The sequence below is a fragment of the Ruegeria sp. YTSB088 genome (assembly GCF_059609825.1).
Map to the genome: position 1 here is coordinate 1 of NZ_JBXWMM010000017.1, position 56,639 is coordinate 56,639.

A 56,639-nucleotide genomic window follows, 5' to 3' on the forward strand; every position below is an offset into this window, starting at 1 on the left:
CGTCTCCACCGTCTCTCCGATGCGTCCGACCGTCTCTCCAGCCCGTCAGCACCGCCTCAGCAGCGCCGGTGAAGGGGGTTCTAAGTATAACCCGACAAAGCCGCAAGTGGAAAATGACGCCGCTGAGCATTTTTTTGAAACACCCCAAAAAATTGTTTAAAGTCAATGCAGTGAAGAACCTCAAAGGCCACCTCATACCTGCTGACCCGGACTTTTTCCATCGGGTGACCACGGATCAGCACCAAAGGCAAAAGGCGACACTACTATATATTGGGATTTGACCAATGCTGGACACAAGGCTGCGCGACTCAAATCAGCGAGTCGACTCGCTGACTTTAACGGATTCAGCATGGAATCCCTCAAATATCAGATTTCGAACCATGGCGAGTCTGACAACCAGACATTAAGAAGTCCGACCGCGCCTTCAGTGGGCCCGCATTCTGATCACCTATCTTGCACATCTCTCCGGGATGCGCTCTGGTCCCGGCAATTCGTTTTCGGCTTCAGTAGCGAGACAGGCATGGCACGTCACCTTCCGTTCCCTTTGGTCAGAACCGTCGGGTTTGACGGAGCGCTTGTAACTTTTGCGGACACAATGTCTGAGACCGCGAACCGAGCGGCGCTGGCGTTTCGATCTGAAGTGGATCGGCTTCAGTGGTCAGAGGTCACAGAGTCATCAGCCTCATTGGCCTCGGCGTATGTTCGGTTCGACACGCAACGCACCACCCATCAGCAGATATTGCACAAGCTTCAGGACCTAGTTGACCAAAGGGACTGGTACAATACGCCGCTTCCAACTAGCCGCAGGCTATGGCGCATACCGACGGTCTATGGCACCGACCTTGCGCCACAGCTGGACGATGCCGCTGCTGCTGCCGGTCTCGCGCCGGCAGAAGCGATACGGCGGCTTGGCCGGTCCCGCGTGCGGGTTTTGACGATAGGGTTTGCCCCCGGGCAACCCTACCTTGGGCCATTGCCCCCCGAGTTCAACATTCCGCGGCTGCAAAACCTGACCCCCATGGTGCCCGAAGGCGCTCTGGTTCTTGCAATATCTCAGTTTGTGCTGTTTTCCGGACCGACGCCAACCGGGTGGCGACATGTCGGGCAGACAGCTTTTCGGTGTTTCCGACCTGAGACAAGTGAGGCATTCGCCCTCAACCCCGGGGATGAACTGATGTTCGAGCCCGTTTCCCGCGAAGACTTGGATCACATTAAGGCCAACAATGAGGATGGCACGGGCGGGGCAACCTGCGAGGCGATTGCGCCATGAGCCTGATCGTCCACCAGATCAGCCCGACTTGCACCATCCAGGACCACGGGCGCATTGGTTATCTGGACCAGGGCCTGTCCCGGTCTGGTGCTGCCGACACACTGGCCCTTTGTGAAGGGGCCGCATTGCTGGGACAGAGCCCGGAACTCGCCGCGCTGGAAATGGCCGGAATGGGTGGCGAGTTTGAGGCCACACAGAACATGCGCATCGCTTTGACTGGTGCGCGGATGCAGGCCAGTATTGATGGCAGCCCCGTGGCCTGGAACGCCTCGCATCGCTTGGAGCCCGGACAACGGCTGATCACCGGTGCGGCCCTGCAAGGCAATTACGGCTATCTTCACTTTGGGGGCGGTATCGATTCAGAGGTTTTTCTTGGATCTAGATCAGCGCACCTGACGGCACGGATCGGGCGAGCAGTGCAGCCAGGCGACAGGCTGACATGTGGTCCGGATGCAGGCGGCGCAGGTTTGAAACTGACCCCTTCCGAGCGCTTCTCGGGTGGCGTGTTACGCGTCGTAGCCAGTTTTCAGACGTCCTTGTTTGATGACGCAACGCTTGATCGATTTGTCCACACCTCATTCCATCGTGGCGCCCGCGCCAACCGTATGGGAATGCAAGTGGACAGTGACGGAGACGGGTTCGCGGCCACTGGCCAACTGAACATCTTGTCCGAGGTGATCACCCCGGGCGACATCCAGATGACCGGAACCGGAGACCCGTTCATCCTGTTGCCTGAATGCCAGACCACAGGAGGGTACCCTCGCATCGCGACCGTTTTGCCCTGCGACATGCCCCGCGCAGCGCAGACGCCCGCTGGCGGAGCGATCACGTTCGAATTTGTGAGCTTGGATCAGGCCACCGATTTGCACTCGGCATTCCTGGCGGATCTTGCCCGCCTGCCCTCAAAAGTCGAGGCGCTGGTGCGTGACCCGCATGACATCCCGGACCTGTTGTCCTACCAATTGATCAGCGGAGTGATCTCTGCCACCGACTGAGGAGATGTGCCGATGCCAAGCGTCGATCTGAATGCCGATATGGGGGAAAGCTTTGGCCCATGGAAAATGGGCGATGACGAAAGCCTTCTGAAAATCATCACCTCCGCCAATATTGCCTGCGGCTTTCATGCAGGTGATCCGGATGTAATGGCATCTACAATGAAGCTGGCGGCCGAGAATGGTGTCGGCATCGGCGCGCATCCCGGGTTTCCCGATCTGCAAGGTTTTGGTCGCCGGAACATGAAGCTGTCCCAAGGCAACCTGTGCAATCTGGTGCGGTATCAATTGGGTGCGGCGATGGGCGTGGCCAGAGCGGTCGGCACTAAAATACGGCACCTGAAATTGCACGGAGCACTGGCCAATATGTGTTCGGTTGATATTGATATGGCGCGGGCCTGCTATCAGGGCGCGCTGGACGTCGACCCTGACATCATCGTGATGGTTCTTGCCGTGACGAAACAGGAAGACGCCGTGCGCGAGCTGGGCTGCAATTGGGTGGGCGAGATCTTTGCCGACCGCGCCTACAATGACGACGGAACATTGGTTGACCGCAGCCTGCCCGGAGCCGTGATCCACGACGCAGATGTCGCAGGACCACGCATCCTGAACATGGTGCGTGAAGGCGCGATCATCACCGAAAGCGGCAAGCGGCTGGAGACATCCATCGACACGATTTGCCTTCACGGGGACGGACCGACTGCCGTTCAGATTGCCCGCTCAGTTCGTGAAAGCCTGATCGGGGGCGGTGTAGAGGTGACGAAATTCACCCGCTGAACATCATGCGTTAACACCAGCAGCCCAATTTTACGACTGTTGCCCGTGCAGGTCTCAGCGCTTAGCATGACGGGCAAACGCATATTCTGAATACCATAATTGCAAACAATGCATTGACCCACAGCGGGCACGTGCAAGGAGGTCGTGGAATGTCATTTGATCTGATGTCTTATCAGCCCCGAGGCGACAAGAAGAACTCGGACTTCTTCAATGAATACCTTCCGAAGATATATCAACGCCGGACAAGCTCGGGCGTCACGGATCAGGTTGGCGCAATGAAGGCCATTATCATTCAGGTCGAACCCGGTGCGCTGTTCGACACAATGGTCGAGCTTTACGTGATGACGCCTTATCGGCACACCGCCAGCTATCTGGGGCAGACCCACAGATTTTCGGTTCTGCATTCGCATCCCGACTATCCCGCGCTTATCCTGATGGCCCCGCTCAGCCCCGGATTTGAAGATTTCATCCCCCGCATCAACCGCATGTACCCGCTGGCGCGCAACATGCCTCAGACGCGTTATGTAGGTGAGGTTTTCGCTGCCAGTGATCTGGACGCGCTGACCGGAGCACTTGAGGATCAGAACATACGCTTCGAGTATTCCGGCGACACCGAGAACCCGTTCTACACATCAGACGGATTCCGATTCACCACGCCGTCGGACTTTACCTGCAACCGGGTTGGGTATTCGCCCCACGACTTTAACGACACCGACAGTCTGGGCCTTGGGGATCGCGTGTTGCTGAGCAATACGGAACAGGCCCGTCTGGAACGGGCCGCCGCCTTCGGAACCGAAAGCAGGATCGCCCCGCTGATGCTGGGAATCGACCATCTTGCGACCCGGGTGCTGGCGGGTGAGCGCGAGGATGCGATCCTCGAATTCCTGACCATGGTGCCCTACTATTTCTGGGGTGCTTACAACATATTCGACATGAACTCATCGACCAACGTGAACCGCAGCGGCAACGTGGACGATGACAAAAAGTCTCCGGCAAAGGTTTTCACCGCAAACAACACGCCATCTTTCGTCAATTCCTTCGCCAAACTGCCAATGCCGACCGAAGATTTCGTGCGCAATTTTGGCCGCCGTCTACACCACATGGCCGTAGAGATTCAGGATGGCGATCACGGCGCCGGGGAAAAGAACGTCGATTTCGTGGTGAACACCTTGAAGGACAAGGGCGTGCCGTTTCTAGCCCATGTGGTGGGTGAGTGCAAAGATGACCCGAACCTGAAACAGATCTTCTCGAAACACTCGAAGCACACCCTGCTGATTACCGAGTATATCGAGCGGTGTCACAAATACGACGGGTTCTTCACCAAGGACAACGTCGCCGCCCTGACGGCTGCCGCCGGACAGGATGAACAATACCAGCACGGTCACGTTTTCGACTGAAAAAAAGGCTGCGGAACACCGCAGCCCAGACCCGTTCAGGAGAGAATATGCCGAACCTTATGACGGCCCGATCATGAAACAGGTGACGTTGCGGGCCTGCAGACGACGACAGGCCAGATCAGCCTGTTCGCGGGTCATGCCCTGAAAAGTTGCATCGAAACCACGCGAGTTTTGGTTTACCTTGCGCAGCGTGCCTTCCAGCGTGGTCATTTCCGACAATGCAGTCTTCAGCAAAACCTTCTCGGCCTCGTACCGCGTGGTGTAGCGACCCACATTGACGCCCCACAGGTGACCACCGGACGAGGACAGGCGGGTGACGACCTCCTGCTCGGGCTCTGGCTGTTTGGAGGTTTCGGTCGACGCCAGCACCAGATTGTCCGGACGCAATGCCGGACGGGTATCTGAGGTTTCGACAGGCGGGGCAGTAGGCGCGATATCCGCTTCGGCAATGGCCGCCGCAATACCGCTGGTGATGCGATCGCTGTTCTGATCGGCTGCCGCCGCAACAGCACTTGCCACCTGCGTTGCCGCAGTTGGCCGTACAATCGGGCGCAAGCTGGATTTTGGCGCGCCGCTCACACTTGCCACCTGCGTATTGCCACCCAGCCCGGTATTGCCCGCATAAGCGGGGCGTGCCGGTTTGCGAATGGGTGCGCGCGACGGGGCACGACGGAAACCCATATCCAGAAGCTCTGCAACCTTGGCGTTGCGCGAGGCACCGGATTTTCCACCAAAGACGGTTGCGATGATGCGCTCGTCCTTGCGTTTCGCCGACGCCACCAGATTGAAGCCCGCCGCACGGGTATACCCGGTCTTGATACCGTCAGCTCCTTTGTAGGCGGCCAGCAAGCGGCGATTGGTGTTGGGAACAGTCTTAATCCCAGCATGCGTCGATTGCCGCGAGAACAGGTTGTAATACTGCGGGTAATCATACAGCAGATGCCGCCCCAGCGTGGTCATGTCGCGCGCGGTGGACAGGTGCCCCGACTCGGTCAGACCATGGGCGTTCTTGAAGGTCGTGCGGCCCATACCCATTGCTTTCGCGGTCCGGGTCATGCGCCGCGCAAAGGCCGCCTCGGACCCGCTGATGGCAATCCCGATGGCGGTGGCCGCATCATTGGCCGATTTTACGGCTGCCGCACGGATCAGATACCGGAATGCAATCGTCTGACCCGAGCGCAGGCCCAGCTTCGACGGCGGCTCGGCCGCTGCCTTCTTGGTGATCCGAACTTGGGTATCCAACGTGATTTCACCGTTTCGCACGGCTTCGAACGCAACATAAAGCGTCATCATTTTGGTCAGCGACGCCGGATGCAACCGAGTGTCAGCGTTACGCGAATGCAGAACCTCTCCGGTTCGGGCATCAATCACCATCGCAGCGTAGGGTGCCGCCATGGATTTGAGCGGCGCAAACGCCAGCACACATAGCAACGCTATAAGGAATAAGCCCATTCGGGCCGGAACTGTCCGCCGAATCTGCACGGTGTTTGCCTCTGTCTGCCTCGCGCCGCCGGGTTTTCCCGGTCAGCAAATTTTGTTTTATTATCGTACAGACTATCACAGAGACCTAGTGAAATAAACCGAAAGCTGAGCTTTTCGCGGTTTCGTTACGCCGCCCGAACAGGGCTATATCTAGACAGATACTGCCCAAAGGGCACCAGATGCGCGATTGAGGCAGAACTGGGTCAACACCCGGCTGGGTTTTTGTGGAACTGCGGCCAAAAGGCAACATCACTTCAGGCTGCGCACCAGATCGACCAAATCGCCCAAATCCCTCAACTCCCGGAATCGGGGACTGTCGACCGGGGCTTCAGCATGCTCCACTTGCCAGACAAGGCCGTGCGGGACATGAACCCCCCAGCTTCCAGCCTGAATCGGAGCCACAACGTCAGATCGCATGGAATTGCCAACCATCATCGCACTCGCCGGGCCGTCACCGTGTTGGTCAAATATGGACCGGTATGTGTCAGGGGTTTTTTCAGACACGATCTCCACAGCGGCGAACAGATCGCCCAGACCCGACTGAGCCAGTTTGCGCTCTTGATCGATCAGATCCCCTTTGGTGATCAAAACAACCCGGCACAAGTCGGTCATGCCTTCCACGGCTTCGCGGGCATGGGGCAACAGCTCGATCGGATAGGCCAGCATTTCTTGGCCGGCTTCGATCAATTGGCGAATGACCGAGGCCGGAACACGGTCGTCAGTGACCTCGATAGCGGTTTCGATCATCGATAGGACAAAGCCCTTGATACCATAACCGTAATGTCGAATGTTGCGCTTTTCGGCCGCCAGAAGCCGCTCCATCAGATGGTCCCGGTCGGCATGCTCGGCCAGCAATTCAGCAAAATGCGCCTGCGTCAGCTGAAAAAATCGCTCGTTGTGCCAAAGGGTATCATCCGCATCGAAACCGATTGTCGTCAGCCTGTCAGTCATCTTGTTTACGTCCGCTTGCTCTTTTCACCGGCCATCCCCACGTTATATAAGCGCGGAGATAAACCCCAAGCCTGAATCGGACCGTTGCCTACGATGCTGGAAAAGACCTGGATGATGTCTGACGAACCGGCCGACGACAGCGACGCGTCCGTCCTGCTGCAGACGCGCCCTAAAACCAAGCGTCCGCCTTTGTACAAGGTGCTGTTGCTGAACGACGATTACACGCCGATGGAGTTCGTGGTTCATGTGCTGGAACGTTTCTTTGGCATGACCCATGCGGAAGCGTTCGAGATCATGCTGACCGTGCATAAAAAAGGTGTAGCCGTCGTCGGCGTCTTCAGTCATGAGATTGCTGAGACCAAAGTTGGCCAGGTGATGGATTTTGCCCGCAGGCACCAGCACCCGTTGCAATGCACTATGGAACGCGAAGAATAAGGCATTTTGCCTGACGCTCACCCACTTTCTGCTGGAATCGCCCATGTCCCCTCGCCTGGAACTTGCATTGCAAAACGGCCTGTCGCTGTCGCTGCCTCTTAGCGTGATCTGCCCCGTGCCAGACCATGATTTGTCAGTGCTTCCCCAAGGGGCGCAGCTGGTGCAACCGTTCAAACCTTTTCATGACCATTTTGCTGCGCAGGGCTTTGACACGGTGCCAGAAACAGACGGCCCCTGTCAGGATGTCATTGTGTTTTTGCCGCGCGCCAAGGCGCTGACGCGGGCGATGATCCATCTGGCCAGTTCACGAGCCCGAGGCGTTGTCGTGATCGATGGCGCAAAGACCGACGGTGTGGACAGCATTCTGAAAGATGTACGCAAAAGGACCTCGGTCGAAGGGCCTCTATCCAAAGCCCACGGTAAAATTTTCTGGTTTCAGGCTGACACACAGACCTTCGCGGATTGGGCCGCGCCAAATACGCAGATGGTCGATGGATACCACACGGCACCGGGTGTGTTTTCAGCCGACGGGATTGATCTTGCTTCGGCTATGTTGCTGAACGCCTTGCCCGCCAAGCTGGGGCCTCACGTGGCGGATCTGGGTGCAGGATGGGGGTATCTGACCGCAGAGATCCTGAAGCGCGACACTGTGAAATCCGTGCACCTTGTCGAAGCAGACAACCTGGCCCTCAACTGCGCGCGTATCAACGCATCTGACCCGAAGGCCCGGTTTTATTGGGCCAACGCCGTCACCTGGACTGCGCCAGAGCCTATAGACACTGTGGTGATGAACCCTCCGTTTCACACCTCACGCAGCGCGGATCCAACGCTGGGTCAGGGGTTCATCATCGCTGCCGCGCGAAATCTGACCCGCAACGGTACCCTATGGATGGTGGCAAATCGCCACCTTCCATACGAGACAACGCTGAACGAACAATTCACTCAGGTCAATGAAGTCGCCGGCGACAACCGGTTCAAGGTGTTTCAGGCCACTCGCCCTCGACGCTAAGGCTCGCTAACCTGCCCCCAATTCAGGAGGATTCGTATGTCCTTTTCCATCGCAGGCAAGACAGCAATCGTTACAGGCGGGGCCAATGGCATCGGGCTGGCCATAGGACGGCATTTCGCAGATGCGGGCGCAAACGTCATGTTCGCCGATATAGATGAAAAAAGCCTGGTCGATGAGGTTGGGGAACAGGCAGAGGACGGCAATATTCGCTACTTCGCAGGCGATCTGCGCGAAAAGCTGACCATTGCCAATTTACTGTCGGCAACACTGGATGCGTTTGATCAGGTGGATATTCTGATCAACGGGGCGCGCCAGGTGATCCAGTCTGATCCGCTGGACCCTGATGATGACTCGATGCGCACCTTGCTGAACCAGAACCTGATGCCTGCCCTGCGGCTCAGCCAACTGGTCGCAAAGCGTATGATCAAACAGTCCGGGGATGACGATGAAAGCCCGGCAGGATCGATCATCAACCTGTCTTCAATCGCAGCCCGGCGCACGCATCCGGACCTGATGGCCTATTCCGTGTCGACCGCCGCGTTGGATCAGTTGACACGTTCACTGGCCGTGGCGCTGGCGCCGAACCGCATCCGGGTCAATTCGATTGCGCTCGGCTCGGTCATGAGCGCATCCCTTCAATCGACGCTGAGAGAGAACCGAGACTTCCGAGACGATATCGAAAAGCACACACCGCTTGCCCGCATCGCGTCGGCCACCGAATTGACGGAAACCGCGCAGTACCTGGCATCGGATGCAGCCGGATTCATCACCGGCCAGATCCTGACAATCGACGGCGGCCGCACATTGCTTGACCCTGTTGCCGCACCTGCGCATTAAGACCCATGTTCGAAAAAGAAAAATCCACCGCCTCTGCCTGGTTCCGCCAATTGCGCGACGACATTGTTGCCGCGTTCGAAGCGTTGGAGGACAGCCACGATGCCGGCCCGTTTTCCGACATGAAACCCGGCCGGTTTGAAGTGAAGGAAACCAAACGCCAGTCCGAAGACGGCTCTGACGCAGGCGGCGGTCTGATGTCCGTGATGCGAGGCGGGCGTGTGTTTGAAAAGGTCGGGGTCAATGTCTCGACAGTTTACGGGACCCTGGGCGAGCGTGCACAACAGGCAATGGCAGCACGCAAAGGCATTCCCGGGATGACCGAAGACCCACGTTTCTGGGCCTCGGGGATCAGCCTCGTGGCGCATATTCAGAACCCGCATGTTCCAGCGGTGCATATGAACACTCGGATGTTCTGGACCCCGCACGCCTGGTGGTTTGGTGGCGGATCAGATCTGAACCCCTGCATCGAGTATGATGAAGACACGGCGCATTTCCACGCGACCCAAAAGGCTCATCTGGACCCGCATGGCCCCGGACATTATCCACGTCTGAAGGAGTGGGCAGACGAGTATTTCTATATCCCCCACCGCAAACGCGCACGCGGCGTAGGCGGTATTTTCATGGATGATTATTGCACCGGAGACTGGCAGGCGGATTTCGCCCTGACGCAGGATATCGGTCGGGCTTTCCTGCCGGCTTTCCTGCCATTGGTTGAAAAACGGCGTGTACAGGGTTTCTCGGACTCCGACAAAGACACTCAGTTGGTGCATCGCGGTCTTTATGCGGAATACAATCTGGTCTATGACCGCGGCACTAAGTTCGGACTGGAAACCGGACATGACCCGGACGCGGTTCTGATGAGCCTGCCGCCGTTGGCGAAATGGGTCTGACGCTTAGAACGTGTCCATGATGAAATTGTCATAGCAGTAGTTCTGCGCCGACGACGCCGACATATTTGCCCCAACTTTCCTGACGGTGATGGAATACCCGGGCTTGGTATCCGCCCCCGGCGGCGGGGTCAGCGAGAATTGCACGGTCCGGACACCGGGTTCATAGGCGCGCCAGATATAGATCCGCTGGTTGTTTGGGACGCCCAGCGAGCGGATCGCATAGTCCCCGATCCCACACCAATAGTTCACGGGCGCCGACGATCCGATGGCCTTGACCTCATAGACACCGTCCGGCATCGGAGTGATTTCCGTGCGAAATTGCGGTCGAACGGACAGACCGAACCCAACAGCCTCGGCCATTGCAGGTATCAACAAAAGTGCAGCAGCAGCGAAAGACTTTACTAAACGCATAATCCAGATATCCCGAAACAAGGGGCCGATACCAATAACATAGCCGGGAGGACCTGCGAGTAAAGCGGGACATGCCAACGAACCTGTAACACTGACCACAACAGCGAATTAATTCTACTCAAATTGCAGGAAAGCATTACACTCTCTGTAAATTTTTGGGTCCCGTTACACTGTTGGGCATTTCTTTGAGCAAGACGTTTCCAAAAGTCTGGTTTGATTTCCCGCCTGAGAAATACTCGGATCTGGGAGCAATGTTCTATCTGGCAGGGCTGACGACAACACATCAGAAACGCAGTCTGGCACAGGTTTTGTATGCGTTCGAAACCCCGTTTCGCCTGGGCCAGTACCATATCTTCCGACAGAACGGATTCCCCCGAGGCTTTGTCACGTTCGCCGGGCTCAGCCCCGAGGTCGAGCACCGCTATGCAGTAAAAGGAAAACCCCTCACAGACGCGGATTTCACCAGCGGGCCCTCTTTCTGGATCATCGATCTGGTGGCCCCGTTTGGACAGACCAGCCAAATTGTTGATATCCTCAAGCAGGAGATCCCGCACCAGCGTGTGCGCACCAACCGGATGGACAGTGACATGACACGCAATCGGATTGTCGAATGGACGCGGGATGAAGCAGGCGAAGTTCACATGCGCCTGTATCGAAAGAAGGAATTTGAACGCGTGTTGCAGCAAGGCGAGGGTTAATTGGTTTCAGTTCCGATCACAGGCGAACTGACCGGGGATGTGACTGGTTTCCCGCCCAACGTGGAGACGGGACAACCCACGTTGGACAATGGAAACTTCAATCCGGTCACACAAACCTGGACGATAGCGGCACAGCCCGCCAACGGAACCGCCTCGATCGACCCGAACACAGGAGAGTGGACCTATACCGTCGACCCGACATTTTTCGATGGTCTCGACAAAGGCGAAGTTGTCTTCGATTCTTTCTTCATCAGCGTCTCGGGTACAACGCAAGTCGGCCCATTCACCCTTCCATTCACCGGCACACCGGACCCGGTGGAAGTGGTCATCAGGATTGAAGGCGTCTGTTTTGCAGCCGGAACTCTGATTGAGACTGAAAACGGCCCAACTGCGATTGAAACGCTGGAGGTAGGTCACAAGGTGGCTACCGAGGATAACGGTCTGCAACCCATCCGCTGGATCGAAAGCAGTACGATTCCACGCGAACGATTATGCGATGAACCTGTTATGCGCCCCGTTCGTATCTCGGCGGGCAGTCTGGGGCCGAACGAACCCTCTCGCGACCTTCTCGTGTCACAACAGCACAGAATTCTGGTAAAGGGCCCGAAGGTCGAGTTGCTTTTCAGCGCATCCGAAGCCCTGGTTGCCGCCAAACACCTGTGCGGATGGCCCGGCATTGGCATCGATACATCTGTTGAAGCCATCGAATATCTCCACGTCCTGCTGGACCGACACGAAATCCTGAGCGCCAACGGAGCGCTGGCCGAAAGCCTGTTTCTGGGGGAAGAGGCGCTGTATACCTTGTCCTCTGACGCGTTGCGGGAGCTGGCCGCAATATTCCCGGACAGGCCGACCCCGGGTCATACCGGGTTCGGGCGCGCGGCTCGTCTGATACTGCGCGAACACGAAGCCCGCGCCCTCGCCCGAGACTAACTACCGGCCACAATATGTCCGCCGACATCCTGCGGGGCCAATGCAACCGTCTTGATCACCGCATGACATGTGCTGCCCGGTTGCAGGTTAAGGGCCGCAACAGATCGACGCGTGACCCGCGCCAGCACATTGCCCGCCGGGGTCCTTACGGACACGATCGCACCAGGTCCCTCGCCCGACCGGATCTCTTCGACAGTGCCGCTGAGCACATTCAGCGCCGAAAGCCCCTCGGGTTTTTTGTTCGACAGGATCACTTCCTGCGCAGGAATACGAATACGCAAGTTAGCTCCGATCTCATGCGCAATGCGAGGCAGAAACAACCGTGCGCCATTGGCATTCAATTCCGTCAGCCCATCGGAATGATGCTTTGCAACCTGAACCTGCAACACGGCCCCGACGGCACGGACACCCGTAGGGGCCACAGACGGGTCGGCAAGAACTTCGGATGCGGGCCCATGACGAACGGCCTTGCCATCCTGCAACGCAACGACGGACGTTGCCAATCGGGCCACTTCAGCAGCCGAGTGCGTCACATAGAGGATCGGAACCGAAACCTCATCCCTGAGACGCTCGAAATAGGGCAGGATTTCCGCTTTTCGCCCATCATCCAGTGCCGCCAGAGGTTCATCTGCCAGGATCAATCGCGGGCTTGCCAACAAGGCCCGCCCGATGGCGACGCGTTGTTTCTCACCGCCTGACAACCCGGCAGGCCTGCGGTCCAGAAGATGACCGATGCCCAGCATGTCGATGACCCTGTCGGGGTCTTCGCGTCGTGTATTCTTCGGCGCGAACCATCGCCCATAAGCAAGGTTCTGACGCACGGTCAGATGAGGGAACAACCGCCCTTCCTGAAAAATATATCCCAATCGACGCCGATGCGGCGGCAGCCAGAGCCCCTTTTCCGTGTCGAACAGAACCCAGTCATCCACGGACACACGTCCCGCCTCGGGCCGCAGCAACCCTGCGACTGCGTTGACAATGGTGGTCTTGCCCGATCCGGAGCGCCCAAAAAGCACTGTTACGCCGGGGGGTGCATCAAAACTGACGTCCAGATCTATCCCTGACAGATGGTGGTGCAACCGAACAGACAGGCTCATGATCCGGCCACCCGCGCGGCGGCGCGGCGTCCCACATATTCTGAAAGCAACAACGCGCTCATCGCGATGACGATCGAGATCAGAACCAGCCGCGTCGCAGCGGCCTCGCCGCCTGGAACCTGCAAAAAGGCGTAAACAGCCGAAGGCAATGTCTGCGTCTGACCCGGAATATTGGACACGAAAGTGATCGTCGCACCGAATTCACCCATGGCCTTGGCGAAAGCCAAAATAGACCCGGCTATGACCCCTGGTAGAATCATCGGTAAGGTCACGGTAAAAAACACCATCGGGCGCGACGCGCCCAGTGTTGCTCCTGCCTGTTCCAGCTTCGGGTCCACCGCTTCGATCGACAAACGTATCGCCCGGACCATCAAAGGGAAGGCCATGATTCCGGCGGCAAGGGCTGCACCTGTCCAGCGAAAGGCCACTACGATCCCGAACTCGGCCAAGATCCGACCCAGTGGCCCTTGAATGCCGAAGGTCAGCAACAACAGGTATCCGGTGACAACAGGCGGCAGGATCAGCGGCAAATGCACCAGACCATTCAAAACCTGTCGCCCGGGAAACCGCCAGCGGGCCAGAGCGTAAGCGACAAATATCCCAAACGGCAAAGTCGCCAGCGTCGCCCAAAAGGACACGCGCAGTGAAAGTTTCAAGGCTTCAACTTCTGCAGGCCCTAACCAATCCAAGGCAATCACCTGCCCGGCAGGGTAAATCCCTGCTCCAGAAATACAGCCGTGACAGCATCCGTCTTCAGGTGTTCAAGGAAAGCGTGTGCTCCTTCTTTTGCATTGAGGGTCAGTGCCGCAGGGTAAATTATCGGTGGATGCAGGTCGGCGCGGAAAGTCGCAACGACCTGGACCCTTTCCTCCACCTTGGCATCTGATTGGTACACGATCCCCAATGGCGCGGCCCCTGCTGCCACCAGAGCCAGCGCAGCGCGAACATTGTCGGCCTGCGCCACCTGATTCCGCACAGCTTCCCACTGGTTCAGACTCTGCAAAGCCGCTTTGCCATAAATCCCGGCAGGCACCGCATCAACCAGTGCCATGGCCAGATAGCCATCTTTCAATTCCGCCCTGAGGTCATAGCCCGGTTGGATTTCGCCCATTTCGACACGATCATCAGACCCGATCAGAACCAGACCGTTGCCCAGTAAATCCACTCGAGAATCCGCCCGAATTAGACCATCCTGCTCCAACACATCCATCCAATCCGTGTTGGCCGAGACAAACATATCCGCAGGTGCGCCCTGCTGAATCTGCCGCGCCAGAACCGACGAGGCCGCATAAGAAACAGTAACTCTCTGGCCGGTCTGGTTTTCATACCCCACCACAATTTCATCCAAAGCGGTCTTGAGGCTGGCCGCTGCAAAAACCAGAATGCCTTCGGCACCGGCCCTGATTGGGGCCAGCGCCAATATGCCAAAGACCAGTGCCACCATCCAAAATCGGCGGCCGAAGGATAGGGTCATGTATATTCCCGACCGGATCGTTTCAGTTTCTCCGGGAATATCGGACGCCACAGGTGGCGCGCAAGCGCCTTTGGCCATTTAAACATGATGGGTCGAAAGTTCAGCGCGACATTTGCTGTCGATCTGCCTGGAATTGGGTTGCACACTCCTTGACCTGAGGGGGGTCCTGAGTACACGTATGTTCAGTCGACCGCTCATACGATGCAACGTTGGTCGGCTGCTGATCAAGGAATACAAGAAAATCTTCCAGACCCTCTTGCGCCCGCCCGCAGGCTTGGCTAAATGCAGCGTCACGGGTGATTAGCTCAGTTGGTAGAGCGCTTCGTTTACACCGAAGATGTCGGGAGTTCGAGTCTCTCATCACCCACCATCCTTTTCCCACAATGTATCAAGGTCTTACGCGACTAGCACCTATTGCTGTGCTGCGCATGAAACTGTGCCCGCTGCGCCTCCGCTGCACTTAAACGGAAAAGATGTCTCCAACACAGGAGATTTGGGCCATGGCAACAATCGTAAAACGGCCTAGTGGGAAGTGGCAGGCGACTGTACGGAAGGACGGGCAATCCCGATCAAAGTCCTTTCTAAAGCGTGCTGATGCGGCGAAGTGGGCGCGAGAGACGGAGTTGAGCGCCGACAGGGGATTGCTAACCCCAACTCTCAGTGTGGGCGCATCCGAGATGACACTTGGTGAAGTGCTGCGAAAGTACCGAGATGATGTCACGAGCGAGAAACGGTGCGCGGACAATGAAAGCTATGCAATTAACGGATTCCTGCGGAAATGCTCCAAGCTGGCCAACAGGAAGGTCAGCAAGCTACGATCCGCTGACTTTGTCCACTATCGTGACCAGCGCATTAAAGCCATGAAGGCGGCGACTGTGGTGAGGGAACTGGGTTGGTTACAGCACTCCCTAGATGTCGCCTGTGAGGATTGGGGGCAGAACCTGCCACAAGGAAACCCAGTAAAGCCTATCCGACGACCAAAGATTGACAACCGCCGAGAGAGACGACTGCAGGAAGGGGAATGGCATGCGTTGTTGGGTGCCGTGAACCAAGCTCGGTCTCCGCTGATGAAACCGCTACTTACGCTTGCTTTGGCGACTGGGATGCGACGTGGAGAATTGCTGTCAATGAATTGGAAGCACGTAGACCTTGAACGTCGGACAGTGTTCTTGCCTCAAACAAAAAATGGTCGCGCCCGTACAGTTCCACTCAGCCCAAATGCCGTTGCCGTATTGATGGACCTGCCACGCGTTGACGACAGGTGTTTGCCTCTGTCTGGCAACTCTGTGCGACTAGCCTTTGACCGTCTCAGGCAACGGGCGGGCGTGGTTGATCTTACATTTCATGACATTCGGCACGAGGCGGTGTCCCGCTTTGTGGAAAGCGGGTTATCGCTAGCACAGGTCCAAATGATCAGCGGGCATCGGGACTTGCGGATGTTGATGCGTTACACCCACCTGCAGACCGATGACATCGTGGCGAAGCTGGCAGCCGTAGAATTTGCTTAAATCGACTTGATACAGTGCAGGGTGGTCAAACTCTCCCCAGTGCGTCAGCAGGGACCACCCTCACCCACATCCAGCGACAACAAGTGTCCCTTGTGCATTTTGGCTGTCCGGTTGCTGGCAATGTAATCCTCAAGCATTGGCACAGACGTTAGCCCTTCGTCTAATGAACACACAGGCGCTAACCCTCCCTCTAAAGAACTAACAGGCGTCACCCTTCCCTCATTTGAGCATACCCCTCCGTCAATTGAGCATACAGGTTTCGCTTTGTCAGCGTTGATCAGGTTGCTTTGACGGTTTGGACCTACTTCACTCCAATGCGAGTGGAGCAGATCTCATCTAAACATAAGTAAATAAACACAAAAACACGCTGACCTGTAAGCAAAGGTACTGAAAAAAGGGCTATTGATCCTTCTAGTTTAGCCATTGCGTGTTCACCGGGATTTTTCCCAGTCGCCCCAATGGGGCAATTCCATTTGCTCTGCATCCACTAGAGCACGTTCCCCAAACTGGTCCAATGGGCCGCACACAGGAGGCTTACATGCCCCATATCACTATTGTCGACAAACCGTGTGGCTATGGCAAATCCACACAGATCAACCGCAGCTTCAAAAAGCGGGAGAAATATATCGCCGTTGTACCTTACCTGAGTGAGGTGGAACGGTTCATCAAAGATGCCCGAAAAGGTTCCGATTTCATTCTTACGGAGCCTGTTAACAACGGTGGCAACAAGAGCGATCACTGCGAGAAGTTGATCCATGCGGGCAAATCAATCGCTTGCACTCACGCACTTTTCTACCGGCTTGGAACTCTGGCAACCCAAAGCACGGGGATTGCGAGATGTACTGATTTCGACAGCGGCGGCAAACCGACAATCGTAGTCGACAACCTTCTTGATGGATACAACTTCATCATCGACGAGGTCGTAAACCCCTTCGAGGTGGAACAGACAGTCCGAAAGGTTGACTTTGACGCAGCTTACCTCGGCCTTGGCATGGCAAAAGAGGAACCTGACGGACGTATTGTTCCAACGGAAAAGTGGGATGAGCTATACCGCATAGGGGACAAGACATTTAACCGATCACTCTATGACAAGGCCAAGTCGGGTGCACTTTATCGCATAAGCGAGAAGCTGTTCGTCCTCGCCATTCCCAAAGAACTCTTGCTTAAGCCCAAATCCGTGACGATTTATACGTATCTTTCGGAAGGGTCGGTGCTGCTGCAGTACCTGCAAAAACTGCAGAAAGACCACCCCGAATGCTTCACATTGGAGGTGGAGCGTCTGGATGCAGTAGATGAGGCAGCATGGCGAGAAGATGTTGCTAACGCGCTAACGGTTCTACCCATGCCAGAGATAGGGAACCAAAAGTGGACACATTGCGCACAGCTAAACACGATCAAAACGCATCGTGAATGTTCTTCGGTTGGTCAGAAGCTACGCAAGTTCAAAGACAGAGAACTGTATGGAGTAAACCTCAAAACCGTTATGCTGACGTGTGCACGTGACCTGTGGCATGGGGCAGTAACAGGCCAAAAGCCAAAGGCAGGCAGGCTATCAAAGCATACACGGCTGTTCGGTCGGGCGATGAAGGAAGAAGTGTACAACAAGGACACGGAGACCTTTGACGAGGAGTGGACCACAAACGGTGTCAGCTTTGTGCCCAACACTACACGCGGGACCAATGACCATATCGGATGCACAACAGCGGTGTATCTCTATGATCAACACCCCAACCCACAACTGCTGACGTTCCTAGGTATGAAGCGCAATAGCAATGAGGCGCATAGGTTCTCGGATGCCTATGCGTTGACTGAACTAGTACAGTGGCTGTTCCGATCTGCAATACGCGTGGGTGGACTAAACAGTACCGGACGAGCTTACTCACCTAGGCGTCCGGTAACGCTCTACATGCCATCTAATAGAATGCGGAACCTACTGCTGAACTGGCTGCTGACGGGTCAGGTCAACAGTGGACCGGTCAAAACAAAAGGACAGAGACAGACTGAGTTGCTTACCCGATTGGAGGGTCGTCAGGTGGCGGCAGTAGCATAGTGCCGTTTGACATAGCAGCGGAACAGACGTTCCTCACTCATGAAGAGGCCGCCCTGCGCGGCCTTTCTCGTTTCTGGACAGGTCGTCCGTGTAAGTATGGGCACATGGCCGAGCGGTACGTCAGCAATCGCCAATGCGTGCAGTGCAACGCTAAGAAAACGGTGGAGCGGGATCGGAGATGTCGGGCAGCCGATCCCTCTTACCGTATGTTCAGGTCGGTACTGAACCGATCAGGACAAGTGCTGATGGGTCGAGCGAGACCCTCCAATCCTATCGGCTGCTCTAAGGACACACTAACGCTGCACATAGAGGCCCAGTTCTCAGACGGCATGACATGGGATCGGTATGGTCAATGGGAAGTGGATCACATTACCCCCCTCTCGGCTGCCCGGTCTCTGGAACACCTCATCGAACTTTGCCACTACAGCAACGTTCAACCTCTTTGGAAACGAGACAATCTAGCAAAGGGCGGGGCGTAAGCCTCGCCCATGCGGGAAGTAATCTGTCTTCTTTCGGTAAGCCCCCAATAATCTAACGCGAATAGAACCCATCACGAAGCTCTTGCCTTAGGCGCAGACGCTCGGGGTACTCTTTCAGAAATAGTTCGGTCGGTTTGCCCTCCCAAACTTGCGCATAAACTCGCATCTTGTTACCGCCATAAATCTTCGCAAGGTCCTCATTGGAACAACCCCTCGCCCAAAGGTCATCGGTAATCGCCGTAAGGATTTTGGCAAGTTCACCGTTGCCAGTCGCCCCTTTGTTGAACGCATCGATCATGTAGCCGCCGTCGTCGTACATGCTTGCGTTTGCAGTTGCGAACTGTACGACTAGTTCAGTCGAGAACATGTCGTCTGTCGCGATCCCAACATGGTCGACCCCCACAAGTTGGACATAGTAGTCGATCATATCAGCAGCTTGCTCGGGTGAGATATCCTCGGGCCAAACACCGTCCATCATCCATTCGGTGAAGGTCGGAGAAATATAGCCGCCCGATTTGGCTGCACGCAGCGCCTCGTCGTCGGGAATGGCCCGATAACAACCGCGTGTCGTGGCATTGGGTTCGTTCGCATAAAGCCCAGCTGGGACAGAGTGCGTATAGACATATGGCACGCCGGGATAGTTTTCATCCATGTAGTCCATGGCGTCGTTGGCCGTTTTGGAGCCCGTGTGGCTTAGGTCTAGCAGGATGCCGAACCGCACCATTTCATCGATGACCGACTTCCCCCAAGGCGTAAGACCAATGTCGCGCCCGTTATAGGCCGCCAACTGCCCCGATCCGGTTCGAAAAAAATCATTGTATGCCAGGATCATACTTTTGATCCCCATATCCTTTAGCAATGCCATTTTCTTAAGATCGCCATTCAGGATTGTGGCGGTTTGGCTGTTCCAGATGACGGCTGTCTTGCCTTGGATATGGGCGGCTTCGATATCTCGGGTTTCATTGACGATCAGGTAGTTTTCCGGTTGCTGCGCCATGGCCGAGCGAAAGTGGTAGTGCTGCTCTAGCAGGGTTTCAAACGACATATCCGCAGCAGCCAGCGTCATCTCGTGTCCCGTAATGCCGTTGTCCCGCGCCCGCGCGAAGTAGGTATGAAGCTGGTCGTAGTCGGTCCAACCAGTGCCGTAGGGGCTGGCCAACATGCCGAGGACGATTGTGTCTTGCACGAATTGCTTCGCCTTTTCTGACGCATCCCAAGTCTTGCTTTCCTCGCTGGCGTGTAGTGCGCCACCAAAATTGATCGCTATAGCGCATGCGGCCAACAGGGTCTTCATGACAGAACCTCCCTAACTGTTTTGATCTTTGCTGACACTTTCGATCCACCTCAGAAAACGATCCGGGTTCTTAGGCCGAACAGCGTAATGCTATCCTGAGCGGGATTCAGCAGCGGGTCGGAAATGAACTGCAGTGATGGCGTGATCTGCAATCCGGGCGAGATTGAGAACCGATAGAATGCTTCGAGCGTGAACTGGTCACCGTCTATGCCTCTTGCCTCGGCCCAGTTAAGGCCCAGTCCTGCCAAATCGGTGTTGCGACCATAGTAGCCCAGACCCGCAGAGACGGACCGGTCATATAGTGCTACGGTCCCCTTTGAGGCCCCAGCCCGAAAGAACGGCATCCACTTATTGTCAACAAACCATGCGGCAGAGAACGCAGCGCCGTAATCTTCCGCTCGACTGCCATCGTCAGCCGCATCCGCATGCCAGAGGGTCAAATGGATGTTGTCGAAGTAGATGCGATCAAAGCCGGAGGTGTAACCAAATTCGAGTGATTTGAAGAGATTGCCATCGCTAAACACATCAAAATTTGGATCAGACGGGTCGGCGTTTGCGTCTGAGACGCTGGCAACAGCGTAGAAGTTTTCGCTCAGCTTTACCCCACCGGCAATGCCAAGACCTTGGTTGGGCGTGTTAATTGTCGGATTGGTACTAAAAGACAGGTTTTGGAAACCACTGTAGGGGCTTACCAACCCATAAGTATCCAAAAAGTCCGTTACATCAATCTGCCCGACTTGCAGCGTCCACACGCCGTTCTCGGCCCTTTGCGTCCAGAACAGGTTGGTCAGCAGCAAACCATTATCGTTGAAGGCTGTCCCAGTGATCGAAAGTGCTCCGCCATCCAGCCCAAGAAACTGCGGGGCAACATCGGTGTAACTGTGCCGGTCTTCGATCTTGAATGTCAGAGAGCCGCGTTCAGTTGCCTGCCAACTGCCGTAGAAACGTGCAATTCCGCTTGCCGCTTCGCCGGTTCCCAGATCAGCATTCGTGGATTGGCCCAATGCCAAGTAATCGATATTGAAGCGAAACCCTTCCTCGGCCAGTCGGTCTTTCCACTGAAACCAACCCGGTGCGATGTTGCGCGGAAAATCGGAACGGTATTGCGGATCGGTTAGCCCATCCCCGGGCTCTAGATCAGCTTCGACCGAAGATGGCCCGGACAGACCTTGAGCCGACGCTGCACCAGCGAAGGCAATGCTCAATGCGGCAACTAGAAGTCTAATCATTCAGACGCCTTTGCCCCGCCGGTCTTGCGATTGCCCGCCGCTCGGATACGATCAGCGGAACGCTGCTTCCATTCCAGCCTGTCTGCCTCGGTTTCCAGAGTTTCGACACGTTCCGTTTCCAACTGGAAAGTCGCATTCATAGGCATGAGGCCATCCACAACCATCATATTATGAACAGAAGGATCGATAGTCAGCATACCGGTCAGCCGAACGGGTTCGTGGAAGTAACTGGGCGTCCAGTCCCCATTCAACCGTACACGGATCATCTGGTTGGGTGGAGGTGGAGGCATGTGACTGCACATCCCTCGCTCTGGCACCAAATACGCCACAGGCCGACCGTCCGGATCACTCGGGCCCGGAATGGCAAAGCCCGCGAGTGTGATTGTTTGACCATCGAATTGCGGATTTCCGTTCGTTCCTGCCTTTCTTCGCCGTTCTTTCACAACCTCCCGCTGATCGAGTAGCCATCCGACATCAATACCATCTGCTGCCAAAGCGTCCTCGGTCTCGGTCAGAAGCTCTTGCCATTTTTGCCTTTCTTCCGCGCTGCCAGCATCCTGCTTCAACCTGCCGCGCAAGCGTACGACAAAGAGGACATCGTCAAATTGCTCGGGGCTTAGATCGCGATAGGGGTCTTCAAAGACTTGCGAAGAAGGGTCCGGCAGTTCCGCCCAGTCAACTGCCGTTCCCGGCGCTGCCATGGCGGGATGGCCGCACCAGATCAACCCGACGAATACGGCGAAGCGAAACCAATAACGCATTAAGGCTCTCCGGCTGCTTTTTTGTTCATTCCAGTGTGTTCTTGTATATTACACCGTCCTTCATGATCAGGCGGATTGTATCTGGGCTTTCAGGCCTCGGGTCGGCGCCGAACCACTGATCACCTGTGCCGATAACCGAGAGGTCTTCAAGTGGATTACCGTCGATCAGCAGGATATCCGCATAGGCGCCTTCTTCGATCACGCCCAGTTTGCCGGCGGTATACGGGTTCATAAAGTCACCCGACAATGCGACCACCTCACCGCCCGTCGATGTCAGCGTGACCATGGATGTATAGGGTCCAAAAAATTCATTGTTCAGATGCTTCTCGTAGGCGATCTGGATATTGCATGCCTCAACCGAACCAACACAGTCGGTCTGGAACCCTCGCTTCACCGGGCATTCCTTCATATTATCGATGTAGCCTGCAAATGTGGCCGAGGCAGACTTTGCCTTGGCCAAGCTCGCCGGAACATCCGCCACAGCCGGAATGTCGAGAAGGCCGGGGTCAAATGCCGTTAGGTTTGTTGTAATGTACGCACCCTTCTCGTTCATGACTTCAGCAATTTCGCAGTCAAAAGAAAAACCATGTTCGATTGACATAACACCTGCGTCGAGCGCACTCAGGATTGCTTCCTTGCGATAGGAATGCGCCATGACATAGCTGCCATATTCATTCGCGACCTGGACGGCGGCTCTGATTTCTTCGGGCGACCCGGCCAGCAATTGCCAAGGGTCGAATGCCGACACAACACCACCGGATTGCATGAATTTCAATTGCGTCGCGCCCATACGAAAGTTGTTACGTGCGTATTTATAGACGTCATCAACACCACTGACTTCCTGAGCCATGTTCAGCCGACCCATGTTTGTCTCCGAACCAGGTGGTGCCGTGAAATTCGCGAAGTCAGCGTGACCACCACGTGTTCCGATAAACGCCCCGGATGGATAGTAACGAGGACCCTCGATTTGCCCCAAGTCTATCGCCCTACGTAGTCCGCCATTAGCGCCACCAGCATCCCGGACAGTGGTGAAACCCTGCATCAAATACATCTCGGCCATCCGTGCACCGTGTATGGCAAAGTCCTCCCAGGTCGTGTTGGCCTCCATCGCGGGCAAGGTCGGCCCCATCAGCATAAGATGCGCGTGCAATTCAATAAACCCGGGGGTCAGTGTCCGCCCCTCTCCGTCAATGACTGTGGCATTGGGGGCATCGATCGCATCGGTTGAGACGGCCTTGATCAGGTTGCCCTCGACCAATACGCTGGCATTCTCGATACGCTGTTCATTCACGCCATCGAAGATGTGCACGTTGGTAAACAACGTTTGGGGGTCTTCTTGATCCTGAGCCTGCGCGGACGCTGAAAAAGCAAGACCTGCAGCGACAATTACTGTCGAGCAAAGCGACATTCGTAGACCGGACATAAGTACTCCCTTCATATTCGTGTTTTGCAAACTGTAGTCCGAAATATCTTGGGTCGGTTGCCACTTTTGAATTAGCATGTTCGGATGTGTTCGTAAAAATGGCCACTGAATAAATCGACCAATCATCACAAGGGTGACGAGCTTGCCTTTCAACTCCACCTCTCAAGAGCATAGCGAGGGCTTTATTCGCCTCTCCTTAGCTGCTCCGTTTTTGCAATACCTCACCGAACGCAAGATCAATCCGCAACCAGCATTGGACCAGGTCGGATTGAAACCCGAACTGTTGTCTGACCCATCCGTGTTCGTTCACTCAGAGCTGGTCTACGGTTTAGTGAATGCCTTCTCAGAAGTATCAGGGGATCGATACCTAGGACTGAATGTAGGGGAAGCGTTTGACCTACAAGGATGGCCGCCCTTCGCTCAAGCCTTGCAATCTACAAAAACGCTTTTCGAGTTTTTCACTCGCTTTGTTGAGCTCGTCCCGCAGGAGTCCAATTCTGTGCGGCACAGCCTTGTGATTGAAGCAGGCAAGGCGACTTATCGTATCGAGAGGCAACAGGAACCAACTGTCCCACCCATTCAGGTGACCGGTTTTGGTGCCGCAATCTATGTACGCCTATTGCAGACCGTAGTCGGAGATTCCTGGGATTCTTCGCGTGTGCGATGGGAAAGCAGATACATCAATGGGCTGCCTATCGACTACAAAGGGATCGAGGTTGGCCTTGGGACTGATCCCGGAATGCAAATTAGTTTTCCTGTGGGATGGTTGTTTTTGCACCTTGTCTCTGAGGGCTCTGCCAAGCCCATAGCTTCACCTCAACAAGAGGAAGAAGTAACCGTGGTGGCAGCTTTGCGCTCTGTCTTACGCGACAAACTAGATGAAACCGATTTGGGACCTGAGATGGTGGCTGGAATGCTGGGAATACAACCGGAACGGTTTCTGAAAGCGCTTCAGCAACAAGGCACAACCCTACCCCGTGAAATCAAACGGCTGCGTGTCGATGTCGCCAAAGAGCACCTCAAAGAAGACCAGATGACAATTGCGGAGATTGGTCTGATGCTCGGCTATTCCGACAAGTCCCATTTCACTCGCTTTTTCCGAAGTCAAACCGGAATGACACCGACCAAGTACCGCCACGGTGTATAGTTACGTTGCGAATACTTGGACTGCTTTTCCATTACACACCAAGTGCGGGCCGACAAGGATTTGCAACACACTTTTTGGAGCCCCTATCTAAGGATCACAGAGGGACAATTGCCCCCATAGCCCCTGCGGCGGTGCATGCAGCGCTGCGCCACCGCTGCACCAACTCTTTGTTTCAGTTCGATCAGCGACAGACCTGATCTAAGAAAGATGTCATATGATCTTGATACGTCCAGAAGATTGTGCGACCTTCAAGCCACTGACAACACTAGACATCTCTCCAAGATAGTGCTGGTTGCGGCAGTGGAGAACAGCACCTTGTTGCACGTGCGGATTAGGATAGAGCGCTTCGTTTACACCGAAGATGTCGGGAGTTCGAGTCTCTCATCACCCACCATTCTCCCGTCAAAGCATCAGCATTCAAACAATATCGAAATGCCGAGGCGCAGTTGCAACCGATTGCAAGTCGAGATCGATGATGCATAATGCACCAGCAATGCCACACTTATCTGTTTCCCTGCCCCACTACTATCGGAGTTCCCCGGCGTGAGTGTAACTCTGAAAGACGTGGCCGCTTTGGCCGGCGTTTCACGATCCGCCGTGTCGCGCACCTTTACCGAAGGTGCCTCGGTTTCTGCAAAAACGCGCAGCAAGGTTGAAAAGGCGGCCCGTGAGCTGGGCTATAGTCCCAATGCCCTGGCGTCGTCTCTGACGACCGGGCGCACCAAACTGATCGGATTGATTTCGAACAACTTTCACAACCCGATATTCCTGGAAGTCTTCGATCAGTTTACACGCGCCCTGCAGGAACGCGGCCTGCGCCCGCTGATCGTGAACCTGACGGACGAAACCGAACCTGCCAACTCTGTCCGAATGCTGCGCCAATACTCGGTTGATGCAGCTATCGTGGCATCCTCGACGTTACCGCCCAGTTTTGCAAAGGCCTTTCATGATGCGGGTGTACCAGTGGTGCACACGTTCGGTCGGTCTGCCACCTCACCCGAAGTCCATGTGGTCGGGATCGACAACGTGGAATGCGGACGCATGGCTGCGCGCGAGCTGGTCGCGCGGGGCTATGCCAGTGTGGGCTATCTGGGCGGGCCGCAGGATGCGACCTCGTCCCTGGACCGGCAACGGGGCTTCATTGAAGAAATGGCCGGCCATCCGCAGATTCCGGTCAGCCACTCCTTCGCCGGGGCCTATTCCTTCGAAGCGGGGCGGGCCGAGATGCTGCGCCTGCTGGCCGGTGATCCGGCGCAGGCCTATTTCTGCGGCGATGACATCCTGTCGATCGGGGCGCTGTCAGCGCTGGCCGATCACGGGCTGAAACCGGGCACCGATATCGGAATCATCGGCCTAAACGACATGGAGATGTCGCGCTGGGAATATATCAACCTGACCACCATCCATCAGCCGATCAAGCAGATCATCACTTCGTCCGTGGATCTGGTCGTCGAGATGTTGAAAGAGCCTCAGCGTTATCCCGAAGCCCGAATTTTCCCCTGCCGGGTGATTGAGCGGGGCACTCTACGGCCCCGCGTCTGATCAACGAAACATTGGCGGGCGGGCATCATGCCAAGCGCCATCTGCTTTGCCCGAAGCAACAGCCGCGTGAACGGCGGCGATCGATCGCACACCATCAGCAGCATCGGGCAGCCCATCCCGGCTTTCACCGCGGATTGCATCCGCCAGATCGCAATAGATATTGGCGACGGCCAGTGGGAACCCCTCGGGGTGCGCGATGGCGACACGTGACAGGCGCTGAGCTTCGCCATGCAGACCGCCCTCGCCCTTTTCTATGATCTGTGTACGCCCACCAACGGGTGTATAGATTAATTGGTTGGGCTGCTCAGACGCCCAGCGCAGCCCGCCGGTTTCGCCAAAGACCTGTATGTCAAAGCCATGCTGGCGCCCGATCGCCACAGAGGATGTCCAAAGACGCCCGACTGTGCCGCATTCCATACGAAAGTTGATCATTGCATCGTCTTCCAGCTCCCGGCTTGCGATCGTTGAGGCCATATCGGCCGAAAGCGTCTTCACCTCATCATCGCAGATAAAACTGGCCATATGCAGTGCGTGAATACCGCAATCGGCAAACTGCCCGGAAACGCCTGCCATCGCAGGGTCATAGCGCCACCGCACACGCGGATTGTCGGCATCGGTGGCATCCCCGTGGTGGCCATGGCTGAAATTGGTCACCACAAGACGCACCTGTCCGATTTCGCCCGCGCGCACCATGGCGCGGGCCTGACGTACCATGGGATAGGCGGAATAGCAGTAGTTCACCGCGCAGATCTTTCCCGATGCTTCGGCAACGCGGACTATTTCCTCACCCTCTTCCACGGTCATGGTCATCGGCTTTTCACACAGGACATTGAAGCCTGCTTCAAGATACGCCTTGGCAATCTCGAAATGGGTCGAGTTGGGTGTGGCGATGGTCACCAGGTCAACCCGGTCTTCACGGTCTTTCTCGCCTGCCAGCATCTCTTGCCAGTCTCCATAGGCGCGATCGGTGGCAACACCCAATCGCTGCGCGTATTCCCGGCCGGTTTCGGGCCGGTGATCCAGCGCGCCAGCGGCAAATTCAAACAGCCCGTCAGCCTGTGCCCCCAAGCGGTGCGCGGGACCAATCTGACTGCCTTCACCACCACCGATCATGCCCCATCTCAACTTAACCATGGTCATTGTCTCTCATTAAAGCTTTTAGGTTGAGCGATCAGAAATCGCAGATGTCTTTCCACTGCCGCTGATCTGACGACGCCAACGCGGCAGCAAGCACGCGGTTGACCTCATGCCCGTCGCGAAAAGAGGGCCAAGTGGCTTTTCCGGTATGGATGGCCTGCAGAAAATCTTTGGCCTCGATAATGATCTGGTCCTGATAGCCCGTTCCGTGGCCCGGACCCTGGCAGAAAGGCTCGTAATCCGGATGCGCCGGGCCGGTCAGGATCTTGACAAACCCGCGCGTGGCTTCGGACCCTTCCCGCTTATACAGCCACAGCGCGTTCTGGTCTTCCTGATCGAACCGGATAGCGCCCTTTGTTCCAGATAATTCATAAGCATAGCCCATTTTCCGCCCCGTCGCGACGCGGCTGAAATACAGGTTGCCCATAACCCCGTTTTCGAACCGGCACATCATCTGGGCGTGGTCGTCGTTTGTCACCTCACCACCAGGTCGGGTTTTGTGAACCGTTTCAACATCCGCCATCACCTGTGCGATGGGTCCAACCAGTGCCAACGCACCGTTGACCATGTGCGGTGCCAGATCTCCGATAGTGCCATTGGCCATGCCCGTCGTGCGCCAGGTCGCCGGAGCTCGCGGGTCGGCGTAGAAATCTTCGGTGTGCTCCCCCCGGAACCAAGTGACATCCCCAATCTCTCCGTCGGCGATCAGCTGGCGGGCGAATTGGCTTGCGGGCGTGCGAATATAGTTGAACCCCACCATGTTGACCGCACCCGAAGCCTCGGCAGCAGCAGCCATAGCCTGACTGTCCGCAAGCGACGCGCCCAATGGCTTTTCACACAGAACCGGTTTGCCCAGTGCAAAAGCCGCTTCGGCAATCTGACGATGCGTGGATTGAGGCGAGGCGATGACGATTGCCTCGACCTGTGGGTCCTCAACCAATACACGCCAATCGTGAGTCGCGCGTTTGTACCCGTAGGCTGTCCTGTATCGTTCAGCGCTATCGGGGCTGGACGAACAAATGACCTCTAGTCGGGGTCTCAATGCCGTGTTGAACACTGCACCGACCGCAGACATGGCTACGGAATGGGCCTTGCCCATATAGCCGCCGCCGACGATTCCAATTCCGATTTCAGGCATCTGCAACGGCTCCGAACATATCATTTGCAACCGGTTGCAAAATCAGTATCGTGTGAATCGATTCAACGCAAGGTCCAAACTTTGCCGACCCCACTCTGCCGGAGGACAAAACTTGAGCGCTTTGATGGATGGTATCAAAGGAAACCGCTTCGCCGTTCTGGGTCGTGCAGGTATGGACCTGTACGCCGACCCGATCGGCGTCAGAAGCGAGGATGCCGACACGTTTCATGCCGACCTTGGGGGGTCTTCCGCGAATATTTGTGCCGGGTTAGTTAAGTTGGGCAGTGAGGCGTCGCTGATCACGTCCGTCTCGGATGATGCGATCGGACGGTTCTGTCTGAATCGGTTGCGGCATTACGGTGTGGACACATCCTATATCCGCGTTCTGGGCGGCGAATACCGCATGTCTCTGGCCGTGTACGAAAGCCGGATCGAGAACTTTCAGAATGTGATCTATCGTAATGGGGCCGTTGATTTCCAAGTCACCGAAGAGGATATGGACAGGGTCGATTATTCATCATTCTCGGCAATCATCTCGGCTGGGACGGTCTTTGCGTCCGAACCGTCGCGCAGCGCTACATTCCGGGCCTTTGAGAACGCCCGGAACGCAGGCCTGCCGATCATCTTCGATATCGATTACCGCCCCTACAGCTGGCCCTCACCCGAGGTGGCTGCCGAAGTTCTGTCGCGGGCTGGTGACGCCAGCGACCTGATCGTCGGCAACGACGAAGAGTTCGGGTTCATGGCCGGCGGCATCGAAAAGGGTTTTGCCAAGGCCCGGGAACTTGCTGAAAAACCCGGTCGGATCATCATCTACAAGATGGGTGAAAAAGGCGCTGTCACCTTGGTGGACGGGCAAGAACTTCGAACAGGTATTTACCCGGTCACTGCTGTCAAACCCAACGGGGCTGGCGACAGTTTCATGGCGGGTCTGTTGGCTTCGATCGCCGCAGGGCACGATCTGAAAGACGCCGTCATGCGCGGTTCGGCCTGCGCGTCGATCGTGGTGTCGCATCCCGGTTGCGCGCCCGCCATGCCGACGACCCCGGAACTGGACGCGTTCCTCGCTTCTCATCCCGGCCCGGCCACATAGGAGAACTCCATGCATATCGCGCCCTACGATAACCAGAACAAACCGATCGTCGACGCAGATGATCCAACTGTCCCACTGAACTATTTCAACATCGTAAAACTGAAAAAGGGCGAGGCCTTCGAATACCAGGTCCCGGGCTATGAGACCTGCATCGTGCCTGCCACCGGCAGCGTCGACGTGGATGTCGAGGGCGTGCGCTTTGCCCATCTGGGCAAACGGGGCGAGGACGTATGGGATGGCGAGCCCGAAGGCGCCTATGTGCCGTCGGGGGTCAGGGCGCAGATGGTCTGCGTCTCGGAGACGGCCGAGGTGTTCGTGGCCGGCTCCAAATACGACAAGGTGCTGGACCCGTTCGATGTGCGCGAACACGACCTGGTGCAATATGGCAGCGATGACACCAAGACGCATCGCAAGATCAAGCACATCCTCGGCCAGAAACAGCATGACAAGGTCGGCCGCCTGCTGGTCAGCGAGCTGTTTACCGAGGGTCAGGGCGGCTGGTCGGGCTTTCCCAGTCACAAGCACGACACCAACCGCCTGCCGGACGAGACCCGGCATGACGAAACCTACAATTTCCGTTTCAAGCCCAACTGGGGCTCGGGCCTGCAGATGTTGCAGCGCGAGGACAACGAACCCGGCGATGCCTACCATATCGTCGATGGCTCCACGATCTGCATCGACAAGGGCTATCACCCCTGCTGCGTGCTGCCGGGATACGAGATGTATTACTTCACCATCCTCGGCGGGCTGACCCAGCGGTCGCTGGTGCAGTATTTCCAACCCACCCATGCCTATCAGATCGAGACCATTCCGGGCATCAAAGACATGATCGCGAAGTTCAAATGACCCTCGTCACACTGAAAGACGTCCTGCAACCCGCTTATGAACAAGGCTATGCCGTGGGCGGGCTCGTGACGCTGGGCTGGGAAGACATGCGCGCCTATGTGGCCGCGGCCGAGGCGGAAAATGCACCGGTTGTTTTGCAAGCCGGTCCCAGCTGTCGTGAGCACACACCGCTGCCCGTTCTGGGCAAGATGTTCCGGTATCTCGCCGAGAACACCTCGGTTCCGGTCGTTGCCCATCTGGATCACGGCTACACGTTCGAGGACTGCAAGGTCGCCCTCGACAGTGGTTTTACGTCGCTGATGTTTGACGGATCACGCAAGCCCTTGCAGCAAAACATAGATGAAACCGCCGCGATTGCTGAGATGGCCCACTCAGCCGGGATTTCATGCGAAGGAGAGATCGGCTTTGTGGGGTATTCCGGTGGTGAAGGATCAAACGGCACCGACCCCGAAGAAGCCGCGAAGTTTGCACGCGAAAGCGGTGTCGACGCGATGGCGATTTCGGTTGGCAATGTTCACTTGCAGCAAAACAAAGAAGGTGGCCTGGATGAGGCGCGTGTCGCCGAAATCGATGCCGTAACCGAAGTGCCTTTGGTCATTCATGGCGGGTCCGGTGTGCCGGTAGAGCAGCGTATGAAGCTGGCGCGCGAGACCTCGATCTGCAAGTTCAACATAGGAACCGAGCTGCGTATGGCATTCGGAAATGCCATGCGTGAAGCCGTCAATCGTGATCCTGAACGATTTGACCGCGTCACGATCCTGAAGGAAACACACGACCCGGTTGAGGCCGCTGCCCGCACCGTGATCCGTGCCTTTGGCGCCCCGCCGCAAAGGTGAGATGCCCAATCTTCCTAAATCGTAAAGGCTGCCCGGAACGCCTCAAGCGCCGTTTCCGGGTCGCCCGCAGCAAATGCCTCGAGGCTGACAGGTCCACGGTACCCCCTGTCATTGAGCGCCCGTGCCACGGCGGCATAGTTGATCTCACCGGTTCCCGGCTGGCACCGCCCGGGATTGTCGGCCACTTGTATCTCTCCGATCCAAGGCAGGCAATTCTCGCACCAACGGATCAGATCGCCTTCCCCGATCTGCGTGTGATAGAGGTCCAGATTTATGCGCAGGCTCGGGTGGTTCACAGACGAAACCAACGCCAGAACATCCTTGGTCGAACCAAAAGGACAACCGGGATGATCCAGCAGATTCAGGTTCTCCAGCGTGAAAACGACATCCTGTTCTTCCGCCAGATCACAAATGCGGCGCAACGTGTCCCGCGCTTTCAGCCACATATCGCCGGTCACAACGTCGTGCTGCCAGAGCGGTATTCCACCATCGCCCAAACCGGTGCCGTGCAGGTTCAGACGATCCACACCAAGACGCTTGCCAATCTGTACCGTCTCACGCGCGGATGTCAGGAGCATGTCAGCCCCTAAATCATCCGCAAGACGGCCCTGAAGATAACCATTCATGATCGTATAGTTCGCGCCAACGCGTTCAAGTTTCACCGTATCCCAGGCCGACCAGTTCCATAGGCCAACACCAAACCCCATCTCGGTCAGCCGCGCGGCACGCCACTCCATGGGTTTGTCGAGCCACAGCATTTCAGCACATGCCGCAAGTTGAAAAGGTTGAGGCATGTCAGCTCTCCAATTGTCCAGATTGGTTCAGATCGAGCCACCTTCGACCATGAAATTCCCCGCACTGCACATGGCCGCGTCATCCGAGGCCAGAAACAGGACCATGCGCGCCACATAGACCGGCTCAATCGGGTCCGGCAGACATTGACGATCCACCTGCTTGGCCAGCGCCTCGGGCGTGACCCACAGGTCTTTCTGGCGGTCGGTCATGATCCAGCCAGGCACCACCGTGTTCACGCGAATACGATGATCGCCCAGTTCACGCGCCATGGTGCGGGTCAATCCATGGACTGCGGATTTGGCGGTGGCATAGGCCGGAAAACCCGCACCTGCCTCCCACCACGAATTCGAGCCGATATTGACGATCGAACCCGCACGCATGGCTATCATGCCGGGCGCCACTGCCTGAATGGCAAAGAACATGTGACGGATATTTGTCGCCATGCGCTCATCCCAGTAGTCCGGCGTCACTTCGCGCCAGTCATGACGATCATCCTGGGCGGCGTTGTTGACCAGCACGTCCGCGGCGCCCAGCTCCTCGACCAGTTGCCCCAACGCCTCTTGCATAACTTCGATATCGCGCAAGTCGCACTGCACAAAAGCGTGTTCACCGTCCAGGCCAGACAGCAGCGCGAGTCCGGCGTCGGCATTCAGATCCAGAATGCCGACCTTTGCCCCTTGGTCGGCAAAGGCCCGAACGGTTTCAGCGCCAATTCCTCCAGCCCCGCCCGTGACAAAAACCGTTTTTCCCGCAAGGCTTGGGTAATTGGCAAAATCTCTGTTCATCCGTCACGCTCCATGATCCATTCAACCTCGGGGGCTGGTACAAACCGCCATTTTCGCAGCGGCCCGGCCATGACGTTAAGATAGTACATCTCAAATCCATAGGGCGCGCCGCAAGGGTGATGGCCGCGCGGAACAGTAACAACATCGCCATCGGAAAGGGCCATTGTCTCATCCAGCTGACCATCATCTGTATAGACCCGCTGAATTCCGAACCCATTGGAAGGGTTGAGCCGGTGGTAGTAGGTCTCCTCCAGATATGTGATGCGAGGATAATCATCCTCGTCGTGACGGTGACTGGGATAGGACGACCAATGGCCATTTGGTGTGAACACCTCGGTCACCAGCAGGCTGTCTGCGTAGTCCTCATTCTCCATGGCGATATTGTTGATGTATCGCTTATTTACCCCTTTGCCGCGTTCGGTCAGGGTTATGCCATCAGGTCCAATCCGACGCGCCGTACGACCGCCCTTACCCGGCGCCGAACAGATGGCCACAACGCAGTCGGTTTCCGCCACGGCCTCCCACTCGGTTCCGTTGGGCAGATACAGGCAATGCGGCGGCGTCTTTTCGAACACGTTCATCCGGTCGCCCAAAATGCCCCAGTCCTGGCCTGCCCCGGTGATCTTTGCCTTGCCTTCGACCATCACAAGAATAACCTCACGATCCCCGGTTGCCTCGGCCGCCCTGTCGTCTGCTTTTAGATGATACAGGCCAAAGCCCACATATCGCCATCCCGCGCTGGCCGGAGTGATGTCATGTACCTTGCCACGGGTTCCAAACGGTTTCTTCAGCAGGTCTGCCATTCTTGTTCTCCTTATTGGGCGGGCCCACAGGGTCCGCCTGAATTGTATTCAAGCAGCTTGCCTTGCCCGCAGGGCAGAAAGAGCCTCGGATAGCTGTTCCTTCTTCCATCCTTCGAAAACGGCCCGTCTAAGGATGTCAGCCTGGCTGTCGGGCGCGTTGCCTCCAATCGGTGGATCAGTATCCAGATTGGTCGGGAACGGATAACCTTCAGCGGTAGCAGCAATCGCTGCATCCAGGTCCCCCGAAGTCAAAGCCCCACGTTGTTTCAGGGCGACAAGCGACGGGAACACTGCTTGCGACATGGAATGCCGATCAACCATCTCCATCGCGCGACCGAAGGGGGATGAGATTTGCAGCAGGTTTGCCATGCGATTGATGTCGGTGCTGCTGTTCTCGCCCGCTCCATGGAACAGGGCCGGATTGAAGAACACCGCGTCACCCTTTTCCAGAGGCAACTGGATACAGCTGTCTTCGAAATACGCACGGTGCGCTTCATCGTGGAACGCCAGATAGCCCGATGGGTAGAGCTGCGAGAACGGCAACAATTTGGTCGGGCCGCTTTTCACCGGCATGTCACAATGCGCAACCGCCCCTTGCAAGGTCAGCGAGGCCGTCACCAGATGTGCATGAGCCGGATACCGGGCCGCGCTTTCGGCGTTTTGAAACCCAAGGTGATAGTCCCGATGCGCCTGTTGCGCCTTGCCACCGGGGCGCACCTGATTGATCTGAGCGGTCACCTGATAGTTCGGCCCAAGCCATGCTTCACATGCCGCAGCAATCGCCGTGTTCCCGAAATAGAGCGCAAAGCCCTCGGGGTCGCGCAGGCATTGCTTTTGCAGCGCGTTCCACACCCGGTCATTCGCGCCCGAGGCGGCAAAGTGATCGCCCTCACCCGCGCTACCCTGGCGTTCTTCTTCGATGATTTCACGAAATACTTCCGTCGCCCGATCAATGATCGACGTGTCCGGATACGCCCCTTTCAGGGCGATCACACCGGCGGATTTGCCCAGCACCCGGCCCCATTCCGCCAGCAAGGCCCTACGCGTATCAGGCTGTTCCAAACCGGAACGCAGTGCCTGCATATCATAGACGGGCACGTTCTTTTCGACGGAGACGGCAAAAGGCACCGTCTCGGTCGAAAGGCTCTGAGAGGTCAACACCTTGAATTCGTCCAGATCACAGGATTCCCGGTCGAAATAGCCGACATATCCAAGGTCCTGATGTACCATGACGTGCTCCTCTCACATGGCTTCGGTGTTGCCCCGTAAGGCGATGATTTAAGCGGTGATTTCCAACCCTGCGTTGCCACAAACCTCGACAATGTGGTCAAAGCCCATTTTGGAGTACTCACATGGCGGCGCCTTGGCGGGGTCCTGCTCTGCCTCGACCACAATCCAGCCGTTGTAATCCATTGCTTTCAATGCATTGGCCACGGCCTGAAAGTCGATGCAACCATCACCCGGCACTGTAAACGCACCTGCGATCACCGCATCCAGGAAACTTCGATTGTTCTCGCGTGTGTCCTGTACGATTTCGGGTCGGATATCCTTGAAATGTACGTGATGAACCCGGTCGCCCCAACGGTTCAGTGTGGCCATCACATCGCCGCCGCCAAACAGCAGATGGCCCGTATCGAAGCACAGCTTCAATTCGGGGCCGGAACCCTCCATCAGCCAGTTCACTTCATCTTCGCTTTCGATGATCGTGCCCATATGATGGTGATAGGCCATCGGCATGCCCTGATCTGCCATCCACTTGGCAAGTTCGGTCAGCTTGCCCGCATAGGCCAGTACCTCATCCTGCGACAGTTTGGGGCGATCATTGACAGGCGTTCCGATCTGCCCCTGAACGGTATTGGAACACTCGGCGTAAACGATACATGGGCTGTTCAGCGCGACGAATTGTTCGACCTGTTCGCGCACGACGCCGATCTCGGCGTCAAGGTCATTGACCAGAGTGCTGCCCGAGCACCAACCACCACACAACGCTATGTTGTTGGCATCCAGATACGCGCGCAGCCCTTCGGTGTCGGCGGGCATCCTCTGACCGCGTTCGACACCTGTGTAACCGATCTCGCGCGCTTCTTTCAGCGCCTGCTCCATTGTGTAGGCTGCGGTCAGGTCCGGCAGGTCGTCATTCTGCCAGGCAATCGGAGAGATACCGATCTTCACGCTCATTTCGTGTTTCTTTCCTTGATGGCGGTTTCATAGGCCGCACGTTTTTCATTCACTTCAGGGCGGACGCTGACCTCGGGCACCGCCACTTCCCACCACGTTCCGCCATATTCGGTCGATGGGTAGGGATCGGTGTCGATCACCACGACATAGGGGCCTTTGACCTCACCGCGTTTGGCCAGCGCGTCTTCAAGCTCGGCAATTGAACTGACCTTGACCGAAGTAGCCCCCATCGCTGCCGCATGGGCGGCAAAATCGATGGCCGATGCCGTTTCGTGTACGGTGTGGTCGAGAAGGTTGTTAAACTCGGCCCCGCCTGTCCCCATTTGCAGACGGTTGATGCAACCAAACCCCCGGTTGTCAGTGACGACAACGGTGAACGAGATCCCCATCATCGCCGCCGTCGCCATTTCCGAGTTGGCCATCATATAAGTACCGTCACCGGTAAAGCAGATCACGTCGCGGTCCGGCTGGGCCATCTTGATGCCCATGGCACCGGCGATCTCATACCCCATACAGCTGAAACCATATTCCATGTGATAGGCACCGGGGCGCGGCGCTTTCCACAGCTTGTGCAACTCACCCGGCATCGTGCCGGCGGCACACATCGCAACAGTGTTTTCATTGGCAGCCCGCTGCACTGCGCCGATCACCTGCATATCCGTGGGCAGTGCATTGCTGTCGGTGGGGGCATCCGTCAGCGCATCAACTTTACCGAACCAATCAGATTTCAATATCGCGGGCAGATCCGGCGCGCGATGGTCTGCCAACGCTTCGCTGAGTTCACCCAGACCAACCCGAGCGTCGGCCTGCAACGGCATCGCTCCGTGCTTTTCGGCGTCATAGGCGGCGGTGTTCAGGCTGATCAACTCACGCTGGGCGTTCGCGAACAAACCCCATGACCCGGTGGTGAAATCCTGAAACCGGGTGCCGACGCCCAGCACAAGATCCGCCTTTGCACAGATGTCATTGGCGGGTTCGCCCCCGGTTACACCAACAGGACCAAGGTTGAGCGGATGATCCCAGGCCAATGCGGACTTGCCGGCCTGTGTCTCTGCCACCGGGACATTGTGTGCTTCGGCAAAGCGCTGCAACGCGGCGGTTGCGTCCGAATAATGCACACCTCCGCCTGCAACGATAACGGGACGCTTGGCGGCCTTGATCGCGGCAACGGCACGGGCCAGTTCACCCTCATCCGGGCGAATGCGGCGCTGATACCAGACGCGTGGCTCAAAGAAGCTTTCGGGATAGTCATAAGCTTCGGCCTGCACATCCTGACAAAAGGCCAGCGTCGCCGGGCCGCAATCCGCCGGGTCCGTCATCGTGCGGAAGGCGCGTGGCAGAGCCGTCAGCAGGTGTTCCGGGCGGGTGATGCGGTCGAAATACCGGCTGACCGGTCTGAAACAGTCATTCGCACTGATGGTTCCATCCGAGAACACTTCGGGCTGCTGCAAAACCGGGTCGGGGCCACGCGTCGCAAACACATCGCCAGGCAGCAATAAAACAGGCAGGCGGTTTACATGGGCCAGAGCAGCCGCAGTGACCATGTTGGTGGCCCCTGGTCCGATTGACGACGTGACCGCCATCGCGCGGCGCCGACCCAACTGCTTGGCAAAAGCAATCGCGCTATGTGCCATGGTCTGTTCGTTGTGACCGCGATAGGTCGGAAGACTGTCTCTCACGCCATGCAGTGCCTCACCCAGACCAGCCACGTTGCCATGGCCAAAAATCGCCCACACACCTGCGATAAAAGGCTCTCCGGCCTCGTTCATCTGCGTCCCGAGATAGCGCACCAGAGCCTGCGCCGCGGTCAATCGGACTGTTTTGCTCATCATGATCCCTTTCAACTCGGAGCCGCTGTTGGCGGTCCGCGGGTTGTCTCATTTGCGAAGGTGTCAGGCCTTTTACCAGAGCCTGAAAACAGAGTGACGTCAGGTGCCACCGCCCGATGGATGCCCCCGTGGGGACATCCGGATATTTTGTTTTAAACAGTACCGCCCAGCGATCCCTCAAGCTCGGCCATTTCCTGACCGCCGGCCATCAGATCCTGCAGCTGTTCCGGTGTGATTTCGCCGCGCGTGGCCGTACCCAGTGTTTTGCCACGGTTCAGCACGGTAAAACGATCGCCCACCGCCAGCGCATGGCGCACGTTGTGGCTGATGAAAACCACGCCGACACCCTGGCTGCGCACCCGGTCGATTGTGGCAAGAACATTCGACGTCTGACGCACACCAAGCGCCGAGGTCGGTTCGTCCAGGATCAGGATCTTGGCGCCGAAATACACCGCCCGCGCGATGGCGACAGTCTGACGTTCACCACCTGACAATGTACCGACAGCCTGATCCGGTCCGCGCAGATTGATGCCCATCTTGCGCATCTCTTCCATGCAGACGTCGTTTGCATGATCCACATCGAACCGCTTGAGCAGCCCCTTACCCTTGGTAGGTTCACGCCCCATGAAGAAATTGCGCGTCACGCTCATCAGCGGGATCATCGCAAGATCCTGAAACACGGTTGCAATGCCCGCTTCCATGGCATCGCGCGGCGTGTCGAAGTGAAGCGGCTTGCCTTCGAACATGATCTCGCCCTTGGTGGGCTTGTGTACCCCGGACATGGTCTTGATGAAGGTGGACTTTCCCGCACCGTTATCGCCCAGCAGGCAATGGCATTCACCGGGTTTGACGTCAAAGCTGACACCAGCGAGCGCGATGATATTGCCAAAGTGTTTTTCGATGTCTTTCATCTGTACGATGGGCGCCTGATCGCCGACGGCATCGCCATGGTGGAACTTGGTGTCTTCGGTCATATCAGCGCTCCCCGGTTACGCGCTTACGGATCGCGTTGTTGAACAGAACGGCAATCAACAGCATGGCGCCCAGGAAAACCTGGAACCAATCCTGATCAAAGTCGGTATAGGTCAGGCCGATGACGACCATACCAAAGATGATCGAGCCGAAGAAGGCACCGATGGCCGAGCCATATCCGCCAGTCAGCAGGCAGCCGCCGATCACCGCGGCGATAATCGCCTCAAATTCTTTCTGGAACCCCCGCCGCGCATCGGTCGAGCCTGCGTCCATGACGGTTATGATGGCCACCAGAGCGGCACAGCAGGCCGTCAGCATGAACAGTGAAACCTTGACGCGGCTCACCGGAACACCTGAGTTGGATGCAGCTGTGCTGTCACCACCCGAGGCGAAAATCCAGTTCCCGACCGGGGTGCGCAACAGTACGTAGGTTGCCGCCAGTGTAATGAAAATGAACCACAGGATTTCGACGGGAATTCCCGGGACCTTGGGCGCGCCGCTTTTGAATGTATCTATCATGCCGTTGGCGGCCAGCCATGCGAACAGGCTGCCGAATGCTTCGCCCGAAAAGAAAGGAGCCAGCCAGTCGTTTTCGACCGCATCGCGTACTCCGCGCAACTGGGTCGAACCGCCTGTTGCCATTTTCAGGCCGACCAGTGACAGGCCACGAAGGATGAACAAAAACGCCAGCGTTACAATGAACGATGGCAGGCCCGAACGGATCACGATATTGCCATTGATCGCACCAACACAGGCCGCGAATACGAATGTCATTGGGATGGCGAAGATCAGTGGCAATTGCCAGGTCACGACACAGACGCCGAAAAACAGCCCCGAGAACGCAACCATCGATCCGATTGACAAGTCGAACTCTCCGCCAATCATCAGTAGTGCGGCGCCGATAGCCAGGATGCCCAACTGCGCCGCAGGGGTCATGAAGTTCATAACACCAGCAAGGGTGAACATCGATTCATCTGCGGTAATCGCAAAGAATAGGAAAACCAGAACAGCACCGGCAATGGCACCCAACTCGGGTCGTTTCATTAGTTTGGCTAGGAATGGTTCTTTCTTGACCCTTTCGTCCGACAGGACGGGCGCTGATTCACTCATGGTTTCCTCCCAATTCGGTGAGACCGGCGCGCTGGCGCCGATCCTGTTGTTTGCCGGATCGCGCCGAAGTCAGCGGATGCCCTGTGCGGACAGTTCGATGACCTGAGCGGCCTTTTCCTGAGTGATCAGGTTCGGACCCGAAGGCACGTCGCCGCCCGGCATCAGGCCGTACTTGGCGTGCAGACCCATGAAGTTCACGGACAGATAACCCTGAAGGTACTGCTGCTGGTCGATGGCAAAGGCCGCATCGCCATCAACGATTGACTGCAGGAAGTTGGCCGACAGGTCGAACGAGGCAACATTCACATCCCGCCCCGACGCTTTGGCAGCAGCGACAGATGGCTCGCCGGCCGAGCTTGCGCCCAGAGCCATAACGGTATCGACGCTTTCGTCAGAAGCCAGCGCGGCAGCAACCTTGGACTCGATCTCGGACGGATCGTTCGAGGTCGGCAGAACGGTTACCTTACCGCCAAACCCTTCGGTGAAGCCTTCGCAGCGCAGGTCAAGTGACACGTTGCCAACCTCGTGGTTGACACAGATCGCATTGGAGCCACCCATCGACGCCAGTTCTTCACCAGCTGCTTTCCCTGCATCGTATTCGTCCTGACCTACGTGCAGCAGAGCACCCAGTTCCTTGGCCACTTCCGCGCCCGAGTTGATCGAGATCACCGGGATACCGGCGGCAACCGCGCGCTCGATTGAGGGGCCAAGCGCGTCCGCATCCGGGATCGAAACGATCAGCCCGTCGGGTTCCTGGTTCACGGCGGCGTCGATCAGCTGCGACATGGCCACCATGTCAAAGGTTTCAGGCGCACGATATTCCACGTTCACACCGACATCTTTACCGGCCTGCTCGACACCGTTTTTCACGACGTTCCAGAATGCGTCGTTTGCCTGGCCATGCGACACGACCACGATTTCTTGTGCAAACGCGGGCGTGGCCAAGGCCAGTGCCCCCGCAGCAAGCGCGCCTTTAACGAATTTCTTCATTTCAGTTTCCTCCCATTGGTTCAGTCTGATCTTCTGTTGGGGTACCGGCCCCAATCATCCGGCTGTGCCGAATCTCCGTGGCTACGGCGCTGGGCCGAGCTGGCGTAAGTTTGAAGAATTTCGATCATTTTGCAACCGGTTTCAAAATTTCTTCCATTCGAACCGGTTTTCCTGTCTGCGCTGACACGGTTGCAGCCTCGGCCATCGCCAGTGCCGCAACACCATCTTTCAATGTCACCGGAACGTCGGATCCGCCTTCAACAGCTTCGACGAATGCGGCCCATTCCACGCGGTACGCAGGCATGTAGCGCTCCAGGAAGAAATAGGTTGGTTTGGCGCCCACAACACCGTCTGCCGTTGATTTTACGACTGTGTTTTCCAGTACATTCCGAGCCTGCAGCAACCCCCCAGAACCCAACAACTCGACCCGCTGGTCATAGCCATAGGCCGCGCGCCGTGAATTTTTGATGACTGCAATCCGGCCATCCGCGTAGGACATTGTAACTACGGCTGTGTCCACATCTCCTGCAGCGCCAATCTCGGCGTCCACAAGCGAAGATCCAACTGCCGAGATGGTATCGGGAACCTCCCCCATCAGGTAGTTTGCCATGTCAAAATCATGAATCATCATGTCTCGAAACAACCCACCAGACACTTTTACGTAGCTTACCGGCGGTGGTGCTGGGTCAAACGAGGTGATTGAAAGCAATTCCGCCTTACCAATTTCACCCGCGTCCAACCCCGCCTTCAAGGACGCGAAATTGGGATCGAATCGCCGATTAAATCCAATCATTACCGGCTTGCCTCGTCCCGAGACAGTGTTCAGGCAATCCGTGGCACGCTGAAGGTTCAGATCAACAGGCTTTTCGCACAGAACAGCCTTGCCTGCGCCGGTCGCAGCTTCGATCAGATCAGAATGCGTGTTGGTTGGAGTTGCGATCAGAACCGCGCCAATCTCCGGATCCGCAAGGATCTCTTCAGAGCGGCGCGCATCGACCCCATGATCGTTGGCCAGGCTCGCCGCAGCTTCGGGCAAGGCGTCGGAAACGGCACTGAGCGTGCTGCCCGGATGAGATACAATCGCCTGTGCATGAACACGCCCGATGCGCCCGGCGCCCAACAATCCGACCTTCAACATGCAACTCTCCCGAATCTCGTTATTGCGCGCAACAATGATTCTCTTTGCAACCGGTTGCAATATTTTTTTTCACTACCTCAGAGCTTTTGCTCCCAAAGCCCCAAATCCCCTCGAAAAAGCAGCGACATGATCCCAGATCCCGAACCTTCAGCAACACTCCACACGCTGAAATCCGCGCATTGGCCGCCCTACGGGAATCCCCCAATTTCGGAACACGGTGAATCAGGTTAATGTTTAATTAAGGAACACACTACCACTCTGTGACCCCTAAGAAGGGCTGGCATGACCCCCTCGTCCAGCCCTTCCCCCCCACCCAGCAGCCACAAGAAAGCGGCGGCCCCAACGGCCCGGTGCTTTCATTGAAATTGGCGTTCGAGAATGGCGATCCCTGAAGGACTCGAACCCTCAACCTGCTGATTAGAAGTCAGCTGCTCTATCCAGTTGAGCTAAGGGACCGCTGCAACCTTCTTGCGGTTTTTACGCGCGGGGTTCAAGAGCCAAGCGCATGAATGCGCTGTTCGGATCGTCGCTGTACCCAAAGATCGGTCCGCAGTAGGAATAGCCCAACGCTTCATAGAGTTTACGAGCGGCATCATACTCCGGAAGATGCTCTGCCCCGGTTTCCAAAACCAGGGCTTCGACACCTTCAGCACGCGCCAGTTCTGCCAGATGGATCATCATGACGCGCGCCAGTCCGCGCCCACGCGCCTGCGCGAGGATATGCACCGATTTCACCTCGGCCGTACCATCGGGCAGCGCTTTCAAAGCGCCGCAGCCCAAAGCCTGCTTGCCGTCGTAGATCGCACAGAATCGAATCCCCGGTCCGGCCAGTGACTCGGCGCTCATCGTGTGGTTGCTTTCCGCAGGGCCCGCTGATTCGCTGTGGGCGAAATGCGCTTCGACAACCGGGCGCAACACGTCCGAAGTCGGGTCGGCCTCGCGAATTTCGATCATTCAGTGTGTCCAGGGCACACGCCGGTCGGTGGCGAAGTTTTCCCCGTAGCCCCGTGCACGCAGGTTGGGTTTGCGCTTGTGCGGCTCGCTGACCTGCGCGTCGATACCATTGTCGCGAGCGTAATCAATCGCCTCTTTCTTGGTGTCGAATTTCAGAAGTATCTGGGTTTGCGTGTCATTGGATGACGTCCAGCCCATCAGCGGATCAACCTCACGTGCCGAAGCAGGGGCATATTCCAGAACCCATTTGCGGGTTTTGGCCATCCCCGAGGTCATCGCATTCCTTGCAGGCTGGTAAATCCGTGCGCGCATGTCGCCTCTCCGTACTCACTTGGCTGACCCTGTTTATGCGTCAGAGCGCAGCCCGGGACAAGACAACAATTGTCGCGGATCACCGAAGCCCGCCAATGCCAGAAACTGTCATCAGGACCAACTATGATCTTCGAAAAATCAGCCGAAGGATAAAACAGATGATCCATCGCGAACGCACTATGGACGTCGACGCAAACCCCGGGAACATCTTGGCGATGCCCTCGACCGAAGCCCATGCCGTGATCGCCGTCAAACCGATGATGACGAAGGCTCTCGACAGCGAGCTTGCCGCGTTGGCCGGTAAGATTGGTTCGGATCACGATCCGGATGCGTATCTGCCTAGTATCAAAACTGGGAGATTTGTACCGGATCAGCCCTTGCAGTTGGACAAAATAAGAACAAATGTAGGAGCCTGATCCGGAGCCTGCCCATGCCATACGCCCATTCCGACAAGACCCAAATGACAACCGAAGATGTTCGGGCCCGCCTGAAACTGGAAGGCGGCAAACAGTTTGTCATGCATACGGAGTTCGCCCCCGCTGGAGACCAGCCAACCGCGATCAAGGAGCTCGCAGGCGGTATTCTGGATGGGGAGCGTGATCAGGTTCTGTTGGGGGCGACCGGTACGGGCAAAACCTTCACCATGGCCAAGGTGATCGAGGAAACCCAACGCCCGGCGATCATCCTCGCACCCAACAAGACACTGGCGGCGCAGCTTTATGGTGAGTTCAAGGGGTTTTTCCCGGAAAACTCGGTCGAATACTTCGTCTCCTACTACGACTACTACCAGCCCGAGGCCTATGTCGCGCGGTCGGATACGTATATCGAGAAAGAATCCCAGATCAACGAACAGATCGACCGGATGCGCCACTCGGCTACGCGGGCGCTGCTGGAACGCGACGACGTGATCATCGTGGCCTCGGTCTCGTGCATCTACGGTATCGGCTCGGTCGAGACCTACGGGGCGATGACGCAGGATCTGAAGCTCGGAAACGAATACGACCAGCGGCAGGTGATGGCCGATCTGGTGGCCCAGCAATACCGCCGCAACGATCAGGCGTTTCAACGCGGGTCGTTCCGGGTGCGCGGCGACTCACTGGAAATCTGGCCCGCCCACCTTGAGGACCGCGCCTGGAAATTCTCGTTCTTCGGAGAGGAGCTTGAAAGTATCACCGAGTTCGACCCGCTGACCGGCGAACGCGCCGCAACGATGGAGCAGGTGCGCGTCTACGCCAATTCCCACTACGTGACGCCGAAACCCACGATGCAGCAGGCGATCATCGGCATCAAAAAGGAACTGCGCACGCGCCTCGACCAACTGGTGGGCGAGGGCAAACTGCTGGAAGCCCAACGGCTGGAACAGCGCACCAATTTCGATCTGGAAATGCTCGAGGCCACCGGCGTCTGCAACGGCATCGAAAACTACTCGCGTTATCTGACGGGCCGCGCACCGGGTGAACCGCCCCCGACCCTGTTCGAATTTATCCCCGACAACGCCATCGTGTTTGCCGACGAATCCCACGTCAGTGTGCCGCAGATCGGTGGCATGTATCGCGGCGACTATCGGCGCAAGTTCACGCTGGCCGAACACGGGTTCCGCCTGCCGTCCTGCATGGACAACCGACCCCTCAAGTTCGAGGAATGGGACGCCATGCGCCCACAATCCGTCTTTGTTTCGGCCACCCCGGCGAAGTGGGAGATTGAGCAGACCGGCGGCGTCTTCACCGAACAGGTGATCCGCCCCACTGGCCTCTTGGACCCCGAGGTCGAAATCCGCCCTGTGTCCATGCAGGTGGACGATCTGTTGGACGAGGTGCGCAAGGTCGCTGCCGACGGATACCGCACGCTGGTCACAACGTTGACCAAACGCATGGCCGAGGACCTGACCGAATACCTGCACGAACAGGGCATCAAAGTCCGCTACATGCACTCGGATATCGACACGTTGGAACGCATTGAGATCTTGCGCGACCTGCGTCTGGGGGCCTTCGACGTGCTGATCGGGATCAACCTGCTGCGCGAGGGGCTCGACATCCCCGAATGCGGGCTGGTCGCCATTCTTGACGCGGATAAAGAAGGCTTTCTGCGGTCTGAGACCTCGCTGATCCAGACCATCGGTCGCGCTGCGCGGAATGCCGATGGCCGGGTGATTATGTATGCCGACAAGATCACCGGTTCGATGGAGCGTGCTTTGGGCGAAACCAACCGTCGACGTGCCAAGCAGGTCGCCTATAACGAAGAACACGGCATCACCCCCGCAACCGTACAAAAGAATGTCGAGGATGTTCTGGCCGGGCTTTATCAGGGCGACGTCGACATGAACCGCGTCACCGCCACCATCGACAAACCGATGCACGGCGCCAATCTTGAGGCTCATCTGGACGGGCTGCGCGACAAGATGCGCAAAGCTGCCGAGAATCTTGAATTCGAAGAGGCCGCCAACATCCGGGATGAAATCAAACGTCTGGAAGCGGTCGATCTGGCCGTCGCCGACGACCCCATGGCGCGTCAATGGGCGGTCGAGAAAGCCTCGGAAGACGCAGTGAAATCGCGCGGACGGTCAACGGCTGGTCGGCCGGGGCAGCGGGGTGGGAATGTGAAGCGGAAGAGACGGTAAGTCTTACTTGCGCATCGGCGCTGCTTTGATCGAACGAAAAAGACCCTCTATGTCTGAGTCGAGGTTTAACTGCTCAAGCGTATGTATTGTCTTTACGCCGTTCCCCAGAATCTTTCCCGCCTCATCAGCACCAAACCTCTTGCTGAGTTCAACAAAGTATCTTGGTTCAGGAATGCTAAAGTTCTTGGGTGTCTTGTTTGCACATTGATAAACCGCGTATGAGGCCAAGTCAGCATACTTCAGGAGAGGTTCTTCCTCTTTTGATCTCGTTGTTATTGCAAAGGGATTAAACACTCGAAGATACTTAGCATCCGAGTGCATTGGGTTGTCTTTTATCTTGCCAATGTAGCGTCTCATTGCGTCGTAGTCGTGGTTTCGAGTCTCGAAAATCACTGTTGGTGGCTCGTTGGCAAAACCGCGATTGAGAAGGTATTTCCCAACTCGCTCCAATAAGTAGACGGCACACTTGTTGTAGAACTTTTGCGGGTCTTTTTGAATTCGGTCGGAATACGCACCCAGCGTTGCTTTGTTAGAAACTACCGCAAAATACCGTAAGTTAACTTCGACGCTTTTGCGCGACCAATAAACCGTTTGGCTATGCGAGAGATCAGTTGCGTGTCGCCATTTCTTTCCTAGGTCAGAATTCACCGAATCCAGTACACGCTTTGCGTTAATTGCAACCGCTCTGGGCATGACAGCAGCAGCAAGCACAAAGTATGGGGAAGATCCGCCCTGCTTTCCATCACGAACTTTGGCTATTCCGGACTCGCCGCTTTCATCGATGTAAATAAAGCAACTCAATGAGATAACTCTGAAAAAAGAAAGTTTGACTATTCAATAGTAAACCTAATGAGCCATTCGAAAGTCGACAAGTATGTATCAACGGGTAAGTCGGCAATCGAACTAAGCCTGCCACCACCCCACACTTCAAACTTGCACCCCGCTCCACCCTCCGCCACGTTTGAAATCACAAATTGTGATTCCAAACGGTTGACATGACGAAACCCAATAACCTGCCCAGCACGCATGAAGTCCAGAGCGCCATTCACCGGGTGCGCGGCACTCGCGTCGTGCTGGCCGAGGATCTGGCGCTGTTCTATGGAAAATCCGTCAGCGCCTTCAATCAGGCCGTCTCGCGCAACAAGGACCTGTTCGAGGGCTACCGCTTTCAGCTGACCGATGCTGAAGTCGCCGATTTGCAATCACAGAATGTGATTTCAAAACCCAAGGGCCGCGGTGGGCGGCGGGTCAATCCTTGGGTCTATACGGATTACGGCGTGGCCATCGCCTCGGCCCTGTTCAAAGACCCGCGCGCCATCAAGATCACGCGAATGATCACCGAAGCCTTTGTAGACGGCGCAAACGCATTGGCCGAAACCCCACGCAGCGTGCCGGAGATCCTGCCGCCAAAGGATGCCACCGCCCCGCTGCTGCCCAATGGCGAACAGCTGCGCGATCTGGCCGAAAACATCCTCGATTCCGGGCAGCAGAGCCTTGTCGATTACATCGCCAACCCCACCACCAAACGGCAACAAGCCGTGGCCGTGATCATGAAGACCCTCGCCGAAACTGCCGGGGAAGAGGTGCGCACCCAGCACGAGCGTCTGCGCCTGCGCATCGCTGAACGGTTGGCCGCAGGCGATTATGCCGATGATGACGACCGCAAAGGGTTGCTGGAACTGCTGAATGCAATGAAAGGCTGAGGCAACCCTTGCCTTGGACCTTTCGGCCACTAGAATCCGCACCATGCGCGTTGTTATGTTATCACTGATCCTCGGCACACCAGCCGCCGCGTGGGAAGCAACGGTGGGCCAGATCTGCACCCTGTCACATGTGACGGACACGGCAGAGATACTCCTGACCTACGACCCCGCACAACCCCTCTATACCCTGTCCGTTACCCGCAAGACCGAAGGCTGGACCAACACCCCATGGTTCGCGATGCGGTTCGAGGGGCCAAACCCCATCGAAATCGCCACTCCGCATCATGTCCTTTCTGACGGTGCATCATCGTTGACGGTCACTGATACAGGATTTGGAAACGTGCTGGACGGGCTGGAATACAACCTGACCGCCTATGCGTTCACGCAGGACAGGGAGACTGAATTTCCCTTGAACGGTGCGGCGCCCCAGGTTCGCATTTTTCGCGAATGTGCCGGGGCCCAGCTGTCCTGACCGGGTCAGAAATCGAACAGATCTTCCAGAAAACCGCCTCGTTTCTTTTTCTTGCGATAGCCGTGATCCGCCCGGTCATCATAGCCGGATTGTGGCGGAGAATACGCTGTCGACCGCTCGATGATCTTGTCCAGTTCACCCCGATCCAGCCAAACGCCTCTGCACTGCGGGCAATAGTCGATTTCGACCCCGTTTCGGTCCGTAATGACCAGTTGAGTGCCGTCAATCGGGCATTGCATCATACGATCTCCCATCTTGCTATCAGTATGAGATGGGGTTGATCCGCTGCATTGCCATCCCTCTGTGACATGACGCCCGTTCGCCTGGGCCGAAGTCGGATGACACGGGCAACTGGTCCTGGCCCGAGCAGATCTTCTGAACTTCGCAATTGCCGCCGTCAGGGTCGCACGAACTTGGCAGTTCCAAGAGACCGTTGTTGCGGTTCAGGACTGTTGTGAGCTGGCGGCGCACTTGCCCGCGGCACGCTGGCAGCACCACAGGCGACCCCGTCGCCATCCGGGTCATTGCGCTTGTGATAACCCGCCTGCCCCTCGTAAAATGGCCCTACCCCCAGCGACTGCGTTGCATCACAACCTGCCAATGCGATCAGGTGGATCACCGCCTCGTCCCGCTCAAATTCGGACAGGCGCAGAAAAACACCGGTGGCGATCACCACGGTGGTCAGCGGCAACAACAGAACCATGACCAGAATGCGAACCGGAGACAGCGCCTGCCTGCGCGTTGCCTCTGCGCGTCGGTGTCGTTTGGACGACCGTGGCTTCAGATCAGGCATATCCTGCGAGGGTTTCTTAAACAGCATTCCCTGAACCATAACGCCGATATGTGGCAAAGCCGAGGCAATCCGAATTTGAACGAGGCGAAACAAATGGCGCAGTTCAGGTCAGGCCCCTAAGATAAAAAAACCGCCAACTGCCCGTTCATTCTGTACTGCCGGACCGACATCGTGACTGAACCCAATCCTTATCAGACGCCCGACAAAGCGGTGCGCTTGCAAGCGCAGGATCTTCTCTTTCAAGCTCCATTTGCCGCGCTGGCCTTTCTGCGCCCTGACACGGGCTTGCCGTCACTCTCCCGGATCGCGTTGACCACGGATGAAGCAGGTTGCCCTGTCTCGCTGATCTCCACCCTTGCGGAACATACGCGTGCGTTGAACGCCTGTCCCAATTGCGCCCTTCTGATCGGAGAGCCCGCAGACAAGGGCGACCCGCTGACCCATCCGCGCCTGACACTGCACGTGATCGCTCAGCCTGTTCACCGGGGTATGGCAGGCTATCGCGCCTTGCGAGACCGGTATCTGGCCAAGCGACCCAAGGCGAAACTCTACATAGATTTCGCTGATTTCGGATTGGTGCGGTTTACCATTCAGGACGGCCTTTTGAACGCCGGATTTGGCAAGGCTTTTCGCCTTACCGCTCAGGATTTCTAGCCATCAGCGAACCACATGCACGGCACAACCCGCATGACGCACGACATGCGATGCGGTTGAGCCCAGCAGCAGATCCTGCATCCCCGGCCGGTGCGACGCCATTATGATCAGATCGGGTTTGTTCGCCTCGGCCCAATCCAGAATGGTTCGGCCGGAATGTCCTTCGATCACCAAACCCTTGGCATTCGGCAGTTGAGATGCCAGTTCATCCAGTTCTGCCTGAATCGCTTTCCGTGCTTCTGTCAGGTATTCGGACGGCATGTAAGAGATCGCATAGTTGGGAATATGCTCGACCACATGCAACAATGTCACTTTAGCGTCTGGCGTGGCCAGAATCTGGGCAAGCTTCAAGGGCCCGGACGTATCTCTTTCAGCATCGAACGAGATGGGGACCAGAATGTTGTGATACATAGTGTGAGCCTCCATTTTTGCAGGATCACTTTGAAACAGATATGAAGCACAGGCTTTGATTCAGGTCAGGAACTGCCAAATGTTTCAGCGACATCGTACATGACCGGCTCAAAGCTTTTGCATAGCTCGTTGATCTTGCGGTTGCGATCACGCATTTCAGGTGTGCGCAGCATAGCAAGGAAATTTTCGCGGCGTTCCCATTGCGAATAGTTTGCGATCCGGGTTTGTGCATCATTAACGTGCAGCCCGGCGGAAACGAAACCTGGCTGCTTCGAAATGAACTCGGAATAGGCGTCCGTCAAGGCCTCCAAAAGGTCCTGACACGTGCCAGGTGTCATCTCAAAGGTCGTGATAACTGTTTGAACACTGGCGTTTTTGGCAATTTTCAGCATCGGGATTCTCCACTTCCTGGCCCAAGCCTAACACATCAAAATCAAACGTCGCCTATTTCCTGCAAGCTTCGCAAACCGGGTCTGTCATTACCGGTCAAATCAGAGTGAAATGGCCACCCGGCTCGGGGTGGCCATCCGGTCTCTTAACGTTCCATGCGCATCAGAACAGAGGCCGTACCCTTCACATGCTCTGGCCAACGCAACAGAAAACTGTCGCCTGTCGCCCCCTGTTCGACCTCAACATGAGGAGCGCTGAAGACGTGGTTGTTGAACACCCCTGAGAGCACACCGATTGTCGCAACCCCATCGCAGCTTCGTGCCTTACCGTCGAAAGGCAACTGTCCGTTGGCCGAGACAGGCCAAAGATTGGACACCGAGCTTTGCGTATGGCGAACCCTCAATGGGTTTGCGGTTTTCCTGGTTACGCCATGGTAAGTATTATTCTGGAAAGTCACGTTCGTATGCCTGTCTTTGTTCAAGTCGGCGAAGGATGTATCCACCTGTTCCGCTCGAAAAATGTTACCGCTCGTGGCACGAAACTTGTTACCGGTCACCGCCAGGCCATTGAGAAAATGCCCGGGCCCATAAGGGCGAATAACGATGAAACTGAACCAGGACGGCGCTTGACTGGAATAAAATATATTGTCCGTAATGCTCATTGCACTGAAAGAAAAGCCACTGGTGTATGTCGGCGACGGGTCTCGTTCATTCGTCCATTCGATGAAACAGTTGTCGACGTAATTCTCCGCGATGGTGGAACTATTGTAGGTGCCGATCATGATCAGCCCGGCAGTACGCACACCTTGCGGGATGCTATCGCCCTGAAAGACATGGTTGCCCAGAACCATATTGTTGTCACCGCCCAGAACAGCGAAATGCCTGAAACGCACCGCGCGGTTGTGGCGCAGCTTCACATCGTTTGAATTGGTGTTCAATCCGATGGAATACCGATCCGTTACAACAAAAGATTCTTCTGCCGAAAGGAACTGACAATTGTCGATCAGCATGCCCTTGCACCCCGTTCCGGTCGACGTCATCCCCCGGTCTTTCGGGCGACTGACATGACAGTCTTTCAACGAAAAGGTGCTGCCAGCGGCCGCCAGACGAATTCCGCTACATCGGCTGTTGCACTGAAACTCGATCTGCTCCATTCCGAACTTCCGAAGTTTGCTGAAGCCGCTGAAATCCAGCAGGTACTTGAATGAGTAGAATGTGAAAGACTGGGTCCCCGACGCCCCCACAAGAGGCGCGCTCAGTGTGAATTCACCAGCCCCGACATTCTTTGACCGCACATAGATCTCACGCCCGACGCCGCTGCCCGCAACGTAGGACCCAACAGGAATGTTGGCGACATTTGCAACATTGGTCAGACGCGTATTGTCCGAAGGATCGTAAGTCGCAGTTGATGTGAGCGTTTCTGTATCCCACGCTGAACTGCTTTTGACGTCAAACTGACCGTTCCGGATCACACGACGGGTCGAAAACCCGCTCTGCTTGTTGGGAACCGCTGCCGCCATGTCGATCGGAGCGGTGACGGAAATCTTGCGCCCGCCCAAATCGAGTGAGTCATGATCCGAATTGTTCAAAAGAGCCTGAAACGCTTTTTTGAACGCCAATTCTTCGTCTCCGAAGGCCGAAATGTAAGCAGGCAGATGGAAATCCTTTGTCAGCAACAACATCTTGTCATCCGGCATGGTGACTGTGCCTTCAAAGTCCATCTCGGACGTCATACTGGTGTTTTCGGCCAGATGATAGGTCCCTTGCGGAACGTAAACCCGTCGGCCACCCGCCGCCTGATCGGCCGCTTCAAACGCAGCCGAGTCGTCCGTCACACCGTCGCCGATGGCACCATAATCCCGTACATCCACAACACTGATCATTTCGCGCAGGAAGACACCGGTGACATCCGTGATCTCCAGGTCGTCGATGCGCACCAGCGCTCCGTTCGAGCCCTCAATATCCAGACCAAAATGGCCATACAGGGCGGCAAGCCCCCAAGGCATGTCCACGCCCGGGCGCTGGCCGGTTCCGACAATCGCCGTTACTTCATGCACGGCCCCATAGCCCGACAACTGTGTTGCAGGCCCCTGCTCCACGACACCCGCCACATGCGCGTCGCCCGCACCCCCGGCCCAGGCCGCAATACGCACCGACGGCAATGGTCCGCTGATCGCCTTGACCCGCGCCTTGATCTGCAAATAGCACCCGGGCAAAATCGGTGTCTGGCCCATGTATCGAAGCTGTTGGGTGGTTTGGATTTTCAGAATCTCCAGGCAGCCACCAAAATTGGCATCCGCAGGCACGAAAACCCCGGTGCCGGATCCACCATATGTGGGTGAGCCCGGCGTTCCGTCCCCCGCAGACCATACGGTCAGGCCATTCGCGAATTGAGGCGGCATGAAAACGATGCCGTCAGTGATTGCCTTGTTCATTGAAAACCCTTTCTCAATCGCGCCACGCAAATCTGGCGACGCGTCCAAACCCCGTGTCCAGGTCCGCCCCGAACGCGTCAGTCTGGATACCGAAAGGGAGTTAACCGCGGTTCATCTCACCGTGACGGTGGTGTTGCCTCAGGCCGCAGGATCCGCGTTACCCAACAATTGGACCCCGTTGATTTTCCAACCGCCCTCCAGAGGGATCATCTGATAGTCCAATATATGCACGCGCCCATTTCCGTCAGTGATCAACACTTTCTGCCACAAAGCCCCCGCCACCTCACGCAATTCCAGAAAGCGCACGTCAGAAGGACGCCAGACCATTGGATACCCATTGCGTACCATTGCTCCGAAATTGTCGGGATTTTGAAAAAGGCGCTGAATGCTGGGACTGGCAAAGGTAAAGGCCGTGGCAAAATCATCCGCCTTGAAGGCTTGTATCTGCGCCGAAATGTTTGCTTCGATCTCTGCGTTTTGCGCAAATGCGCCTGACCCCAACCCGGCACTCAGGGATACAGCAAGCAAAAATCGACGCATGGGGCCACCTCCTGCAAAAAGTGTAGCCCCTTACTGGATCAGGTCAAATCAGGCCAGCTCTCCGGCCAGCGCCTTTTCGATCAGGGCGATTGTCTCTGGCACACCGTACAGAGCGATGAAGCCGCCAAAGCGCGGACCCTGCGATGCACCCAGAAGCACTTCGTACAACGCCGTGAACCAACCGCGCATGGGGTCGAACCGCTCACGCCCGATGGAGTAGACCACCGATTGCAGCGCCTCATCCTCGGCCGGGCCATCATAAGCCTCAAGCGCGGCTTTCAGCGCTTCGAGCGCCTCACGCTCCTGGTCGGTCGGTGCACGATGTTTACGCGTTGGTTTAACGAAATCGTTGAAGTAGCGAACCGCAAAGCCCGCGGCCTGGTCCAGATCGGGATGGCTCAATGCTGTTGCTTCCGGCGCATAGCGGCGGATAAAGCCCCACAGCGCCTCCTTGTCTTCCGCGCCAGAGACCGACGCCAGGTTCAGCAGCATCGCAAACGGTACGATAAGGGTCGATTCAGGAACGTCGCCACCGTGAATATGCCAAACCGGATTGTTCAACTGAGCTTTCAGGTCCTGCCCCGGATAGGCGCGCAACTGTTGATTATATTCATCATAAGCCTTCGGAATAACATCAAAATGCATCCGCTTGGCCGTTTTGGGCTTTTGGTACATGAAATACGCCAGGCTTTCGGTCGGTGCATAGGTCAGCCACTCGTCAATCGACACGCCATTGCCGGACGACTTGGAAATCTTCTGGCCATTCTCGTCCAGAAACAGCTCGTACGAGAAATGCTCGGGCGCCCGGCCACCCAGCGCACGGCAGATCGCATCATAGATCTTTTCGTTAGTCGCGTGTTCCTTGCCGTACATCTCGAAATCAACGCCCAGCGCCGCCCAGCGCGCCCCGAAATCTGGCTTCCATTGCAGTTTCACGTTGCCGCCAGTGACGGGCAGGGTCCATTCTCTGCCATCTTCGTCATCGAAGGTGACGGTATAGGTCTCAGCGCAGACCTTCTTCATCGGCACATACAAAACCCGACCGGTTTCGGGATGAATCGGCAGGAAGATTGAATAAGTCTGCTGGCGTTCTTCCCGCAAGCTTTTGAGCATTATGGCCATGACGTCATCGTACTTGTCGACCGCGCGCTTCAGGATCTCGTCGAACTGGCCTGAACGATAAAAATCGCGTGCCGAATAGAACTCATAGTCGAACCCGAACGTATCAAGGAACCGACGCAGCATGGCGTTGTTGTACTCGCCAAAGCTGGGGTATTCGCCAAACGGATCGGGAACCGAAGTCAGCGGGCGCTGCAATTGCTCCTCAAGCGCCTCGGGATTTGGCACATTGCTGGGCACTTTGCGCATCCCGTCCAGATCGTCCGAAAAACAGATCAGCTTGGTCGGGATATCCGAAAGGGCCTCGAACGCGCGCTTGACCATCGTGGTCCGCGCGACCTCACCAAACGTGCCGATGTGGGGCAGGCCCGACGGGCCGTAACCGGTTTCGAACAGCACATACCCCTTTTCCGGAGCACCTTTCTGATAGCGTTTGAGCAACCGGCGCGCCTCTTCAAAAGGCCAGGCCTTGGACGACATCGCGGTTTCACGCAGTTCAGACATTTCAATGTGCTCCATCGGGGAAAGTGTCACGGCCACCCCATGCAACCGGACCGACCCCTCCTATTGTGCCAGTGCAGCATGAGTCAATAAAGCAGTGGCGCAATTCGCGGCACACCCAGTTAAAAAACAGCCGCCATCGGGCCTGCTGCAAAACTGTTTTTGGCCCGCAGACACTCTGTACGTGACATCTGCGCCGCTTTTTCACTGACCAGCCTTACTCAAGCCACAATGGTGGGACGATTGTTCCCGCGAAACAAAAAAGACACGGGCGGCGCGCCAACTTGACCTGCTTATTTCGCACGCTTACCCGGCAATGTTAAACAAAGGCGACACGGGGGTTTCCCCGAACCAGAGGAAACGGGATGCGACGCGAAACCACCAACCGTATACGCTTTGTACTCGAAGATATCCTGCCGCCTATCCTGCGTGACAGCGCCGCCTTTCATTGGCTAGCCTGCAGGGTTTGGGGCGAACACATCACGCGTCTTGCAGAATTCCGCGAACGCGCAACCTACCTGACGGATAACGAGTACGAAAAACTCTACCGCGATCATCCACGTGTGCATCAAGGCACCGACAATTCCGAAGCCTGTATCAAACGGATAGCCGAGGACATCGTTGGGCAAAGCATCTGCGATATTGGCTGCGGCACCGGAGTTCTTTTGCAACGCATAAAAGCCGCCAGACCGGATATCACGCAACTGACAGGAGTGGATTTCGTGGTCGATGATGCGGCTGCCATCGACAATATCGACTATGTCGCTGCCCGGATCGAAGAGCTGCCGTTTGAAGACAACAGCTTTGACACCGTCATCTGCACCCATGTGATTGAGCATCTTCTGGACTACCGGCAAGCGATCGCTGAACTGCGTCGTGTCGCGCGAAAACGCATTATTATCGTCGTCCCGCGTGAACGCGAAAGCAGGTTCACCTTCAATCCACATTTCAACTTTTTCCCCTACACACACAGCTTTCTGCGTGCCGTGTATCCCAGCCCGGACATCCATATCTGCGAGGATCTGGGGCGCGACATCTATTACTGTGAAGACCGCCCCGAGGAAAAACCAGAACCGGAGCAACAAGGATGACCCCGCCCGCCCCTACGACACTGGTCTGGGCTGGTTTGCTGTGCACACCAGTTATGATCTCAGCCGGGCAAATCTTGTTCAAACTTGCAGGAAACCGGATTGATGGGCGCGAAGTCACCGGATTGGCGGGGCTCATCCAGACGCTATTCGATCCGTTCCTTCTGACAGCCTTTGCCATCTATGGCTCGGCAACGGTGCTTTGGGTGTGTGTCCTGCGGTATCTGACACTGTCCCAGGCCTACCCCTTCATGGCCCTCAGTTTCGTTCTTGTGCCACTGGCCTCACACGTCTTCTTCGGCGAAACACTTGGGCTGCGCTACTGGTTGGGGGCTGCGCTTTTGATTTCGGGAATGATGGTCATGAACACCTGATCACGCTAGGTGGATGAAACAAGGTGTTGAACCTGACCCGCTGCGCTCATATCGTGCGTCTTCGAACAACCCCAATCAGGACCATCCCATGACCGAGCAAGTGCCCCACCCGATGTCTCCGCAGGATTGCCTTGTGGCGATCATGGTTGCAGTCTCGGCCTCTGACGAAAACATCCGAACCGCCGAGCTGGTCAAGATCGAAGTTGCCGTGAACATGCTGCCGGTCTTTGCCGGATACGACATTGATCGGACCCGTCGCGTATCACAAATCGTTTTTGACCTGTTCGAACAGGAAGACGGGCTGGATGCGCTGTTTGGCCTGATCCGTGAAAACCTGCCCGAGCGTCTGAACGAAACGGCCTATGCGCTGGCTTGCGATGTTGCGGCCGCCGACGGTGCGCTGGCCGAAACGGAACTGCGCCTGCTGGAAGAAATCCGGTACGAACTGAATATCGACCGATTGCATGCCGCAGCCATCGAACGCGGGGCACGCGCGCGCCATACGGTCTGATCCTCTGATCCCGATATCTAGCTTCCGTAG

58 protein-coding genes and 2 tRNA genes (1 of these 60 running past the window's edge) are annotated in these 56,639 nt (G+C 56.6%); 26 read left to right on the plus strand and 34 right to left on the minus strand.

Annotated elements, in window-relative coordinates:
• Positions 1–520 precede the first annotated feature (520 nt).
• The 4 genes from AC2FFA_RS20385 to AC2FFA_RS20400 all read left to right on the plus strand — a co-directional run bounded on the left by AC2FFA_RS20385 (position 521) and on the right by AC2FFA_RS20400 (position 4,436).
• A complete protein-coding gene (locus tag AC2FFA_RS20385; RefSeq protein ID WP_496853058.1) occupies positions 521–1,270 on the plus strand; it encodes a 5-oxoprolinase subunit B family protein in 750 nt (249 codons plus the stop codon).
• The gene (locus tag AC2FFA_RS20390) at positions 1,267–2,265 is read left to right on the plus strand and encodes a 5-oxoprolinase subunit C family protein (protein ID WP_496853059.1); all 999 of its coding nucleotides are present in this window, start codon (positions 1,267–1,269) and stop codon (positions 2,263–2,265) included. The genes AC2FFA_RS20385 and AC2FFA_RS20390 overlap by 4 nt, the downstream gene beginning before the upstream one ends.
• Positions 2,266–2,277: 12 nt before the next feature.
• A complete protein-coding gene (locus AC2FFA_RS20395) occupies positions 2,278–3,039 on the plus strand; it encodes a LamB/YcsF family protein (protein ID WP_496853060.1) in 762 nt (253 codons plus the stop codon).
• A 149-nt stretch (positions 3,040–3,188) separates the two neighbouring features.
• On the plus strand, positions 3,189–4,436 hold the full coding sequence (locus tag AC2FFA_RS20400) for a hypothetical protein (RefSeq protein WP_117872347.1): 1,248 nt from the start codon (positions 3,189–3,191) through the stop codon (positions 4,434–4,436).
• Between the two features lie 57 nt (positions 4,437–4,493).
• Here the strand turns inward: AC2FFA_RS20400 and AC2FFA_RS20405 are convergent, their stop codons facing one another.
• Both AC2FFA_RS20405 and AC2FFA_RS20410 read right to left on the minus strand, forming a co-directional pair.
• A complete protein-coding gene (locus AC2FFA_RS20405; RefSeq protein WP_496853061.1) occupies positions 4,494–5,888 on the minus strand; it encodes a D-alanyl-D-alanine carboxypeptidase family protein in 1,395 nt (464 codons plus the stop codon).
• 279 nt (positions 5,889–6,167) lie between these two features.
• On the minus strand, positions 6,168–6,869 hold the full coding sequence (locus AC2FFA_RS20410) for an HAD family hydrolase (protein WP_496853062.1): 702 nt from the start codon (positions 6,867–6,869) through the stop codon (positions 6,168–6,170).
• 93 nt (positions 6,870–6,962) lie between these two features.
• On the opposite strand from AC2FFA_RS20410, the gene clpS reads away from it, so the two are divergent.
• The 4 genes from clpS to hemF are packed head-to-tail and all read left to right on the plus strand — an operon-like array spanning position 6,963 to position 10,040.
• Complete coding sequence (gene clpS / locus AC2FFA_RS20415; RefSeq protein WP_496853063.1) at positions 6,963–7,304, plus strand: ATP-dependent Clp protease adapter ClpS; 342 nt, start codon at positions 6,963–6,965, stop codon at positions 7,302–7,304.
• Positions 7,305–7,347: 43 nt separating this feature from the next.
• Positions 7,348–8,313 (plus strand): class I SAM-dependent methyltransferase, encoded by a 966-nt coding sequence (locus AC2FFA_RS20420; RefSeq protein ID WP_496853064.1) that lies wholly within the window; start codon positions 7,348–7,350, stop codon positions 8,311–8,313.
• A 36-nt stretch (positions 8,314–8,349) separates the two neighbouring features.
• Positions 8,350–9,150, plus strand: a complete 801-nt coding sequence (locus AC2FFA_RS20425; RefSeq protein WP_299901477.1) for an SDR family NAD(P)-dependent oxidoreductase — start codon at positions 8,350–8,352, stop codon at positions 9,148–9,150.
• A gap of 5 nt (positions 9,151–9,155) precedes the next feature.
• The gene (gene hemF, locus AC2FFA_RS20430) at positions 9,156–10,040 is read left to right on the plus strand and encodes an oxygen-dependent coproporphyrinogen oxidase (RefSeq protein ID WP_299901474.1); all 885 of its coding nucleotides are present in this window, start codon (positions 9,156–9,158) and stop codon (positions 10,038–10,040) included.
• A gap of 3 nt (positions 10,041–10,043) precedes the next feature.
• On the opposite strand, the gene AC2FFA_RS20435 is transcribed toward hemF, so the two are convergent.
• Positions 10,044–10,451: a hypothetical protein gene (locus AC2FFA_RS20435; RefSeq protein WP_117872977.1), complete on the minus strand. Its 408-nt coding sequence runs from the start codon at positions 10,449–10,451 to the stop codon at positions 10,044–10,046.
• Positions 10,452–10,636: 185 nt separating this feature from the next.
• Here AC2FFA_RS20435 and AC2FFA_RS20440 point away from each other — a divergent pair, with 185 nt between their 5' ends.
• Complete coding sequence (locus AC2FFA_RS20440; protein WP_496853065.1) at positions 10,637–11,149, plus strand: toxin-activating lysine-acyltransferase; 513 nt, start codon at positions 10,637–10,639, stop codon at positions 11,147–11,149.
• Positions 11,150–12,082, plus strand: a complete 933-nt coding sequence (locus AC2FFA_RS20445) for a Hint domain-containing protein (protein WP_117872333.1) — start codon at positions 11,150–11,152, stop codon at positions 12,080–12,082.
• Here the strand turns inward: AC2FFA_RS20445 and modC are convergent.
• Genes modC through modA form a run of 3 tightly spaced genes read right to left on the minus strand, consistent with a single transcriptional unit; the run spans position 12,079 to position 14,653 of the window.
• On the minus strand, positions 12,079–13,179 hold the full coding sequence (gene modC / locus AC2FFA_RS20450; RefSeq protein WP_299901467.1) for a molybdenum ABC transporter ATP-binding protein: 1,101 nt from the start codon (positions 13,177–13,179) through the stop codon (positions 12,079–12,081). The two genes, AC2FFA_RS20445 and modC, sit on opposite strands and share 4 nt — an antisense overlap.
• Entirely contained in the window at positions 13,176–13,868 is a 693-nt protein-coding gene (modB, locus tag AC2FFA_RS20455) for a molybdate ABC transporter permease subunit (RefSeq protein WP_117872975.1), read from the minus strand. Before modB ends, modC begins: the two co-directional genes overlap by 4 nt.
• A 5-nt stretch (positions 13,869–13,873) precedes the next feature.
• The gene (gene modA, locus AC2FFA_RS20460; protein WP_254683758.1) at positions 13,874–14,653 is read right to left on the minus strand and encodes a molybdate ABC transporter substrate-binding protein; all 780 of its coding nucleotides are present in this window, start codon (positions 14,651–14,653) and stop codon (positions 13,874–13,876) included.
• A gap of 294 nt (positions 14,654–14,947) precedes the next feature.
• On the opposite strand from modA, the gene AC2FFA_RS20465 reads away from it, so the two are divergent.
• The 3 genes from AC2FFA_RS20465 to AC2FFA_RS20475 all read left to right on the plus strand — a co-directional run bounded on the left by AC2FFA_RS20465 (position 14,948) and on the right by AC2FFA_RS20475 (position 18,211).
• A tRNA-Val gene (locus AC2FFA_RS20465) sits at positions 14,948–15,023 on the plus strand.
• Positions 15,024–15,513: 490 nt separating this feature from the next.
• A complete protein-coding gene (locus AC2FFA_RS20470; RefSeq protein WP_496853100.1) occupies positions 15,514–16,161 on the plus strand; it encodes a site-specific integrase in 648 nt (215 codons plus the stop codon).
• A 538-nt stretch (positions 16,162–16,699) separates the two neighbouring features.
• Complete coding sequence (locus AC2FFA_RS20475; RefSeq protein WP_496853066.1) at positions 16,700–18,211, plus strand: YonV C-terminus-related protein; 1,512 nt, start codon at positions 16,700–16,702, stop codon at positions 18,209–18,211.
• Positions 18,212–18,742: 531 nt separating this feature from the next.
• On the opposite strand, the gene AC2FFA_RS20480 is transcribed toward AC2FFA_RS20475, so the two are convergent.
• From AC2FFA_RS20480 to AC2FFA_RS20495, 4 genes are read right to left on the minus strand one after another with little or no spacing between them, the layout of a single operon-like run.
• Positions 18,743–19,984, minus strand: coding sequence for a membrane dipeptidase (locus tag AC2FFA_RS20480; protein WP_496853067.1), 1,242 nt, complete (start codon positions 19,982–19,984; stop codon positions 18,743–18,745).
• 50 nt (positions 19,985–20,034) lie between these two features.
• Complete coding sequence (locus tag AC2FFA_RS20485) at positions 20,035–21,213, minus strand: carbohydrate porin (protein WP_496853068.1); 1,179 nt, start codon at positions 21,211–21,213, stop codon at positions 20,035–20,037.
• A complete protein-coding gene (locus tag AC2FFA_RS20490; protein ID WP_496853069.1) occupies positions 21,210–21,974 on the minus strand; it encodes a DUF3299 domain-containing protein in 765 nt (254 codons plus the stop codon). Before AC2FFA_RS20490 ends, AC2FFA_RS20485 begins: the two co-directional genes overlap by 4 nt.
• 25 nt (positions 21,975–21,999) lie before the next feature.
• The gene (locus AC2FFA_RS20495; RefSeq protein WP_496853070.1) at positions 22,000–23,397 is read right to left on the minus strand and encodes an amidohydrolase family protein; all 1,398 of its coding nucleotides are present in this window, start codon (positions 23,395–23,397) and stop codon (positions 22,000–22,002) included.
• A 142-nt stretch (positions 23,398–23,539) separates the two neighbouring features.
• Between AC2FFA_RS20495 and AC2FFA_RS20500 the strand changes: the two genes are divergently transcribed.
• The gene (locus tag AC2FFA_RS20500; protein ID WP_496853071.1) at positions 23,540–24,544 is read left to right on the plus strand and encodes an AraC family transcriptional regulator; all 1,005 of its coding nucleotides are present in this window, start codon (positions 23,540–23,542) and stop codon (positions 24,542–24,544) included.
• A 543-nt stretch (positions 24,545–25,087) separates the two neighbouring features.
• Complete coding sequence (locus tag AC2FFA_RS20505; RefSeq protein ID WP_299639828.1) at positions 25,088–26,086, plus strand: LacI family DNA-binding transcriptional regulator; 999 nt, start codon at positions 25,088–25,090, stop codon at positions 26,084–26,086.
• Here the strand turns inward: AC2FFA_RS20505 and AC2FFA_RS20510 are convergent, their stop codons facing one another.
• Entirely contained in the window at positions 26,087–27,220 is a 1,134-nt protein-coding gene (locus AC2FFA_RS20510) for a Gfo/Idh/MocA family protein (protein WP_496853101.1), read from the minus strand.
• A 37-nt stretch (positions 27,221–27,257) separates the two neighbouring features.
• Entirely contained in the window at positions 27,258–28,361 is a 1,104-nt protein-coding gene (locus tag AC2FFA_RS20515; protein WP_496853072.1) for a Gfo/Idh/MocA family protein, read from the minus strand.
• A gap of 124 nt (positions 28,362–28,485) precedes the next feature.
• Between AC2FFA_RS20515 and iolC the strand changes: the two genes are divergently transcribed.
• Genes iolC through AC2FFA_RS20530 form a run of 3 tightly spaced genes read left to right on the plus strand, consistent with a single transcriptional unit; the run spans position 28,486 to position 31,136 of the window.
• Positions 28,486–29,454, plus strand: coding sequence for a 5-dehydro-2-deoxygluconokinase (gene iolC, locus AC2FFA_RS20520; RefSeq protein WP_299901430.1), 969 nt, complete (start codon positions 28,486–28,488; stop codon positions 29,452–29,454).
• A 9-nt stretch (positions 29,455–29,463) separates the two neighbouring features.
• Positions 29,464–30,300, plus strand: coding sequence for a 5-deoxy-glucuronate isomerase (locus AC2FFA_RS20525; protein WP_496853073.1), 837 nt, complete (start codon positions 29,464–29,466; stop codon positions 30,298–30,300).
• Entirely contained in the window at positions 30,297–31,136 is an 840-nt protein-coding gene (locus tag AC2FFA_RS20530; RefSeq protein WP_496853074.1) for a class II fructose-bisphosphate aldolase, read from the plus strand. Before AC2FFA_RS20525 ends, AC2FFA_RS20530 begins: the two co-directional genes overlap by 4 nt.
• A gap of 14 nt (positions 31,137–31,150) precedes the next feature.
• Here the strand turns inward: AC2FFA_RS20530 and AC2FFA_RS20535 are convergent, their stop codons facing one another.
• The 13 genes from AC2FFA_RS20535 to AC2FFA_RS20595 all read right to left on the minus strand — a co-directional run bounded on the left by AC2FFA_RS20535 (position 31,151) and on the right by AC2FFA_RS20595 (position 43,002).
• Positions 31,151–31,930, minus strand: a complete 780-nt coding sequence (locus tag AC2FFA_RS20535; RefSeq protein ID WP_496853075.1) for a TIM barrel protein — start codon at positions 31,928–31,930, stop codon at positions 31,151–31,153.
• 27 nt (positions 31,931–31,957) lie between these two features.
• A complete protein-coding gene (locus tag AC2FFA_RS20540; RefSeq protein WP_496853076.1) occupies positions 31,958–32,716 on the minus strand; it encodes an SDR family NAD(P)-dependent oxidoreductase in 759 nt (252 codons plus the stop codon).
• Entirely contained in the window at positions 32,713–33,519 is an 807-nt protein-coding gene (gene iolB, locus AC2FFA_RS20545; RefSeq protein WP_496853077.1) for a 5-deoxy-glucuronate isomerase, read from the minus strand. The genes AC2FFA_RS20540 and iolB overlap by 4 nt, the downstream gene beginning before the upstream one ends.
• 48 nt (positions 33,520–33,567) lie before the next feature.
• Complete coding sequence (locus tag AC2FFA_RS20550; protein ID WP_299901414.1) at positions 33,568–34,749, minus strand: phytanoyl-CoA dioxygenase family protein; 1,182 nt, start codon at positions 34,747–34,749, stop codon at positions 33,568–33,570.
• 48 nt (positions 34,750–34,797) lie between these two features.
• Positions 34,798–35,697 (minus strand): myo-inosose-2 dehydratase, encoded by a 900-nt coding sequence (gene iolE / locus AC2FFA_RS20555; RefSeq protein ID WP_299901411.1) that lies wholly within the window; start codon positions 35,695–35,697, stop codon positions 34,798–34,800.
• The gene (iolD, locus tag AC2FFA_RS20560; RefSeq protein WP_496853078.1) at positions 35,694–37,526 is read right to left on the minus strand and encodes a 3D-(3,5/4)-trihydroxycyclohexane-1,2-dione acylhydrolase (decyclizing); all 1,833 of its coding nucleotides are present in this window, start codon (positions 37,524–37,526) and stop codon (positions 35,694–35,696) included. Before iolD ends, iolE begins: the two co-directional genes overlap by 4 nt.
• Before the next feature lie 152 nt (positions 37,527–37,678).
• Positions 37,679–38,500 (minus strand): ATP-binding cassette domain-containing protein, encoded by an 822-nt coding sequence (locus tag AC2FFA_RS20565; RefSeq protein WP_117872290.1) that lies wholly within the window; start codon positions 38,498–38,500, stop codon positions 37,679–37,681.
• Between the two features lies 1 nt (position 38,501).
• Complete coding sequence (locus AC2FFA_RS20570) at positions 38,502–39,608, minus strand: ABC transporter permease (RefSeq protein WP_117872288.1); 1,107 nt, start codon at positions 39,606–39,608, stop codon at positions 38,502–38,504.
• Positions 39,609–39,677: 69 nt separating this feature from the next.
• Positions 39,678–40,598, minus strand: a complete 921-nt coding sequence (locus AC2FFA_RS20575; protein ID WP_299901403.1) for a sugar ABC transporter substrate-binding protein — start codon at positions 40,596–40,598, stop codon at positions 39,678–39,680.
• Positions 40,599–40,722: 124 nt separating this feature from the next.
• Positions 40,723–41,736 carry an inositol 2-dehydrogenase gene (iolG, locus tag AC2FFA_RS20580; protein ID WP_496853079.1) on the minus strand — a complete coding sequence of 338 codons (1,014 nt, stop codon included), beginning with the start codon at positions 41,734–41,736 and terminating at the stop codon, positions 40,723–40,725.
• Positions 41,737–42,115: 379 nt separating this feature from the next.
• A tRNA-Arg gene (locus AC2FFA_RS20585) sits at positions 42,116–42,192 on the minus strand.
• A gap of 21 nt (positions 42,193–42,213) precedes the next feature.
• A complete protein-coding gene (locus AC2FFA_RS20590; protein ID WP_496853080.1) occupies positions 42,214–42,690 on the minus strand; it encodes a GNAT family N-acetyltransferase in 477 nt (158 codons plus the stop codon).
• Positions 42,691–43,002 carry an ETC complex I subunit gene (locus tag AC2FFA_RS20595; protein ID WP_496853081.1) on the minus strand — a complete coding sequence of 104 codons (312 nt, stop codon included), beginning with the start codon at positions 43,000–43,002 and terminating at the stop codon, positions 42,691–42,693.
• Between the two features lie 158 nt (positions 43,003–43,160).
• Between AC2FFA_RS20595 and AC2FFA_RS20600 the strand changes: the two genes are divergently transcribed.
• Both AC2FFA_RS20600 and uvrB read left to right on the plus strand, forming a co-directional pair.
• Entirely contained in the window at positions 43,161–43,418 is a 258-nt protein-coding gene (locus AC2FFA_RS20600; protein ID WP_496853082.1) for a hypothetical protein, read from the plus strand.
• Between the two features lie 14 nt (positions 43,419–43,432).
• Complete coding sequence (gene uvrB / locus AC2FFA_RS20605) at positions 43,433–45,619, plus strand: excinuclease ABC subunit UvrB (RefSeq protein ID WP_496853083.1); 2,187 nt, start codon at positions 43,433–43,435, stop codon at positions 45,617–45,619.
• A 3-nt stretch (positions 45,620–45,622) separates the two neighbouring features.
• Here uvrB and AC2FFA_RS20610 read toward each other — a convergent pair whose 3' ends face one another.
• Positions 45,623–46,420: a DUF3800 domain-containing protein gene (locus AC2FFA_RS20610; RefSeq protein ID WP_170332221.1), complete on the minus strand. Its 798-nt coding sequence runs from the start codon at positions 46,418–46,420 to the stop codon at positions 45,623–45,625.
• Positions 46,421–46,614: 194 nt separating this feature from the next.
• Here AC2FFA_RS20610 and AC2FFA_RS20615 point away from each other — a divergent pair, with 194 nt between their 5' ends.
• Both AC2FFA_RS20615 and AC2FFA_RS20620 read left to right on the plus strand, forming a co-directional pair.
• Positions 46,615–47,322: an ORF6N domain-containing protein gene (locus tag AC2FFA_RS20615; RefSeq protein ID WP_496853084.1), complete on the plus strand. Its 708-nt coding sequence runs from the start codon at positions 46,615–46,617 to the stop codon at positions 47,320–47,322.
• A gap of 43 nt (positions 47,323–47,365) precedes the next feature.
• Positions 47,366–47,794: an excinuclease ABC subunit B gene (locus tag AC2FFA_RS20620; protein WP_496853085.1), complete on the plus strand. Its 429-nt coding sequence runs from the start codon at positions 47,366–47,368 to the stop codon at positions 47,792–47,794.
• 5 nt (positions 47,795–47,799) lie between these two features.
• Here AC2FFA_RS20620 and AC2FFA_RS20625 read toward each other — a convergent pair whose 3' ends face one another.
• Both AC2FFA_RS20625 and AC2FFA_RS20630 read right to left on the minus strand, forming a co-directional pair.
• On the minus strand, positions 47,800–48,033 hold the full coding sequence (locus AC2FFA_RS20625; protein WP_117872972.1) for a TFIIB-type zinc ribbon-containing protein: 234 nt from the start codon (positions 48,031–48,033) through the stop codon (positions 47,800–47,802).
• Positions 48,034–48,191: 158 nt separating this feature from the next.
• Positions 48,192–48,614 carry an excalibur calcium-binding domain-containing protein gene (locus AC2FFA_RS20630; RefSeq protein ID WP_496720380.1) on the minus strand — a complete coding sequence of 141 codons (423 nt, stop codon included), beginning with the start codon at positions 48,612–48,614 and terminating at the stop codon, positions 48,192–48,194.
• Between the two features lie 144 nt (positions 48,615–48,758).
• Between AC2FFA_RS20630 and AC2FFA_RS20635 the strand changes: the two genes are divergently transcribed.
• The gene (locus AC2FFA_RS20635) at positions 48,759–49,241 is read left to right on the plus strand and encodes a HugZ family pyridoxamine 5'-phosphate oxidase (RefSeq protein WP_496853086.1); all 483 of its coding nucleotides are present in this window, start codon (positions 48,759–48,761) and stop codon (positions 49,239–49,241) included.
• 3 nt (positions 49,242–49,244) lie between these two features.
• Here the strand turns inward: AC2FFA_RS20635 and AC2FFA_RS20640 are convergent, their stop codons facing one another.
• The 5 genes from AC2FFA_RS20640 to AC2FFA_RS20660 form a co-directional block, all read right to left on the minus strand.
• Positions 49,245–49,652 (minus strand): universal stress protein, encoded by a 408-nt coding sequence (locus tag AC2FFA_RS20640; protein WP_299640831.1) that lies wholly within the window; start codon positions 49,650–49,652, stop codon positions 49,245–49,247.
• Between the two features lie 65 nt (positions 49,653–49,717).
• Positions 49,718–50,044, minus strand: coding sequence for an antibiotic biosynthesis monooxygenase family protein (locus AC2FFA_RS20645; protein ID WP_496853087.1), 327 nt, complete (start codon positions 50,042–50,044; stop codon positions 49,718–49,720).
• 143 nt (positions 50,045–50,187) lie between these two features.
• The gene (locus AC2FFA_RS20650; protein ID WP_496853088.1) at positions 50,188–52,476 is read right to left on the minus strand and encodes a glycosyl hydrolase family 28-related protein; all 2,289 of its coding nucleotides are present in this window, start codon (positions 52,474–52,476) and stop codon (positions 50,188–50,190) included.
• 138 nt (positions 52,477–52,614) lie between these two features.
• Positions 52,615–53,016: a DUF4864 domain-containing protein gene (locus AC2FFA_RS20655; RefSeq protein ID WP_117872256.1), complete on the minus strand. Its 402-nt coding sequence runs from the start codon at positions 53,014–53,016 to the stop codon at positions 52,615–52,617.
• Between the two features lie 48 nt (positions 53,017–53,064).
• Complete coding sequence (locus tag AC2FFA_RS20660; RefSeq protein ID WP_496853102.1) at positions 53,065–54,639, minus strand: lysine--tRNA ligase; 1,575 nt, start codon at positions 54,637–54,639, stop codon at positions 53,065–53,067.
• A gap of 362 nt (positions 54,640–55,001) precedes the next feature.
• Here AC2FFA_RS20660 and AC2FFA_RS20665 point away from each other — a divergent pair, with 362 nt between their 5' ends.
• The 3 genes from AC2FFA_RS20665 to AC2FFA_RS20675 all read left to right on the plus strand — a co-directional run bounded on the left by AC2FFA_RS20665 (position 55,002) and on the right by AC2FFA_RS20675 (position 56,609).
• Positions 55,002–55,727: a class I SAM-dependent methyltransferase gene (locus AC2FFA_RS20665; RefSeq protein WP_496853089.1), complete on the plus strand. Its 726-nt coding sequence runs from the start codon at positions 55,002–55,004 to the stop codon at positions 55,725–55,727.
• Positions 55,724–56,098 (plus strand): DMT family transporter, encoded by a 375-nt coding sequence (locus AC2FFA_RS20670; protein WP_496853090.1) that lies wholly within the window; start codon positions 55,724–55,726, stop codon positions 56,096–56,098. Before AC2FFA_RS20665 ends, AC2FFA_RS20670 begins: the two co-directional genes overlap by 4 nt.
• Before the next feature lie 88 nt (positions 56,099–56,186).
• A complete protein-coding gene (locus AC2FFA_RS20675) occupies positions 56,187–56,609 on the plus strand; it encodes a tellurite resistance TerB family protein (RefSeq protein ID WP_117872968.1) in 423 nt (140 codons plus the stop codon).
• 17 nt (positions 56,610–56,626) lie between these two features.
• Here the strand turns inward: AC2FFA_RS20675 and dacB are convergent, their stop codons facing one another.
• Positions 56,627–56,639: the 3' end of a D-alanyl-D-alanine carboxypeptidase/D-alanyl-D-alanine endopeptidase gene (gene dacB / locus AC2FFA_RS20680; protein ID WP_496853091.1), read on the minus strand. It continues 1,466 nt past the right edge of the window; only the last 13 of its 1,479 coding nucleotides appear in the window; the start codon falls outside the window, past its right edge — the gene reads right to left on this strand; the stop codon is at positions 56,627–56,629.

Coding starts and splice junctions, on each gene's coding strand:
- AC2FFA_RS20425 (WP_299901477.1), top strand. CDS start 8,350: ATGTCCTTTTCCATCGCAGGCAAGACAGCAATCGTTACAGGCGGGGCC.
- clpS (WP_496853063.1), top strand. CDS start 6,963: ATGCTGGAAAAGACCTGGATGATGTCTGACGAACCGGCCGACGACAGC.
- AC2FFA_RS20565 (WP_117872290.1), bottom strand. CDS start 38,500: ATGACCGAAGACACCAAGTTCCACCATGGCGATGCCGTCGGCGATCAG.
- AC2FFA_RS20435 (WP_117872977.1), bottom strand. CDS start 10,451: ATGCGTTTAGTAAAGTCTTTCGCTGCTGCTGCACTTTTGTTGATACCT.
- AC2FFA_RS20595 (WP_496853081.1), bottom strand. CDS start 43,002: ATGCGCGCACGGATTTACCAGCCTGCAAGGAATGCGATGACCTCGGGG.
- AC2FFA_RS20645 (WP_496853087.1), bottom strand. CDS start 50,044: ATGCTGAAAATTGCCAAAAACGCCAGTGTTCAAACAGTTATCACGACC.
- AC2FFA_RS20670 (WP_496853090.1), top strand. CDS start 55,724: ATGACCCCGCCCGCCCCTACGACACTGGTCTGGGCTGGTTTGCTGTGC.
- AC2FFA_RS20470 (WP_496853100.1), top strand. CDS start 15,514: ATGAAGGCGGCGACTGTGGTGAGGGAACTGGGTTGGTTACAGCACTCC.
- AC2FFA_RS20675 (WP_117872968.1), top strand. CDS start 56,187: ATGACCGAGCAAGTGCCCCACCCGATGTCTCCGCAGGATTGCCTTGTG.
- AC2FFA_RS20590 (WP_496853080.1), bottom strand. CDS start 42,690: ATGATCGAAATTCGCGAGGCCGACCCGACTTCGGACGTGTTGCGCCCG.
- AC2FFA_RS20630 (WP_496720380.1), bottom strand. CDS start 48,614: ATGCTGTTTAAGAAACCCTCGCAGGATATGCCTGATCTGAAGCCACGG.
- AC2FFA_RS20510 (WP_496853101.1), bottom strand. CDS start 27,220: ATGGTTAAGTTGAGATGGGGCATGATCGGTGGTGGTGAAGGCAGTCAG.
- modA (WP_254683758.1), bottom strand. CDS start 14,653: ATGACCCTATCCTTCGGCCGCCGATTTTGGATGGTGGCACTGGTCTTT.
- AC2FFA_RS20530 (WP_496853074.1), top strand. CDS start 30,297: ATGACCCTCGTCACACTGAAAGACGTCCTGCAACCCGCTTATGAACAA.
- iolC (WP_299901430.1), top strand. CDS start 28,486: ATGGATGGTATCAAAGGAAACCGCTTCGCCGTTCTGGGTCGTGCAGGT.
- hemF (WP_299901474.1), top strand. CDS start 9,156: ATGTTCGAAAAAGAAAAATCCACCGCCTCTGCCTGGTTCCGCCAATTG.
- AC2FFA_RS20405 (WP_496853061.1), bottom strand. CDS start 5,888: ATGGGCTTATTCCTTATAGCGTTGCTATGTGTGCTGGCGTTTGCGCCG.
- AC2FFA_RS20490 (WP_496853069.1), bottom strand. CDS start 21,974: ATGCGTTATTGGTTTCGCTTCGCCGTATTCGTCGGGTTGATCTGGTGC.
- iolB (WP_496853077.1), bottom strand. CDS start 33,519: ATGGCAGACCTGCTGAAGAAACCGTTTGGAACCCGTGGCAAGGTACAT.
- modC (WP_299901467.1), bottom strand. CDS start 13,179: ATGAGCCTGTCTGTTCGGTTGCACCACCATCTGTCAGGGATAGATCTG.
- AC2FFA_RS20515 (WP_496853072.1), bottom strand. CDS start 28,361: ATGCCTGAAATCGGAATTGGAATCGTCGGCGGCGGCTATATGGGCAAG.
- AC2FFA_RS20410 (WP_496853062.1), bottom strand. CDS start 6,869: ATGACTGACAGGCTGACGACAATCGGTTTCGATGCGGATGATACCCTT.
- AC2FFA_RS20655 (WP_117872256.1), bottom strand. CDS start 53,016: ATGCGTCGATTTTTGCTTGCTGTATCCCTGAGTGCCGGGTTGGGGTCA.
- AC2FFA_RS20570 (WP_117872288.1), bottom strand. CDS start 39,608: ATGAGTGAATCAGCGCCCGTCCTGTCGGACGAAAGGGTCAAGAAAGAA.
- iolG (WP_496853079.1), bottom strand. CDS start 41,736: ATGTTGAAGGTCGGATTGTTGGGCGCCGGGCGCATCGGGCGTGTTCAT.
- iolE (WP_299901411.1), bottom strand. CDS start 35,697: ATGAGCGTGAAGATCGGTATCTCTCCGATTGCCTGGCAGAATGACGAC.
- AC2FFA_RS20420 (WP_496853064.1), top strand. CDS start 7,348: ATGTCCCCTCGCCTGGAACTTGCATTGCAAAACGGCCTGTCGCTGTCG.
- AC2FFA_RS20660 (WP_496853102.1), bottom strand. CDS start 54,639: ATGTCTGAACTGCGTGAAACCGCGATGTCGTCCAAGGCCTGGCCTTTT.
- AC2FFA_RS20625 (WP_117872972.1), bottom strand. CDS start 48,033: ATGCAATGCCCGATTGACGGCACTCAACTGGTCATTACGGACCGAAAC.
- AC2FFA_RS20480 (WP_496853067.1), bottom strand. CDS start 19,984: ATGAAGACCCTGTTGGCCGCATGCGCTATAGCGATCAATTTTGGTGGC.
- uvrB (WP_496853083.1), top strand. CDS start 43,433: ATGCCATACGCCCATTCCGACAAGACCCAAATGACAACCGAAGATGTT.
- AC2FFA_RS20485 (WP_496853068.1), bottom strand. CDS start 21,213: ATGATTAGACTTCTAGTTGCCGCATTGAGCATTGCCTTCGCTGGTGCA.
- AC2FFA_RS20475 (WP_496853066.1), top strand. CDS start 16,700: ATGCCCCATATCACTATTGTCGACAAACCGTGTGGCTATGGCAAATCC.
- AC2FFA_RS20385 (WP_496853058.1), top strand. CDS start 521: ATGGCACGTCACCTTCCGTTCCCTTTGGTCAGAACCGTCGGGTTTGAC.
- AC2FFA_RS20495 (WP_496853070.1), bottom strand. CDS start 23,397: ATGTCCGGTCTACGAATGTCGCTTTGCTCGACAGTAATTGTCGCTGCA.
- AC2FFA_RS20575 (WP_299901403.1), bottom strand. CDS start 40,598: ATGAAGAAATTCGTTAAAGGCGCGCTTGCTGCGGGGGCACTGGCCTTG.
- AC2FFA_RS20640 (WP_299640831.1), bottom strand. CDS start 49,652: ATGTATCACAACATTCTGGTCCCCATCTCGTTCGATGCTGAAAGAGAT.
- AC2FFA_RS20620 (WP_496853085.1), top strand. CDS start 47,366: ATGCGCGTTGTTATGTTATCACTGATCCTCGGCACACCAGCCGCCGCG.
- AC2FFA_RS20550 (WP_299901414.1), bottom strand. CDS start 34,749: ATGGTACATCAGGACCTTGGATATGTCGGCTATTTCGACCGGGAATCC.
- iolD (WP_496853078.1), bottom strand. CDS start 37,526: ATGAGCAAAACAGTCCGATTGACCGCGGCGCAGGCTCTGGTGCGCTAT.
- AC2FFA_RS20400 (WP_117872347.1), top strand. CDS start 3,189: ATGTCATTTGATCTGATGTCTTATCAGCCCCGAGGCGACAAGAAGAAC.
- AC2FFA_RS20540 (WP_496853076.1), bottom strand. CDS start 32,716: ATGAACAGAGATTTTGCCAATTACCCAAGCCTTGCGGGAAAAACGGTT.
- AC2FFA_RS20535 (WP_496853075.1), bottom strand. CDS start 31,930: ATGCCTCAACCTTTTCAACTTGCGGCATGTGCTGAAATGCTGTGGCTC.
- AC2FFA_RS20665 (WP_496853089.1), top strand. CDS start 55,002: ATGCGACGCGAAACCACCAACCGTATACGCTTTGTACTCGAAGATATC.
- AC2FFA_RS20650 (WP_496853088.1), bottom strand. CDS start 52,476: ATGAACAAGGCAATCACTGACGGCATCGTTTTCATGCCGCCTCAATTC.
- AC2FFA_RS20525 (WP_496853073.1), top strand. CDS start 29,464: ATGCATATCGCGCCCTACGATAACCAGAACAAACCGATCGTCGACGCA.
- AC2FFA_RS20395 (WP_496853060.1), top strand. CDS start 2,278: ATGCCAAGCGTCGATCTGAATGCCGATATGGGGGAAAGCTTTGGCCCA.
- AC2FFA_RS20390 (WP_496853059.1), top strand. CDS start 1,267: ATGAGCCTGATCGTCCACCAGATCAGCCCGACTTGCACCATCCAGGAC.
- AC2FFA_RS20615 (WP_496853084.1), top strand. CDS start 46,615: ATGACGAAACCCAATAACCTGCCCAGCACGCATGAAGTCCAGAGCGCC.
- AC2FFA_RS20600 (WP_496853082.1), top strand. CDS start 43,161: ATGATCCATCGCGAACGCACTATGGACGTCGACGCAAACCCCGGGAAC.